Origin of the sequence: Mucilaginibacter kameinonensis (assembly GCF_003675385.1) — a bacterium.
GTDB lineage: Bacteria > Bacteroidota > Bacteroidia > Sphingobacteriales > Sphingobacteriaceae > Mucilaginibacter > Mucilaginibacter kameinonensis.
Genome location: NZ_RCWZ01000008.1, coordinates 57,672 through 115,342 on the forward strand (window position 1 = coordinate 57,672; position 57,671 = coordinate 115,342).

Annotated in this window: 50 protein-coding genes (2 of these 50 cut by a window edge); 10 read left to right on the forward strand and 40 right to left on the reverse strand. The window is 42.5% G+C overall.

Going from position 1 to position 57,671, the window contains the following annotated elements; all coding sequences use genetic code 11:
* The 3 genes from EAH55_RS29640 to EAH55_RS29650 form a co-directional block, all read left to right on the forward strand.
* Nucleotides 1-241, forward strand: the end of a protein-coding gene (locus EAH55_RS29640; RefSeq protein ID WP_121812884.1) for a bifunctional YncE family protein/alkaline phosphatase family protein. The gene continues 2,207 nt to the left of window position 1, outside the view; 241 of the gene's 2,448 nt are visible here — the last part of the coding sequence; its start codon lies off the left edge, out of view; it ends in the stop codon at nt 239-241.
* A 132-nt stretch (nt 242-373) separates the two neighbouring features.
* Nucleotides 374-1,243: an aldose 1-epimerase family protein gene (locus EAH55_RS29645; RefSeq protein ID WP_244228403.1), complete on the forward strand. Its 870-nt coding sequence runs from the start codon at nt 374-376 to the stop codon at nt 1,241-1,243.
* 88 nt (nt 1,244-1,331) lie between these two features.
* Entirely contained in the window at nt 1,332-1,670 is a 339-nt protein-coding gene (locus tag EAH55_RS29650; protein ID WP_121812885.1) for a hypothetical protein, read from the forward strand.
* A gap of 328 nt (nt 1,671-1,998) precedes the next feature.
* Here the strand turns inward: EAH55_RS29650 and secG are convergent, their stop codons facing one another.
* The 7 genes from secG to EAH55_RS29685 all read right to left on the reverse strand — a co-directional run bounded on the left by secG (nt 1,999) and on the right by EAH55_RS29685 (nt 8,497).
* The gene (gene secG, locus EAH55_RS29655) at nt 1,999-2,370 is read right to left on the reverse strand and encodes a preprotein translocase subunit SecG (protein WP_112575617.1); all 372 of its coding nucleotides are present in this window, start codon (nt 2,368-2,370) and stop codon (nt 1,999-2,001) included.
* Between the two features lie 9 nt (nt 2,371-2,379).
* Nucleotides 2,380-3,735, reverse strand: coding sequence for a hypothetical protein (locus EAH55_RS29660; protein ID WP_121812886.1), 1,356 nt, complete (start codon nt 3,733-3,735; stop codon nt 2,380-2,382).
* A 21-nt stretch (nt 3,736-3,756) separates the two neighbouring features.
* Complete coding sequence (locus EAH55_RS29665; RefSeq protein ID WP_223818006.1) at nt 3,757-4,188, reverse strand: LptE family protein; 432 nt, start codon at nt 4,186-4,188, stop codon at nt 3,757-3,759.
* Nucleotides 4,189-4,286: 98 nt separating this feature from the next.
* Nucleotides 4,287-5,546, reverse strand: coding sequence for a sigma-54 interaction domain-containing protein (locus tag EAH55_RS29670; protein ID WP_114941551.1), 1,260 nt, complete (start codon nt 5,544-5,546; stop codon nt 4,287-4,289).
* 112 nt (nt 5,547-5,658) lie between these two features.
* On the reverse strand, nt 5,659-6,027 hold the full coding sequence (locus tag EAH55_RS29675) for a four helix bundle protein (protein ID WP_121812887.1): 369 nt from the start codon (nt 6,025-6,027) through the stop codon (nt 5,659-5,661).
* Nucleotides 6,028-6,079: 52 nt separating this feature from the next.
* Nucleotides 6,080-7,504 (reverse strand): tRNA (N6-isopentenyl adenosine(37)-C2)-methylthiotransferase MiaB, encoded by a 1,425-nt coding sequence (gene miaB, locus EAH55_RS29680; RefSeq protein WP_121812888.1) that lies wholly within the window; start codon nt 7,502-7,504, stop codon nt 6,080-6,082.
* 147 nt (nt 7,505-7,651) lie between these two features.
* Nucleotides 7,652-8,497 (reverse strand): hypothetical protein, encoded by an 846-nt coding sequence (locus EAH55_RS29685; RefSeq protein ID WP_162997107.1) that lies wholly within the window; start codon nt 8,495-8,497, stop codon nt 7,652-7,654.
* Nucleotides 8,498-8,769: 272 nt separating this feature from the next.
* On the opposite strand from EAH55_RS29685, the gene EAH55_RS29690 reads away from it, so the two are divergent.
* Nucleotides 8,770-10,572, forward strand: a complete 1,803-nt coding sequence (locus tag EAH55_RS29690) for a hypothetical protein (protein ID WP_112575623.1) — start codon at nt 8,770-8,772, stop codon at nt 10,570-10,572.
* Between the two features lie 277 nt (nt 10,573-10,849).
* On the opposite strand, the gene EAH55_RS29695 is transcribed toward EAH55_RS29690, so the two are convergent.
* The 15 genes from EAH55_RS29695 to EAH55_RS29765 form a co-directional block, all read right to left on the reverse strand.
* A complete protein-coding gene (locus tag EAH55_RS29695; protein WP_112575624.1) occupies nt 10,850-11,059 on the reverse strand; it encodes a DUF2683 family protein in 210 nt (69 codons plus the stop codon).
* Nucleotides 11,060-11,290: 231 nt separating this feature from the next.
* Complete coding sequence (gene sov / locus EAH55_RS29700) at nt 11,291-18,301, reverse strand: T9SS outer membrane translocon Sov/SprA (protein WP_244228404.1); 7,011 nt, start codon at nt 18,299-18,301, stop codon at nt 11,291-11,293.
* Nucleotides 18,302-18,325: 24 nt separating this feature from the next.
* Nucleotides 18,326-18,910: a Holliday junction branch migration protein RuvA gene (gene ruvA, locus EAH55_RS29705; protein ID WP_112575625.1), complete on the reverse strand. Its 585-nt coding sequence runs from the start codon at nt 18,908-18,910 to the stop codon at nt 18,326-18,328.
* Between the two features lie 210 nt (nt 18,911-19,120).
* Nucleotides 19,121-21,400, reverse strand: coding sequence for an NADP-dependent malic enzyme (locus tag EAH55_RS29710; protein WP_121812890.1), 2,280 nt, complete (start codon nt 21,398-21,400; stop codon nt 19,121-19,123).
* 146 nt (nt 21,401-21,546) lie between these two features.
* Entirely contained in the window at nt 21,547-21,915 is a 369-nt protein-coding gene (locus EAH55_RS29715) for an iron chaperone (RefSeq protein ID WP_121812891.1), read from the reverse strand.
* A gap of 563 nt (nt 21,916-22,478) precedes the next feature.
* The gene (locus EAH55_RS29720) at nt 22,479-23,756 is read right to left on the reverse strand and encodes a lytic transglycosylase domain-containing protein (protein ID WP_121812892.1); all 1,278 of its coding nucleotides are present in this window, start codon (nt 23,754-23,756) and stop codon (nt 22,479-22,481) included.
* Between the two features lie 66 nt (nt 23,757-23,822).
* Nucleotides 23,823-25,247, reverse strand: a complete 1,425-nt coding sequence (gatA, locus tag EAH55_RS29725; protein ID WP_121812893.1) for an Asp-tRNA(Asn)/Glu-tRNA(Gln) amidotransferase subunit GatA — start codon at nt 25,245-25,247, stop codon at nt 23,823-23,825.
* A gap of 103 nt (nt 25,248-25,350) precedes the next feature.
* Nucleotides 25,351-25,527, reverse strand: a complete 177-nt coding sequence (locus tag EAH55_RS29730; RefSeq protein ID WP_091219083.1) for a Sec-independent protein translocase subunit TatA/TatB — start codon at nt 25,525-25,527, stop codon at nt 25,351-25,353.
* 32 nt (nt 25,528-25,559) lie between these two features.
* Nucleotides 25,560-25,997, reverse strand: coding sequence for a Sec-independent protein translocase subunit TatA/TatB (locus tag EAH55_RS29735; protein WP_112575630.1), 438 nt, complete (start codon nt 25,995-25,997; stop codon nt 25,560-25,562).
* A 59-nt stretch (nt 25,998-26,056) separates the two neighbouring features.
* Nucleotides 26,057-27,367: a murein hydrolase activator EnvC family protein gene (locus EAH55_RS29740; RefSeq protein WP_121812894.1), complete on the reverse strand. Its 1,311-nt coding sequence runs from the start codon at nt 27,365-27,367 to the stop codon at nt 26,057-26,059.
* A 17-nt stretch (nt 27,368-27,384) separates the two neighbouring features.
* Nucleotides 27,385-28,170, reverse strand: coding sequence for a DUF4292 domain-containing protein (locus EAH55_RS29745; protein ID WP_121812895.1), 786 nt, complete (start codon nt 28,168-28,170; stop codon nt 27,385-27,387).
* On the reverse strand, nt 28,148-29,947 hold the full coding sequence (locus EAH55_RS29750) for a tetratricopeptide repeat protein (RefSeq protein ID WP_121812896.1): 1,800 nt from the start codon (nt 29,945-29,947) through the stop codon (nt 28,148-28,150). Before EAH55_RS29750 ends, EAH55_RS29745 begins: the two co-directional genes overlap by 23 nt.
* Nucleotides 29,948-30,019: 72 nt before the next feature.
* The gene (dut, locus tag EAH55_RS29755) at nt 30,020-30,454 is read right to left on the reverse strand and encodes a dUTP diphosphatase (protein ID WP_121812897.1); all 435 of its coding nucleotides are present in this window, start codon (nt 30,452-30,454) and stop codon (nt 30,020-30,022) included.
* Nucleotides 30,451-31,971, reverse strand: a complete 1,521-nt coding sequence (locus EAH55_RS29760) for an oligosaccharide flippase family protein (RefSeq protein WP_121812898.1) — start codon at nt 31,969-31,971, stop codon at nt 30,451-30,453. Before EAH55_RS29760 ends, dut begins: the two co-directional genes overlap by 4 nt.
* A gap of 13 nt (nt 31,972-31,984) precedes the next feature.
* A complete protein-coding gene (locus tag EAH55_RS29765; protein WP_317127619.1) occupies nt 31,985-32,266 on the reverse strand; it encodes an acylphosphatase in 282 nt (93 codons plus the stop codon).
* Between the two features lie 226 nt (nt 32,267-32,492).
* Between EAH55_RS29765 and EAH55_RS29770 the strand changes: the two genes are divergently transcribed.
* Nucleotides 32,493-33,014 carry a YceI family protein gene (locus tag EAH55_RS29770; protein ID WP_112575636.1) on the forward strand — a complete coding sequence of 174 codons (522 nt, stop codon included), beginning with the start codon at nt 32,493-32,495 and terminating at the stop codon, nt 33,012-33,014.
* Between the two features lie 179 nt (nt 33,015-33,193).
* Here the strand turns inward: EAH55_RS29770 and EAH55_RS29775 are convergent, their stop codons facing one another.
* Nucleotides 33,194-34,363: an amidohydrolase family protein gene (locus EAH55_RS29775; protein ID WP_121812899.1), complete on the reverse strand. Its 1,170-nt coding sequence runs from the start codon at nt 34,361-34,363 to the stop codon at nt 33,194-33,196.
* A 157-nt stretch (nt 34,364-34,520) separates the two neighbouring features.
* Here EAH55_RS29775 and rlmN point away from each other — a divergent pair, with 157 nt between their 5' ends.
* Nucleotides 34,521-35,588, forward strand: coding sequence for a 23S rRNA (adenine(2503)-C(2))-methyltransferase RlmN (gene rlmN / locus EAH55_RS29780; protein WP_112575638.1), 1,068 nt, complete (start codon nt 34,521-34,523; stop codon nt 35,586-35,588).
* A gap of 23 nt (nt 35,589-35,611) precedes the next feature.
* Nucleotides 35,612-36,310: a ComF family protein gene (locus EAH55_RS29785; RefSeq protein ID WP_121812900.1), complete on the forward strand. Its 699-nt coding sequence runs from the start codon at nt 35,612-35,614 to the stop codon at nt 36,308-36,310.
* A gap of 126 nt (nt 36,311-36,436) precedes the next feature.
* Here EAH55_RS29785 and EAH55_RS29790 read toward each other — a convergent pair whose 3' ends face one another.
* From EAH55_RS29790 to EAH55_RS29815, 6 genes are all read right to left on the reverse strand, one after another.
* Nucleotides 36,437-39,565: a PAS domain S-box protein gene (locus EAH55_RS29790; RefSeq protein ID WP_121812901.1), complete on the reverse strand. Its 3,129-nt coding sequence runs from the start codon at nt 39,563-39,565 to the stop codon at nt 36,437-36,439.
* 3 nt (nt 39,566-39,568) lie between these two features.
* Entirely contained in the window at nt 39,569-40,855 is a 1,287-nt protein-coding gene (locus EAH55_RS29795) for a serine hydroxymethyltransferase (RefSeq protein WP_112575641.1), read from the reverse strand.
* Between the two features lie 260 nt (nt 40,856-41,115).
* The gene (locus EAH55_RS29800) at nt 41,116-41,715 is read right to left on the reverse strand and encodes a flavodoxin (RefSeq protein WP_208644984.1); all 600 of its coding nucleotides are present in this window, start codon (nt 41,713-41,715) and stop codon (nt 41,116-41,118) included.
* An 11-nt stretch (nt 41,716-41,726) separates the two neighbouring features.
* On the reverse strand, nt 41,727-42,212 hold the full coding sequence (locus EAH55_RS29805) for a nuclear transport factor 2 family protein (protein ID WP_121812903.1): 486 nt from the start codon (nt 42,210-42,212) through the stop codon (nt 41,727-41,729).
* 30 nt (nt 42,213-42,242) lie between these two features.
* A complete protein-coding gene (locus EAH55_RS29810) occupies nt 42,243-42,701 on the reverse strand; it encodes a cupin domain-containing protein (RefSeq protein WP_121812904.1) in 459 nt (152 codons plus the stop codon).
* A gap of 14 nt (nt 42,702-42,715) precedes the next feature.
* Nucleotides 42,716-43,567: an aldo/keto reductase gene (locus EAH55_RS29815; RefSeq protein ID WP_121812905.1), complete on the reverse strand. Its 852-nt coding sequence runs from the start codon at nt 43,565-43,567 to the stop codon at nt 42,716-42,718.
* Between the two features lie 151 nt (nt 43,568-43,718).
* Here EAH55_RS29815 and EAH55_RS29820 point away from each other — a divergent pair, with 151 nt between their 5' ends.
* Nucleotides 43,719-44,615, forward strand: a complete 897-nt coding sequence (locus tag EAH55_RS29820) for a helix-turn-helix domain-containing protein (protein WP_121812906.1) — start codon at nt 43,719-43,721, stop codon at nt 44,613-44,615.
* A 202-nt stretch (nt 44,616-44,817) separates the two neighbouring features.
* Here the strand turns inward: EAH55_RS29820 and EAH55_RS29825 are convergent, their stop codons facing one another.
* Both EAH55_RS29825 and EAH55_RS29830 read right to left on the reverse strand, forming a co-directional pair.
* Complete coding sequence (locus EAH55_RS29825; RefSeq protein ID WP_121812907.1) at nt 44,818-45,579, reverse strand: segregation and condensation protein A; 762 nt, start codon at nt 45,577-45,579, stop codon at nt 44,818-44,820.
* Nucleotides 45,580-45,644: 65 nt separating this feature from the next.
* Nucleotides 45,645-46,937 carry a hypothetical protein gene (locus EAH55_RS29830; protein WP_121812908.1) on the reverse strand — a complete coding sequence of 431 codons (1,293 nt, stop codon included), beginning with the start codon at nt 46,935-46,937 and terminating at the stop codon, nt 45,645-45,647.
* 211 nt (nt 46,938-47,148) lie between these two features.
* Between EAH55_RS29830 and dxs the strand changes: the two genes are divergently transcribed.
* A complete protein-coding gene (gene dxs, locus EAH55_RS29835) occupies nt 47,149-49,080 on the forward strand; it encodes a 1-deoxy-D-xylulose-5-phosphate synthase (RefSeq protein WP_121812909.1) in 1,932 nt (643 codons plus the stop codon).
* A gap of 40 nt (nt 49,081-49,120) precedes the next feature.
* Nucleotides 49,121-49,636, forward strand: a complete 516-nt coding sequence (locus tag EAH55_RS29840; RefSeq protein WP_121812910.1) for an alpha-ketoglutarate-dependent dioxygenase AlkB — start codon at nt 49,121-49,123, stop codon at nt 49,634-49,636.
* A 23-nt stretch (nt 49,637-49,659) separates the two neighbouring features.
* Here EAH55_RS29840 and EAH55_RS29845 read toward each other — a convergent pair whose 3' ends face one another.
* The 9 genes from EAH55_RS29845 to lptC form a co-directional block, all read right to left on the reverse strand.
* A complete protein-coding gene (locus tag EAH55_RS29845; protein WP_114941578.1) occupies nt 49,660-49,989 on the reverse strand; it encodes a type II toxin-antitoxin system PemK/MazF family toxin in 330 nt (109 codons plus the stop codon).
* A complete protein-coding gene (locus EAH55_RS29850) occupies nt 49,974-50,192 on the reverse strand; it encodes a hypothetical protein (RefSeq protein WP_121812911.1) in 219 nt (72 codons plus the stop codon). Before EAH55_RS29850 ends, EAH55_RS29845 begins: the two co-directional genes overlap by 16 nt.
* A gap of 48 nt (nt 50,193-50,240) precedes the next feature.
* Nucleotides 50,241-51,827 carry a gliding motility protein RemB gene (locus EAH55_RS29855; protein ID WP_121812912.1) on the reverse strand — a complete coding sequence of 529 codons (1,587 nt, stop codon included), beginning with the start codon at nt 51,825-51,827 and terminating at the stop codon, nt 50,241-50,243.
* Between the two features lie 27 nt (nt 51,828-51,854).
* Nucleotides 51,855-52,991, reverse strand: a complete 1,137-nt coding sequence (gene gmd / locus EAH55_RS29860) for a GDP-mannose 4,6-dehydratase (RefSeq protein WP_121812913.1) — start codon at nt 52,989-52,991, stop codon at nt 51,855-51,857.
* A gap of 145 nt (nt 52,992-53,136) precedes the next feature.
* Nucleotides 53,137-53,700: a DUF3109 family protein gene (locus EAH55_RS29865; protein WP_121812914.1), complete on the reverse strand. Its 564-nt coding sequence runs from the start codon at nt 53,698-53,700 to the stop codon at nt 53,137-53,139.
* Nucleotides 53,701-53,710: 10 nt separating this feature from the next.
* Entirely contained in the window at nt 53,711-54,505 is a 795-nt protein-coding gene (locus EAH55_RS29870; RefSeq protein ID WP_121812915.1) for a DUF3108 domain-containing protein, read from the reverse strand.
* A gap of 93 nt (nt 54,506-54,598) precedes the next feature.
* Nucleotides 54,599-55,114 carry a DUF2480 family protein gene (locus EAH55_RS29875; RefSeq protein WP_121812953.1) on the reverse strand — a complete coding sequence of 172 codons (516 nt, stop codon included), beginning with the start codon at nt 55,112-55,114 and terminating at the stop codon, nt 54,599-54,601.
* 163 nt (nt 55,115-55,277) lie between these two features.
* Nucleotides 55,278-57,407 (reverse strand): peptidylprolyl isomerase, encoded by a 2,130-nt coding sequence (locus EAH55_RS29880; protein ID WP_121812916.1) that lies wholly within the window; start codon nt 57,405-57,407, stop codon nt 55,278-55,280.
* 96 nt (nt 57,408-57,503) lie between these two features.
* On the reverse strand, nt 57,504-57,671 hold the 3' portion of the coding sequence (gene lptC, locus EAH55_RS29885) for an LPS export ABC transporter periplasmic protein LptC (protein ID WP_121812917.1). It continues 411 nt past the right edge of the window; 168 of the gene's 579 nt are visible here — the last part of the coding sequence; its start codon lies beyond the right edge, outside the window — the gene reads right to left on this strand; the stop codon is at nt 57,504-57,506.

Below are 57,671 nucleotides of genomic sequence, written 5' to 3' on the forward strand. Positions count from 1 at the left end.
CGACTTTACACCTTACACAGCCAAAGCAGCACAGGTTGACCTGGAACAGCGCAACATAGCTGTAAACGAAAGCAGCAAACGCTCCGAGCTATTTAATTTTGCTAAAGAAGATGCGGCACCGGATATTGAGCTGAACGAGGTAGTTTGGAAGTACGTAAAAGGCGAGTCGTCTGTCATGCCTGCGCCAAAAAGGAGCGCCTTTGTAATTTTAGAACCTAAAAAAGAACAGGATGATGATTGATTTGTTAACTTGTGTCTGAACTCGAATTTTTAGAATTAAAGAATTTATCGAATTAAATTTAATAGCAATTGAAAATTCGTGAAATTCGAATAATTTCTTAAAATTCCGGTTCAGATAACTAATTATACTCCTATGATCACTCATTTAGAAAACGAGCACATTAAAGTAGCTATTGACACCAAAGGCGCACAGCTAAGTTCATTTATTAACAAAGCCACCGGCGTTGAGCACATGTGGCAGGCCGATGAAAAAGTTTGGCCATGGCATGCACCAAACCTTTTCCCGGTGGTTGGCGGCCTCATTAATAATGAGCTTTTGGTAGGTGGTGAAAAGTATGCCATGTCGCGCCATGGGTTTGCGCGGCAGTCGGAGTTTTTTTTGTTGGAGTCGGATGAAACATCAGCAAGTTACTCGTTACCTAATTGCGAAAACACATTAAAAGTTTATCCTTTTAAATTCGACTTTCAGATCCTGTACCACCTTATTGACAATGCTCTCCGTGTTACCTATAAAGTGATCAACCTTGATAAAAAATCAATATATTTTTCGGTTGGAGGGCACCCTGCTTTTAATATACCTTTCAACAAGGGCGAAAATTATGAGGATTATTACCTTGAGTTTGAAACCGAAGAACATTTTAACACCCATCTTTTATCAAAAGACGGCTTTTTTAATGGCGTAACACATCCGGTACCTACTCCAAATAAAAAACTTTATTTAACCCGCGATCTGTTTAATGACGACGCGCTGGTTTTTAAAGATGTGAAATCGCGCATGATAACTATCAAAAGTGATAAGCATGATCAAACCCTGGCGCTTGAGTTTCCGCATTTCAATTATCTTGGTTTATGGGCCAAACCTGGAGCTGATTTTGTTTGCATAGAGCCGTGGTTAGGCTGTGCTGATACCGAGGGTAAACACGTTGATATTAAAGAGAAAGAAGCTATTCAAAAACTAAGTGTAGGGCACGTGTTTGAGTCGGCCTATTTTATTTGTTTGTAAACATTGGCGTTACAAAAAATTTAGATTTGGTTAAAACATTTTTCACAGTTTTTCTCTTTCATAGAGAAATCACTTAAATATTAAAACTATGAAAACGAAAGTTTATTTATTAGCCCTCACCTTATTGCTGTCATTTACAGCCTTGAATACTTTTGCTGCCGATAGTCACGCGCTTACTCCGCTAAGCAAAGAAGAGATTTCAACCATGACAACCGAGCAAAAGCAAGCCCGTGTTGAGGAGATAAAAGCCCGTGTAAACGAGATCAAAGCAATGGACAAATCGCAGCTTAACAAAGAAGAGCGTAAAGAATTGCGTACCGAGCTTAAAAGCATGAAAAAAGAAGCTAATGCCCTTGGCGGTGGCGGCGTTTACCTTTCATTGGGTGCTATCATCATCATTATTTTAGTATTGATCCTGATATTATAACCGGAATAACTTGTATAACAAAAAACGCCCCTGATTTTCGTCAGGGGCGTTTTTTTGTTGGGGGGCTATCTTCTGATGTTTGAATAAAACAGTTTTGTCATTTCGACGAACCGGCAGGGAGTGTGCAATGGTTTGAGGAGAAATCTTATACGTCGCGCATGTTAGCTTACACAGCGCATAAGATTTCTCTTTCGCCCCGGTGCTTATTCCCTCCCCTGCTCTATCGAAATGACATTTTTAATTATGTGCTGGTGAAGATTGTATCTTAAAACAAAAAAGCCCCTGGATATTTCCAGGGGCTTTCAATATATCTTAGTTAATTACTTTATTATTTTTTGCTGCTGTCTGCTGGTTTAGGAGCTGGTGTAGCAGATGGTGTTAACGCCGGAGTTGCTGATGGAACCGAGTTAGTTGGTTTTGAAGCTTTTTCAATTTGCTCACGCAAAGCCGGGTTATCATTATTGCTTGATGATGAACCACCTTTTACAGCTACGTTAATAGCCAGTGACAATACCATAAGGGTTATAGCTAACACCCAGGTACCTTTTTCTAAGAAATCGCCAGTTTTTTGTACACCCATTAATTGTGATGAGCTTGAAAAATTTGATGCCAAACCACCGCCTTTAGGGTTTTGGATAAGTACGATAAGCCCTAACAGAGCGCATACAATTACGGTAACAATGATTAAAACGATATACATTTCTTTATATTAATTAGTTTTCTTTTCTAACTGCTCAATTTGGCTTGCAAAGTAACGGCTTTTTTCCGGGAATTTCAACATCAATTTTTTGTAAGTTGCAATAGCCTTGTGATATAGCATCTGATCGATGTAAATCTGCGCTAAAGTTTCACTTACCAGGTCATTTCTGTCTTCCGAACTTTTCTTTGCCTTATTCTCATTATCAATTTTCTCAATTGATGGCGGCCTGATCTGAGGTTCTTCCTTAATGAATTTCTCAATAATAAGATCTTCCTTGCTTTTTATCTCCGGAACATCGGGCTGAGGGGTTTTCTCCAGTTCTTCCAGCGATTGTGCGTGGAAGATATTTTCATAATACTGATGCTGTAAAGCGTCGGCAGGCCGATCATTCGAGGCAACCGGAGCGTTTGCCGGTGCAATGGTTTCAATATTATAAGGCTGATAAGTAGATGCGTATTCTTTACGGGTTTTATCTAACCACCACATAAAGGTATACGGCATTTTTTCATCATGATATTTTGATACAACTTCCGGCTGTTCGGGAGCTCCGATCTCTGCCATTTGCGAAACATACTCCTGCGCTGTGGCCTTATCCTCAATGCGTGTATCAGCAACAGAGTTATCAAATAAAAAGTAATCGGTTGACGCGATATTGCCGATGATCCATTTTTCAGTTACATCGTCTTTCACCGGCCTGGTTTCCGTTGGAACCGGCGGCGGCGTCAGAAGTTCAGGATCGGCAACGTCTTCATTTTTATTGCTTGGTTCCTGCTCTGCCTCAACATGGTTAACAAGCTCGTTCGCATTAGCCTGAGCGATACTTATGCTTTCAATCCCAACAATTTCATCGTAAACCTCGTCATCTATATCATGAGCAGACACAACGGCTTCTGGTTCAGTTATTGCCGGAGTATCAGTTATAGCGTCCTGTTTAGGCTCCTCGCCAATGGTGAAATCAAAACTGGTTGCTTCCTCAGTTGAACCGGATGATGCCTCTTCAGGTGTCGGCGGTAAAGCATCCTCCTGATCATCAGCCAAACCTATATTGAAATAGTTTTCGGTAACCGGAGTATTAACAGTTGGTTCAGCATTAACCAGGTTAATTATCTGCGACGTATTTATTGGAGCAAGCCCATCGGGTTCGTGAATCAGTTTATGCAGTAAAACAGGCTGATAGTAAATGGCCGCCTTCTGCACATCCTTATTTGTACCGGCATGCGCAAGCAATGCGCGCAAAATCCCGCTTTGAGGATAGGCATCAACCAACTGCTGCAGGTTATAACCATAAAAAGAACCTGTCTCGGCCGGATTGGCCAACAGTTCATCTAATATTTCGTATTGCCTGCTATTCAAATATTGATCCACGTGGTTGAAAATACAAATTGCCTACCAATTAGAAAAGGCTGCGTTAAAAATATCATCAATTAACTGCTTATTAATTTGCTGTATCAGGTTTTGTTCCTGCGAAGAAATATCCCCCCGGTAATCGGCAAACTTAGTAAAACTTTGCTCAAAACTAAGCTTTTTATCTGCCGGAGTTTTCGCGGCATCAAATGAAAATTTAACCCTAACGGTGATAGTAAGCCTGTTAGCATCAGCAATTGGAGCCACATTATTTGCAGTAGCCTGAATAGATGCCGGAGCGATAGAATAGCCGGTGATAGCGCCCGACATGGTTGCATCGGCCTCGCCGCGGACTAAGCTTAGGCTGGTTTGTGTACGGACCCTGTCTTTTAACGCTTCAGTAAAGGTCTGGCTCAGGTTATTTACCACCAAAGCTGCGTTATTTTCAAAAAACTGTATATTAATGGTCTTCAAACTGGGCGGGATTGATTGATTTTTGAGGGTGTAACATGATGGGCATATAAGTACCAGCACACACACAGAAATAATTCCCAAAAGTTTTTTCATCAATTTTATAAGTTTAGCTCTTTTATTTTCCTGTATAAAGTACGCTCAGAGATCCCCAGTTCGTTAGCGGCAAGCTTGCGTTTGCCCTTATGTTTCTTTAAAGCCTTACGGATCAGATCCGATTCCTTTTCAATCAGCGACAGCGACTCTTCCACCTCTTCGGCATCGTGTGTTATATTAAAGCCGTCGATAGTATTGCTGTTGTTGCTACTGCTGTTTGTAACGGTATTAACGGGTTGTTGTAAAGTAAATTGTGGCTCGGCATTACCATGCAGCTCAATATCGCGATAAAGCTGGTTTAAGGTCTGCGGATTATTGGCATAATGCGGCGAAACGCCACCATGTTCAATAATATCGGCCACCAGTTTCTTCAGCTCCACCATATCACGCTTCATGTCAAACAGTACTTTGTACAATATATCGCGTTCAGAAAAATCTTCCTTAGGCTGATTTTCAACTCGCATGGGCAGGTTGCGTGCACCGGCCTCATGCGGGATATAAGTAAGCAGTGTTTGCGCGGTAATGATCCTGTCACGCTCCAAAACAGCCAACTGTTCGGCCATATTTTTTAGCTGCCTTACGTTACCCGGCCACGAATAGTTTGATAATACCTGCTGCGCCTCATCATCCAGCTGAATTGGCGGCGTACGGTATTTGTCGGTAAAGTCGGCGGTAAACTTGCGGAACAGCAAAAAGATATCCTCCTTCCTGTCGCGCAATGGTGGTATTTTTAATGGTACAGTGTTTAAACGGTAATAAAGGTCTTCACGAAATTTGCCGTTTTTTACCGCCTCGTACACGTCAACGTTAGTTGCTGCAATAACGCGCACGTTAGTTTTTTCAACTTTTGACGAGCCTACTTTAATATATTGGCCTGATTCAAGCACCCTTAACAAGCGCGCTTGTGTGCCCAGGGGCATTTCGGCAATCTCATCCAAAAATATGGTACCGCCATTTACAGTTTCAAAATAACCTTTACGTTCGCCAACAGCACCCGTATAAGCGCCTTTTTCGTGGCCAAAAAGTTCTGAATCGATAGTACCTTCTGGTATAGCGCCACAGTTAACCGCTATGAAAGGCCCATGTTTACGCGGGCTCATCTGGTGTATAATGTGCGAAAAAACCTCTTTACCACTACCACTCTCCCCGGTAATCAACACCGAAATATCTGTAGGCGAAACCTGGTTTGCTATAGTTATAGCCCGGTTAAGCAATGGCGAGTTGCCAATGATCCCGAAGCGTTGTTTAATTTCCTGTACTTCCATGTTAAAAAAGATTCAAGAAGTCAAGAGTCAGGAAGCAAGATCTGAACGGAGGGTTCTCTCATCTCAAATTTAGCTTCTTACATACATCTTGTCTTTTATGTAAGAGATGCTTTTACTCATCATCAGAATTCAAAATGTATTCTCTGAAAGAGAATATCATTTTTTGAACTTCAACAACAAAATCTAAACATTCCTTTAATTTATCTTTAGAGCCGTAGCCCCGTCGTTCACATATTAATAATTGCGTCTCTACCTCAAAAGATGAAGTAAGGGACGTTGTCAAAAATTCGGCAAAATGCGCCTTAGTTCTTTTACCTGAACCTTCCGCTATGTTAGACGGAATGGAACAGGAGCATCTGTTTAATTGGTCAATCAGGTTATATCGTTCTTCAATAGGTAACGCTTTACAATAATCATAGGTCAAATCTGTAAGGTCCATTGATTTTTGCCAAATCTTCAAACTCTTAAAATTATGCCTCATATAGCTTAGTCTTAACCTTATTTCTTGATTCCTGACTCTTGATTTCTTGCCTCTACTCTACCACTTTACCGATCAAGGTAGCCGTTGTGCTGCGCTCGATAAGTACGTTTACGTATTGACCTGGCTTGTAATTTTCGCCAACCGGGAAAATTACCATCGCATTTTGATCGCTGCGGCCGCAATAGTCTTTATCAGATTTTTTAGAAAAACCTTCTATCAGCACGCGCTCTACCCTGCCTATGCGGGCCTGCATCCTGTAAAATGAATATTCCTGCTGTTTTGCTACTATTTCGGTTAATCGCTTTTGCTTCACTTCTTCTGGAATATCATCCGCATAACGTTTTGCAGCCAAAGTACCTGGTCTTTCGCTGTATTTAAACATGTAAGCAAAGTCGTACTTCACATAATCCATCATGCTTACCGTTTCCTTATGCTCATCGTCGGTTTCGCTGCAAAAACCGGTAATTACATCGGTTGATATCGCACAATCAGGGATGATACGGCGAATAGCGTCTATCCTGTTGATATACCACTCGCGGTCATAAGTACGGTTCATCAGATCAAGGATGCGGCTATTGCCCGATTGTACCGGCAGGTGGATATAATTACAGATGTTATCGTATTTATTGATGGCATAAAGCACATCATCGGTAATATCCTTCGGATGCGAGGTTGAAAACCTAACCCTCAGATCAGGATTTATCAGCGCTACCATCTCCAGCAGGTTAGCAAAGTTTGTAGTTATAACTTCTTCTCCGGTGGTTGAATATTTATATGAATCTACGTTCTGGCCTAACAAGGTAACCTCACGGTAGCCCCTATCAAACAGATCGCGGCATTCGGCTACTATCGATAATGGATCGCGGCTGCGTTCGCGGCCACGGGTAAATGGCACTACGCAAAACGAACACATGTTATCGCATCCGCGCATAATGGATACAAAGGCATTGATGCCATTGCTGTTTAAACGCACCGGACTGATATCGGCATAAGTTTCCTCGCGTGATAACAATACGTTAACCGCTTTTTGGCCATCATCAACCTGGTCAATCAGGTTTGGCAAATCGCGGTAAGCATCCGGACCAACAACCACATCAACTAATTTTTCTTCTTCCAGGAATTTTGATTTCAGACGTTCGGCCATGCAGCCCAATACGCCTACCACCAGGCCCGGATTTTTTACTTTGGCAACGGTGAACTCTTTTAAACGGTTGCGTACACGTTGTTCGGCGTTTTCGCGGATAGAACAGGTATTGATGAAAATAACATCGGCAACGCTATAGTCGGAGGTGGTTTCAAAACCACGCTCGGCTAAAATAGAAGCTACGATCTCACTATCAGAAAAGTTCATGGCGCAGCCATAGCTTTCAATATAAAGCTTACGGCCATTATTTTTAGCTGCTTCGGCTTTTAACATTAACGCCTCACCCTGCCTGCTCTCATCATGTGTTTTATCCGGAATAAGCAAATCCATCATTTATATAAAAAATTAGTTTGCAAAAATAAACAAAATTTAAATACCTAAATGACATATTGTCAGTATTAAATAAAATCATGGGTTACTTTACAAAAAACGGGTAATACGCTTGTATTACCCGTTCATTAAATTCGGTTTCAGTTAAGCTTACTGTGTTAAAGCTACGGTAGTGGTATTATTGATTTGCCATATAGCCGCACCCGGAGTAGGGAAGCTAACACCTTTGGTACTACCTTTAATGCCATTATCCTGGCCAAAGTAATACAGCGGATGCCCTTTGTACACCAACTGTGTTTGCCCAAATACGGTGATCACATCAAAGTCGGCCTTGTTTAAAATTGATGGAACGTTTTGAACCGCAGTTACCCCATCAATTGGCCAGTTTGCATCATGCGCCGCAACGCCGGTGCTAAACTTGTTTGTTTTAAACGCGTCTTTTGTAAACATGTACAGAGTACGGCCGTTAACATCGGTAATGTACTGCGAGTTTTCGGTACCGGCAATACCTTTGCTGGTGTATTGGTTTCCATCGTTGCCTATCAGCTGCGCGTAAGAAACCATTACACTATAATCCGCTTTAGCAATAAACCATGTTTTGCCCACGCCATCGCCGTTAACGTCTGTAGTTGCAACATCTTTTGAATAATAATACAAAGGCCAGCCTTTATAGGTGGTTTGTTTGTTTCCATCGGTATTGGTGATGACACCAAAATCGGTAGCCGCCAGGCCGGTGCCTATTGATGGATTTTCTTTGTAAAAGGCGGGCCAAACCACAGCACAGCCGCCGGTACAGGTTGAAACGTTAGCAGCATCGTCAGAAAAAAAGTAAAGCGCGCGGCCGTTGTTGTCTGTAATAATGCTACCAAAAGTGCTGTTTGAAGTAAGCTGCACACCGGTAACAACGGTAGACTTGGTTGGGTTGTTGTCGTGATTCTTTTTACACGATGCCGTTAGTAAAGTTAAGGCAATTGAGCCCGTCAGGGCTAAGTACATTTTTGTTTTCATCGGGAGTCCTAATTAGATGTTAATAATGGTTATTGTTTAGATATAACGCCATGAAATTCCCGGGGGTTGCTTCGTGGTTAAGCAAAACCACAACATTAGCTATCCTCGCAGCTGTAAACCATATTGAAACGATTCCTGACGAACGATGAATTAAGTATGAGTTTTAACAAAAAATAACCTATCCGGCCACCAACACTATAACAAAAGTTGCTAACTTGCTGTTAAAGCATTAAGACACAAGTAAAATTAATAACCGGTAAATGGCGCTAAATTTTTTAAAGCACAAGTGGCAAAAAAGGACATTTAAATTTGTGCTGATACCGGTAATCGTGATATTGCTGCTGGCCGTAGTTGTAAACAGGTATTGGTCGCCCATATTGGCCGGAAAAGTAAAGGATGTTGTATTAAGCAGCAGCGACAGCCTTTATAAAGCCGATTTTTCGGATGCGGAATTGCATATCCTGCAGGGGAAAATTATCATTTATAATATAACGCTCAAGCCGGATACAGCTGTTTACAATAAAAAAAAACGCTTACGCCTGGCGCCAAATACACTGGTTGAACTTAAGGTAAAGCGATTGGTGCTTAACCACGTGCATCCCTTTAGCCTGTATTTTCAGAAAAAATTAAATATTGGCCAGATCATCCTGAATGAGCCGCAACTGAACGTAAGCTACCAGCTAAACCATACTAAAGATACTGTTGTTAAAGACCGTCGTACCGCCTGGCAGCGTATTTCCAAAAGCCTGAAATGTATCCAAATCGGTACTATTTTACTGAATGATGTTAACTTAAAATATGAAGATTACTCGGGCAATAAAGTAGCTATTTCCCGGCTGAAAGAGCTGAACTTTAGCGCTACCGATTTACTGATAGATTCGGCTACGCAGTACGATAAATCGCGCTTGCTTTACTGTAAGGATATTATAACCGAAGTAAATAATTACACCGGAGAAACGCCGAGCGGCTTATATACCTATAAGATCAGGCATCTTAAACTTTCAACGCTTACTTCAAAGCTTAATATCGAAGGGCTTGCCATGCAACCGGCCAAATCAGATGTATTCTTTGGCAAAAGTCAAAAAGACCGGCTGGGCCTGCTGGCCGATTCTGTACAGCTCAATAATTTTGATTATTTAAATTATCATAAATACCGTACCGTTTCTGCATCAAGTTTAACCCTGGCCAATGGCAAGGTAACCGCTTTCACTAACCCTGGTAAAAAGCCCGATTCACTAACGGATAAGGTTAAAACCTTTCCTAACATGATGATCAGGAAATTAAATCTTGATCTGCGGATCGACACCCTGAAACTCCGTCATATGGATGTGATCTATAATGAATTTGATAAAAAGTCACAGAAAACAGGTACGGTTGCATTTAACAATACCAGCGGCAATATTTATAACATTACCAATAATCCATCGGCCATAGCCAAAAATAATTTTACCACTATTGATCTGACAACATATTTCATGAACCGCGGCCGGCTCGATGTTCAAATGAAATTTAATTTAACTGACGATGATGCTGCCTTCAGCTACAAAGGCACATTAGGACCTATGGAATTTAGCCGGCTAAACCCAGCCACAATGCCGTTAGCCATGGTAAAAATGACATCGGGCAGCGTTAAAAAATTCAGTTTTGATATCCAGGCCAACAGCAAAGTATTTAAAGGAAAAGTTGATTTTTTATATAACGATTTAAAGGTGGTTTTGCTAAAGCCCGACACGGCTAACGACCGCTTCAAAAGAAAATCGATCATGTCGATATTTGCAAACCTGTTTGTGATCAGGCGCAGCAACCCGGATGACAAGGGTAAGCTTACCTCATCATTAGTAATCTATAAACGCCCAAAAGATTCTCCATTTTTTAAAACCATCTGGAAAACGCTGCTTACCGGCATAAAGCCATGCATCGGTCTTGATGAGGAAAAACAAAAAGCCACCAAAGACCGCATTGACGAGCATAATAAAAACAAAGAGGAGCGCTTAAAGAATAAAGCAGAACGCCAGAAAAGAAAAGCAGAGCGTAAGAAGCTGATGGATCAGGGGAAGTTTTGATTTGAAAATTGTCCGGTTCGAAGATTTGAAAATGAAGCCCCTTTGAGTCGTTTCAGAGAGCCTGAGGGACAATAGAAGTTTACGACTACGAGACTCCGCTGGAGTCCACCCTTTCTTTGAACTTCGGCTATAAACACGAGGCCTCTCTGAGGCCCAACATCTCATCAAGCATGCAGATTATATAATAAACATTTACCAGCCCCAGCGGGGCAACGTGTTTATAGCAATAAAAATATACCTTTTTGACTCCGTAGGTGTCTCCTACTGAAATTTTGAATTAACGGAAAACCTTAAGCACGTCTCTAAATCCGATATATGGAGTTAGCTTACCTTCTTCTGCTTGCTTTAAGGATTCTTTGACACCTTTAATCACATAATCGGGGTAAACTTCACTTTTTTGCTCAAAAGAAATTTTCATGGCTTTCATAACTGCCTTTAAAGCTGCCATCTGTTCCTTATTCTTTGGGTAAACAATCAATGCATCCATATTAACAAATATACTAATGATAGAAAAAATTTAAGCTTGGTACAACGCGCGTGCTATCAGAATCCTCTCTGAGACCTCTGATGAGACGGTATACCTTTTGAAAGAGATCATAAACAGCGTCATTGCGAGGCACGAAGCAATCGCGAACTACACAAAGCGGCCTTGTAAATCGGAGATTGCTTCGTGCCTCGCAATGACGCTTTGACATTATACATCACGTTTCGCTCAGTCCTACTGCAACAACAACTTCAAATTAATGCCAAAGTTGGTGAACGACGTATTAAAGGTTTGCGAAGTGTAAGGCTTGGTAAGGTTCGAGTCGTAAAATAAATTCAGGTTAAAACGCTGATTGATCACATAATCAATAGACGGCCTAACGGTTATGTTCTGCGCACCTGATGAAATCTCGGCCGATTCAACATCTGCACGGTAAATGAGTGTTTTGTTATCCCGAAGCGAAAAATCAAGCTTAAAGTTTACGTCCTTATGCTGGATACCTTCAAACCAGCCAAACGGGAAATGAAAATCTTTAGTGTGATAGCCAAAGCCCAGAACAATGATCTTTTCATTTTGCTGTGCCAGCTGACTGTTGAGCATACTCAAGCTTAACGAACGGCTTTGTCGATACTCGGCATTGGCGGTCATACTATTTTTAAAACGCATACTCGCACCCAGCAGGGGTACAAATTGTTCAAAAATGGTAACCTGCGAAAATTGATATAACGGGAGGAAATCATTGTTCAGGTCACGGGCAGATGAAGCTCCATTGGCTTGCTGGTATTGCAATAACGATGTAAAACCGCTTACGTTATATGATGAGCGGTAGCCATGGCTCAAATCAAATGAATCAAAAATATCCTGGAACCAGGAGATCTTGCTTAAGCCGTTGTAAGTAACCTGCCAGTTAGGTATCGGGATTTTAGGAAACTGCGACAGGTTACTACCCGAAGCATTTTTACCCGCATAAGCAGCTAAAAACGCCGGTACCAGTACGTTTTGTGAATTGGGCCCATAACCATCGGCATAGCCGTCGGTAACGCCGCTTGAATTTGGATTGGTACGCCCTAATCTTTGTGATATCACAGTACGGGCATCCAAAAATTTCTGGAAGGTGCTGGATACATTGTTAATCCCCTTTGCTGATTCAAAGGCAGTACCAATGGTAAGGAATGATACGCTATAGTTCCCCGATGTAACCGGGCTCAGCGTTTCAATACTATTGCTTGATGCCAGGTATTTAAAATTGGCCTGGTAATTATGATCCTGCGTTTTAAATGCGGTAAGCTCAATCCGCAGATCTTTAAAGGGTTCTATAATGCCTCTAAAGTGCATATCTTCATTGAGCGACGTGGTATACAGCTGATTTTGCAGGGTATCTTTAGTGATCCAGCCGTTGGCAACCGCCTTGACCCTGATATCTGTCTGGCTGCCTAACAAAAAGCCCAACCCGGGAGCGCTTCCATCTGCGCCAAAAAAGCCCGACTGTGGTAAGTATCCCGGTAAAAAGGTGCCCTGCGTACGGGTATAGGTGGCGCTCAGGTTTTTAACACTGGTTAGCAAGCCAATCAGAATGTTGTTCTTTTTATTGGGATTATTTGCCTTGCGGATAAAAGGGAACTTATTATACAGCGAAACCATGTTCAAAGTTGGGTTAAGCTGAATAGCCCTTGAGTTTTGGATGCTGTTACCCACATCATAATTGGTGCTGTTAATAGCAAACAGCGGCTGCGTTTGCCAGTTAAAGTGTGTGCTGTAACGGGCCACGGCCGATACCCAATCCAACCCCGGAATTTTGTTGATAGGTACCGTATAATTAAAGTTGATGGTGTGATTATAGTTGGTAGTACGGCCAAGCTTCTTCAGGTTATCCCAAAGGGTATCGCGCTTTAAACCATTGATACGTCCTGCAGGCTCATCCACTACCGATAAATTGGTAGCATCGATATCCATTTGTAAAGATTTCGACAAGTTCCAGCCGATGCCATATACACGGGTTATGTTGAAATACTTGTTGAATGTAGTTGTAGGGATAGGGATATAATTATTAGGATCGTTATCCCGCAGGGTGTTCTCGGAATAAAAACGATCAAAGTTAATACTGAAATTCAACCTCGACGGCAACAAGCTAAAGTTCAAATCCCTGAACAAGGCCAACATATTGCTTTTAATGATCTTGGCAAACGGACTATAATATTTTGGCTGATTGGTATAGTTATAAGCGAGTGTAAGGTTATACGTTTTCTCCACATCATTCTGTGTCACAAAATCATGATGGTTGTATTCGGTATAGGCGTAAGTGGCGTTAAAGTTTTCAATATCCCAAATGTGGTTAATGGCATTCTGGTTTGTCCTGGCCTTATGCACATTGGTAAAGTTGATGCTTTTACGGGTAGTAATATCAATAGCCGCGTTCCGGATAGAGTCGCGCTCTTTTGTGCTGGTAGCGGCTGCAAGCGATGCCTTCAATTCAACATCCGGCGCGCCGGGATCATATTGCGGCATGCTCCTTTGCGATGATAAATTGATATACGCCGGAATATGGATACCGCTTTTATCCGGGAAAAACTTGCCCAGTTCAACATTAGCCGACACATCATAAGTTTGATCATCGCTTTGGCTCCGATCATTCAGCCTTGAATCCAAAGTACCAAAACCAATGGTTGTTTTACTGCCCGATACGGTGATATCGGCAAAGTCGGCGAGCTTGGCATCAATCCTTGCGGTGGCCGCCCATCCACCGCGCTGATCAAAGTCGGTAAGGCGCAGCTCATCAAACCAAACTGTTCCCGATTTATCCAAACCATCATCCGGAATAGCATTAGTGCCTTTATAAGGGTTCCGTACGCCCAGCATAATGGTACGCAGTTTACTTAAGTCGGGCTGTCCCTTGATATAAACTACCTTATCTCCCTCAGTATATTTGAACAACTGATTGTATGCTACATTGGAGTGATTGCGGGCAAGTTTTGCACGTACAAGCAGATCAAGTTCCAGGTCCATTTCATTAACATCGGGCCAGATAGCTGCCGGATCGCTGGTGCCCGGCTGGGTTATTTTCAAAGGTAGCTCATACTCGTAATAGTTATCCTGGTAATCAACTCCCAAGCGGATAAACGCGTTCAGGTCATTATCTTTTAAATAATCACCTTCGGCATGGATAAACATTTGCAGGCGTTTGTACTTACGCAGGTCATTATAAAACGTGCGGAAAGCGGCTCTTGAATAACCATCGCGCAGGCTCTTTACGTTGATCGATAAAGACTGCTCGTTAAGCTTGGTATTGGTTTGCAGGTTATTGTAATTACGCTGGCGGTTAATACCCGGTGGCACCACATAAGGAATAGGTGTACGGTTACCGTTTTCTTCAATATTTACCGCCTGCACGTCAATGGTCGAATTGTCTATAGGCGGGTTTTGAATGGCCGGATCAGCAATTACATTCAGCGGATTTTTCTCGGTATTGAAAGCACGCCATTCACCGCGTACCAATTCAAGCGTAGCAAAACGAAGTACTGCTGTATCGGCAAAGTTGGTCATGAACATCCTCATGAAGCGGATGGCCTTAAAATCCTGGATGTTGCCTACCCTCGACTGATAATCAGTGATCGGGATCCGGAACTGGTACCAGTTAACAGCCTGCGTTGTACCATTGGGCAGCTTTACCTGTGCGGTAACTTTATCGCTGATATAATTTTGACCCACCACCATATCGGCCGGACGCATAGACACTTTATACTGAAAGTACGAATCTTCCTGGCTCATGTTATTGTCGCGGTTAATATCCTCGCCATCGGGCAGTGAGGTTGAGGCCGAGTTTTGCAAACCAAGTTCGGCCTGCGATTGCTGAGCCGTTTTAGAGTTACCATCGGTACCGTTGTATTTGCTGTAACGGTCAAGAATGCCGGCGCGGGCCTGATCGAGCGCGGGGCCCTGGTAATATTGATAATCGTCAGATGAAGGGTCGGCCGCATAAGTATTTGCAGCTTGCGCGTTCAGCTGACCCTTTATCTGTTGTACAACGGGCGCAAATTTAGTTTGCTCGTCCTGATCGTTCATACCATCCAAACCAACGTCTTGCAGTTTACGGGCATCGGGATTATTATCAAAAGCGTTAACAACCGGTTGTAGCTTGGATACGCGGCCCCAATTGGTTTCATCAACCTTGGTCATATCACCATCTACAGGTAAACTGTTCTCTAAACTTTTGCGTCCGTCTTTTAAGATATCCTCAGAGATAGAGCCCAGGTTAAAATAAAGATCACCACCTGCGGAGTTTGGTTTATAAATAAATGGATCAAGCACCCAAAACTCAATGTATGATACGTTTAATGATTCAAAATCGTTGGTTTCCAATTTCCTGAACATACCGCCCCAACGGGTTTTAGGATTTTGTAAGGTCCCATCGGGATTAATGCCTGTTGTTGTATAGTTGTAAGGGCCACGAATGGTTGGGTAAAAAGCCATGTTCAACGTGGCCAGGCTAAGCGGCTGGCCGGTGGCCGATTGCTTGTAAGGAAATACTTCCTGCTCAATCACCTGCCTTACGTAGTGATTGGAAAGCTCGCTTCTTGACACTGGGATAGAACCTGTATTGGTATAAAATATAGGGTCGATATTATAGAAAGCCAGCCTCGCACGGTTGTAACCATAACTCAGGTTATCAAACAAAGTCGATTCGGTAAACAGTTGCGGGGTACCCGAAATTTGCCAGGCGTTGGCGGCCTTAACATCAATTACCGACTGGCTATTTTCAAAGTCATCAAGATACGATGTTCCATTTTTTGAACCTGCGAAGTTCAACGCTCCGGGACTACCCGGCATCAGTTTGGCAAACTCGCCATAAAAATTGATGGATGATGGCACTTTGGTATGAATACCGGGGATCTTGTCAACGAGCCTTGTTAAGAAACGTGAGTTTGAACTGTAGTTAGCGTCAAAACCCCAGATTGTATTTGAAATAGATTCTTCGCCCGCTACTTCATTTTGGGTAAGCGGCTGCTCGGTAAGGTGCATCAAAGTAGCGCCTAATTGAAGTTTGTCGCTGGCGTGGTAGTCGAGCCTTGTACCGTACAGCGATTTTTGCTGAACACCAAACAACTCATTATTCTCCAATTTTACAGTAATAGGCTGTCCGGACGATAACAGCGCCTGGTTCAGGATCCTGATCCGGCCGGCATTGTAATCAACCGTATAATCATTTCCCTCCTGTAGTTTTACGGTACCGGCAGTAACATTTACCGAACCCTGCGGAATATTAACCGCGTTCAGCTGGTATTCCGAACCACCTGTTGAGGTATACGTACCCTTAATAACATACCTGTTTAAAGCCGGGAAATATTGCTGCGCTATGGTTTTGGTTGAATCATACAAGGCCTGGTAAACATATCGTTTAGTCAGGTCGGTTTCGCCGGGGGTAAATTGTGCGGCCAGATCCGAACCAAAAGGTTCCACTACCGGGAATGAAATGCGTCCGTTTTGCGAATCGATAGTGATGCCCTCCAAAAAGTCAAAGTAACCATCTGGCTTTTTATCACTTTGCTGGTTCAGGTTATCAAGCCCTGCTATCTGCAACCATAATTTACCTTTGGTATTTTGCCCCTCTTCCATTACCGTTTTTTCGATACCCGATTTATCATCAAGGCGGGTAACAGTTAACTTAAAATTGGTTGGGGCTATCTGGAAAGCACCAAGGGAGTAAATGTTTTTCATCATCAAATCCCAGGTTGGCAGGTTGGTTTTCAGCAACTCGCCTTTCAGCAACTTTACAAAGAGTACGTTAGGCGTATTGGGGTTAACAGCAACGTCGCTACTGAACTCACCTACCTGGTACTGTACACCGTTAACTGTGTACTGGTAGGCCACTGCCAGTACCTCATCATTATTTAAAGGATAATTTAGGGAGATATAACCTAACTGCGGGTGCAGGGTGTACTCCTTATCGGTAAGCTTACGGGCGTAGGTTAGTTTTGAATAGTTATCTGTACTGCCCGATCCCTGGAAAAAATTAGCGACATCATTAGAGTTGGTAAGCCTTGCATTTTGAGGCAAAACCGATAACAGGTTATTGGACTGCTGTGCAAAACCAGGGCCTTTAAAACCGGCAGGTAAGGCGCTGCCACCGCCAACAATCCTTGTTTTATTGTACGGGTTATTTTCGCCCAAATCAATAAAGCCTAATATATCGCGGGAGTCAGTTGTTACGTTGGTACGGTTGGTTGTCCAAACCTCAATTTTAGTAATGTTGATATTGGAGCTAATGATCGGGATGTTGGCTAAGGCCCGGTTGTAATTGTTCCTGAAATATTGTGATAGGAAGAAGTGTTTGTTAGCCTCGTAATCCGCAGGTGTTAACCTAAACTCGCCCTGCTGAGAGCCATTGGTAATGGTGATAGTTTTTGATTGCGACCGCTGTTGCGAAAAGATACTGGTAACATCTAACCGGCCAAATTTCAGTTTGGTTTTAACGCCAAAAAGCGCCTGGCTACCGGTAATCAATGTTGTATTGAGCGGCATGCTAACCGTACCGGCTTCAATTTTTTGAATGATCTCATCCGGCGAACCTGTGTAGTCAAGCTTGATCTGGTTTTCAAACTGGAACTGCGCATCGGTGTTGTAATTGGTAGTGATCTTTAATTTATCGCCTATGTTACCGGTTACATTCAGTTGGATGCGCTGATCGAAATTAAAATTGAACTGACTGCGTTGGCGGGTATTAAAAAGCGGGTTCTGATTTTTATTTACTTGCCCCGCCAATATCATCTCTGCCGATCCTTGCGGCCGGATATCAATCACCGAACTTCCAAAGATCTGTTCAAACGTACGGCTCCTCACTTTAATGGGCGGTATAAACCCCGGCTGCTGAGAGTCGTAAGCATAATTATCGGCCAGTTGCTGAAAATACCCCCGTTGAGTTGATCGTTCCTTAAGCCTTAAATATTGTTCAAACGTGAGGTATTGCGGCGGGCGATAAAGCAGGTTCCCTACTCTTTCATATAAAATATAACGGTTTGTGGCCGGGTCATATTCAATGGTACGCACCAAATTGGCCGGATCAGCATTGAAAATACCTTCCCTCATCCGCTGGCTTCGTGGCGCGGTTAGGTTTATTGGTACATTTGATTTGGTTGTATCATTTTTGGCCGCAGGAGTAGGCTTTTGTTGTGCATACACATTACCCAGCCCCCCGAACACCACAATGAACAACACACTTATAAGTGTCTTATAAGTAAATACTTTGGTCAAAAGTTAGTAGATATATATCCGTAATTATAGAGTTTTTAAAGCGAACTTAATAAGCTCTTCAACCGTTAATTCGCCATTATTTTTCTTAATCTCCTGATCCAATACTTTTTCGGCTGTGTTGCGTGCAAAACCCAGCATCACCAATGCCGACAAGGCTTCATCCTTAACGGTCTGGCTTACCGGTACAACGGTTAATGTATCCGGGCCTTCCTTGCGCAGCTTATCCTGCAGCTCCAAGATAATACGCTGGGCCGACTTGGGGCCGATGCCTTTTATCCGTTGGATCAGCGAAACATTTCCGTTTACAATAGCCGCCTGGATTTCGGCCGGGGTTATGGATGATAACATCATCCTTGCCGTATTTGGCCCTATGCCCGAAATGGAGATCAAATGTAAGAACAACCTGCGCTCACCTTCGGTAGCAAAACCATAAAGGGTGTGCGCGTCCTCTTTTACGTGTAACCACGCAAAGAGTTTGCATTTTTCGTCTTCGCCTATGCCCGAATAGGTATTTACAGAAATATTGATATGATACCCTACCCCTCCTGCATCAATAACCACATACGACGGGCTTTTAAACATTAGTTTCCCACTAATATAATCATACATATATTATTACTTTATTAAGTTTATTAAAACAAAGATTTTGCAGGCTAAACCGCCTCTACAGTGATTATCCAAAGATAAAATTCCGGCGTCATTATATTAATATAATGACAAACAAAAAGCTGCGGTATCCTCAGCTAAAAAAATAAAGACGCTAAGCGTTTCAATGCCAGCGTCTTTATCAAAAGATATACTTATTTATTAAGTTAAATATTAACTGTTAGCAGCGGCTTTTGCCTGTGCGTCAACCACAGCAATGGTAACCATGTTTACAATTTCGCGCACCGAACTGCCTAATTGCAGTACGTGTACCGGTTTCTTCAAGCCAACCAATATAGGGCCTACCGCTTCGGCTCCACCTATCTCCTGTAAAAGTTTGTAGGCAATATTACCTGATTCCAGGTTAGGGAAGATCAGCGTATTTGCCGGTTTTCCATTAAGCGTTGAGAACGGAAAGTTATCCGCAAGCAAATCTGCATTAAGCGCAAAGTTGGCCTGCATATCACCATCAACTACCATATCCGGATACTTTTCATGTAGGATAGCTACTGTCTCACGTGTTTTTTCAGGAACCTCGCCCTCATTTGAACCAAAGTTTGAATATGATAACACCGCAATCCTTGGGCTGATATTAAATTGCTTTACTGAACGCTCTATGAGCACTGTAATATCCACGAGGTCATTAACACCAGGATTTACATTCACAGTGGTATCACCAAAAAATACCGGACCTTTAGCGGTGATCATCATGTACATACCTGCAACACGGTTCACTCCTTCTTCGGTACCTATAATTTGTAGTGCAGGCTTTACTGTGGTTACATAGTTTTTGGTTAAGCCGGAGATCAGCGCGTCGGCGCGGCCAAACTGCACCATGCAGGCGCCGTAGTAGTTACGGTCTACCAATTGCTTTTTAGCCTCATACAGGGTTATCCCTCTGCGCTGGCGTTTATTGTATAAAAACTCAGCGTACTCGTCCATGTGCTCACAGCCTTCGCGCGGGTCGATGATGTGCACATCTCCTAAATCAAGGTCGTTATCCTGGATAATCTTTTTGATCCTTGCTTCGTTACCCAATAAAATAGGAGTAGCAATACCCTCTTCTTTTACAATCTGGGCAGATCTCAGGATTTTATAATTATCAGCCTCGGCAAATACAACACGTTTAGGGTCTTGTTTTGCTTTGGCGGTGAGGTTACGTAATAACTTGTCATTAGTGCCTAAACGTGACCTTAATTCTTCCTGGTAAGCATCCCAATCGGTGATCACTTTACGGGCCACACCAGATGCTATAGCTGCTTTTGCCACCGCCATAGATACTTCGGTGATCAGCCTTTGATCCATTGGTTTCGGGATGATATAATCTTTACCAAATTTAAGGTTGGTAAGGTTATACGCCAGGTTAACCGCTTCCGGAACAGGCTTTTTAGCCATCTCGGCAATAGCATGTGTAGCGGCAATCTTCATTTCTTCGTTAATAGCCGTTGCCCTAACGTCAAGCGCTCCACGGAAGATATACGGGAAACCAAGCACGTTATTCACCTGGTTAGGAAAATCTGAACGACCAGTTGCCATAATGATATCGTTGCGGGTGCCGGCTGCAAGGTCATAATCAATTTCGGGCACCGGGTTGGCCATAGCGAAAACGATAGGCTTTTTGGCCATCGTCTTCAACATATCCGGCGTTACTACATTACCTGCCGAAAGACCAACAAACACATCGGCATCCTTCATGGCGTCGGCCAGTGTTTTTACATCGGTACGGGTAGTGGCAAACTCCATCCTGATATCATCAAGATCGGTACGTTCCTGGTTTAAAACGCCGTTGATGTCAAACATCACCAGGTTCTCTTTTTTAACACCTAATGACAGGTACATTTTTGAACATGATACCGCGGCGGCACCTGCACCGTTAACTACCATCTTTATCTTATCCAGCTTTTTACCCTGTATTTCGCAGGCATTCATCAAAGCCGCACCCGATATAATGGCGGTACCATGCTGGTCGTCATGCATTACCGGGATATTCATTTCGGCTTTTAGTCTGCGTTCAATTTCAAAGCAGGTTGGGGCCGAAATATCTTCAAGGTTTACACCACCAAAAGTGGGTTCAAGTGCCTTAACTATATTTACAAAATCATCAACACTTTTGGCGTTCAGCTCAAGGTCGAATACGTCGATATCCGCATAAATCTTAAAAAGCAGGCCCTTACCTTCCATTACCGGCTTGCTGGCCTCAGGACCAATATTGCCTAAACCAAGCACGGCAGTACCATTACTGATCACCGCTACCAGGTTGCCTTTGGCGGTATATTTATAAACATCTTCGGTATTATCAGCAATCTTCAAACATGGTTCGGCTACACCCGGAGAGTAAGCCATAGTTAAGTCGCGCTGCGAATTTGTTGGTTTGGTAGGTACAACTTGTATCTTCCCGGGACGGCCTTGAGAGTGGTAATTCAGCGCGTCCTGTTTTCGGTTAGTTTTATTCATTTTTTTCAAATTGAAGCGCCCAAAATTACAATTCTTTTTACGGAACAAGCATAAAAAAGCCCCTTTTTACGATTATGTTAAAAAGAGGATAAAATACGGTTAATGTTTTGATAAGATGCGTTTAAAAGATTGTATTTAGCAAAAATCTACTTTTTCTTTTTTGCTTTCTCCGTGTTCTTTTGTACCCTGAACTTTACAATTTTGGTGATCAGTTCCAATGGAATCGGCTCATCTAACGGAAACTGAACCGAACCTTTAGCGCCTTTATAGCCCGAAAGTTCTTCTTTAAATTCTTCCAAACCCTGTGGGGCCGGGTAAAAACCAATGTGATTTTTAAAGCCGCCGAAATGTACCAGGTTGCCGTTAAGGATAAACGTGGGAATAGCGTATTTGATAGCCTCTTCAGCATCCGGAGCGGCTGCCTTTATCGTGGCGCGTACCAACTGTAATTTCTGCTGAACATCCTCCGGGAAACCGGCGATGTATTCATCAATATTTTCTTTTGGCTTTTCCATGTTGATGAGTGATTGGTTGAAATAAATCTACGAAGCTTTTTTGGTTATTTAAATTCTGTAGTTGCAAACTACAGGCATAATCGTTCGAAGACAGAGTCTTCGAACAGCGGCGTCTTCGACCAGCGGAAAAAAGCCATGTCATTGCGAGGAGGTACGACGAAGCAATCTCGTAGCTATACAAGTCGGACATGCATTGGCTACGAGATTGCCACGCTTCGCTCGCAATGACATGTATTTTGTTTATTTCCAAAGTAACTTTCAAAAGCGGGCAAAAAACAAATCCGAAAGCTGTATTTCAACTTTCGGACATCGGATTATTTTAATCCTGTAGTTGCAAACTACAGGATTAATTATCCGAAGACAGAGTCTTCGGATAGCGGATTTGTTTACATCCCAGACATCGGTTGCGGAAGGTTCTTATTTTCTAATAAACTTTCTTCAAAAAGGCGTCATTGCGAGGAACGAAGCAATCCCAAACTATACAGGGCGGACCTGCTAACCGGGGATTGCTTCGTTCCTCGCAATGACGCCTTTTATAATTCTATTATATACTAATATAAAACTTAATTCTTCGAATACCCACCGTCATCCTGCACATTGGCGGCAACTTCACCAACTGATACTTTCAGCATAGCGCCTACCGGTGCGCGGTTAGTTTTAAGATGGTTCCAAACCTTCAGATCTGATACTTCGCAGCCAAACTTATCAGCTATAGAGGCAAGGGTTTCGCCTTTTCTTACTTTATGATGGGTTGGAATATGGCGCTCAGATTTAGCAGTTGAATATTGAACAGCAGCATATGTAGCCGGTTTAGCCGCAACTGTTGATATTGGAGCATCAACGCCGTTTAATACATTGTACAAAGCAGCATAATTACCTTTTGCAGTTTGCGGAATAATAAGCCTGCGTGGTGTTTTAGGGCTTCCGTTAACTACAGCCATCCGGTACGATGGATTAAGGATAGTGATTTCCCTTAAGCTAACATCAAGTGCCTGGGCAACGTTGCTCAAAGGCACTACCCTTTTCACCATCACCGTATCGGTACGTGTAGAGAAGTTACAGGCCTGCGCCACAATGTTATGCTTATTAAAATAGTTCATTACATAATTCATGGCAATGAAAGCCGGTACATAGCCCCGGGTTTCAACTGGCAGGTACTGGCGGATACTCCAGAAATCAGTTACGCCACCTGCTTTTTCAACAGCGCGCTCTACATTGCTTTTACCGCAATTGTACGATGCGATGGCCAGCAGCCAGTCGCCAAATTCCTGGTAGGCATCTTTTAAGTAAGCAGCAGCAGCATAGCTCGACTGGATAGGATCACGGCGTTCATCAACATAGTTATCCATGTTAAGGCCATAAATTTTTGCGGTGGTACCCATAAACTGCCAAAGACCTGTTGCTCCAACCCTTGATACCGCGTTAGGATCAAGCTTTGATTCAACAATAGACAGGAACTTTATTTCATCGGGGATGCCGGCCTCGCGGAAAGCTTTTTCGTAAATGGGGAAGTAATATTTGGTTAAGCCGGCAACCTGTCCCATTTCATCGCGGTTGTGCATATACAGGTCGATATAGGCCTGAACATATTCATTATAGTCAAGCTGGATATCCTTACGGATAGAATCTAACCTGCGTTTATACATACCACCGTATGAACTTAAGGGCATTGGCTGATTAAGTACCGGTAAAATGGTGGTATCAGCATTTATAGCATCTGAGTTAACCCTGGTTACCAGGTTTACTTGCTTAACTGTTTTTGCCGAATTGGTTGTTATTGATTCGGCCTGTAAAATTTGGAGTGATAAGAGGCAAATGGTCAGCGTAAATAATCTCTTCATTTATTCAGGGATTTGATTAATTTATAATGCCCAAAGCATCAGCATTTTACTAAAATATCATTTTTATTACAGTTCAAGAAAATATTTGGCAAAATCTAATAGCTGCTGCTCGCCAAAGTGCTTTGTTAATAACTGTAAACCTAACGGCAAACCATTGCTGTTATTGCCCGTAGGTATTGATATAGCCGGAACACCGGTTAAAGAGGCTTGTACGGTAAATATGTCAGAAAGATACATTACCACCGGATCTTTCTCTTCCTTACCTATTTCAAAGGCCGGTTCAGGAGCCGATGGCACCAATATAAAATCGTACTCTTCCAGTATCTGGTTGGTTTTTTCCTGTATCAGTCGGCGTACCTTTTGTGCCTTGGCATAATAAGCGTCATAATATCCGGCGCTTAGTACAAAGGTGCCCGTCATAATGCGGCGCTTTACTTCTTTGCCAAAGCCTTCAGAACGCGAACGTTTATAAGTGGATTGCAGATCGGTAGCCAGCGGACTGCGATAGCCGTAATGTACACCATCATACCTTGCCAGGTTTGATGAGGCTTCGGCCATCGCCAGGATGTAATAGGTCGGCACAAGGTATTCCAGTAGTTCAAATGCTATTGGGGTAACCGTGTGGCCATCGGCACGCAACTTATCTATATATTGTATGAGGTTTTCTTTTACTTCATTATCAACACCCGGGCTTGATATAGCTTCCTGAAGATAAGCTATCTTCTTTTTACCCGGTTTTTGAAGATTGGTATATGAAGCAGTAGGCGGAGTTTGCGATAGTGTGCTGTCGAAATCATCAGGCCCGGCGAGTACTTCAAGCAATAAAGCGGCATCTTCAACCGATTTGGTGATTGGGCCAACCTGGTCAAACGATGATGCATAGGCGATAATGCCATGCCTTGAAATTGTTCCGTAAGTTGGTTTTAACCCAACAACGCCACAAAAAGAGGCCGGCTGCCTTACCGAACCACCGGTATCGGTACCTAATGCCGCATGGCACATCCCGGCCTGTACAGCTACAGCCGAACCACCCGACGAGCCGCCCGCCACTTTAGTTTCATCAGCATGGTTTTTTACCGGGCCAAAATATGATGACTCATTGGTAGCGCCCATAGCAAACTCATCGCAATTGCAACGACCAATAATCACCGCGTCTTCGGCCAGCAGGCGTTCAACTACAGTTGATGAAAAAATTGAGGTGAAACCAGTCAGAATTTTTGAGGAGGCGTTAACCTCGTGCCCTTTGTAGCAGATGTTATCTTTTATGCCAATAACCATACCGGCTAACTTACCGGCAGTGCCATTTTTTATTTTATTGTCAACATGTTGTGCGGCAAGTAAAGCCTCATCAGCAAACACTTCATTAAAAGCATTCAGATGAGCATTTTTTTCAATCTCGATCAAATAGCCTTTTACAAGACCTTCAACAGTAATTTCCGCACGTTGTAACCCACTCTTTATCTCGGTTAAAGTGGAATAAATATTAGCCATGGGGCTAAAATAAAAAACTTATCTGTTGAAATAAGAAATAAATCAACAGATAAGTTCATATACTAAGTAAAAGCGGCATTAAAACCTAATCCCTATTAGGGAATTAAGCTTTTTTTTCTTCAGATGATGATGAAGATGAGCCTTCGCCGTTTTGCGCGTCTTTAAATTCCTTAACGCCTTTTCCTAAGCCTCTCATTAGTTCAGGGATTTTTTTACCGCCGAATAATAAAAGTATCGCAATGATGATCAGAATAATTTCTGGTGCGCCTAATCCACCCATGATTTTAAGTTTTTATGTATGATTAAATTATATTAAGATTTGTACTCTTCGTGTTTTTCTGCCTCCGAATGATTTTCAGTAGTAGCTTTAGTTAGATTAATATGGCTCTCATGTTCCGGCTCGGCAGGAGTATTTACATGGTAACCGCTCATCGGCATGGTGTTTGGAACATTGTTTTCAACAACAGGCACGTGATGCTCGGCTGTTTCAGGGGCTTCTGAAGCTTTTTCATCTAAAAGCGGAGTTTCCTCTTTTTTAGGTTCCGGCTTTTTGTCTTCGTAATTATTGATCTGGTTATTGATCTCACGCTTAACATCTTCGGATGCGTCTTTAAATTCGCGGATGCCTTTACCCAGGCTTTTTGCCAGGCCAGGCAGTTTTTCGCCGCCAAATAGCATCAATGCTGCAAAAAGTATCAGTACCATCTCGCCTGTACCAATATTTAAAAATAACAAAACTGAACTTAACATAGCATTCTGTTTAAGGATACAAATATATACAATTAAAATTTCTTATCGTTCATAACTAATTAGTTAGGCGCCAGCCAGATCTTAGGGTTAACAGGTGTAGCTCCTTTATAAATTTCAAAGTGAGCCTCTGTTTCGCCTGTCGATGGATCTGTTGCCACCACACCAATAGCTTGTTTGGTGCTTACTTTCTGCCCTCTTGCAACACTAACCGAGCGTAAATTACTGTATGCGGTAAAGTATTCACCATGTACAATAACCACCAGGTAAGTACCGCTCACGTCCATTACTTTTACAACGGTACCGTCAAATATAGCCCTTACCGCACTACCCGAATTGGTACGGATATCCAGACCATTGCTTTCACTGCGGATACCTTCAGGGGTTGTATAAATACCAAATCCCTGCGTTACAATACCATTAGCAACCGGCCATGGCAAACTACCACGGTTACCCAAAAAGTCGTTTGACAATCGGGCTGCTTCAGGCGTAGCATTCAACACGCTTGATGTACTGCGTGCGGCAGCTGGTTTAGCCGGAGCAGGTGCGGCAGGAGCCGGTTTATTTTCGGCCTTTGCCTTGGCAGCTGCAAGCCTTGCAGCTTCTTCCGCACGGCGTCTTTCTTCCTCTTCAGCCCTCCGCCTTGCTTCCTCAATTTCCCTCCGGATCGCGTCGTTTATAGCACGGTTGGTTTTTACAATCTTAGCCTGCAGGTCCTTTTGTTGTTTTTTCAGGATCCCCTCATGCTGCGACAAATCGCTTACCAGCTTAACCTGGTTGGTGCGCTCATTACCCAGCGTTTCTTTTTCTTTTTGCTGATCTTTTAAAAGATTATTTTTTTCATCTTTTGTTCGGTCAAGCTCATTGATCTTAACGTGCAGCTCCTTTTGCGTTCCCTGTATATAATTGGCTTGCCGCTCACGGTATGTACCAAACTGTTGTAAATATTTTAAACGTTTATAAGCCTGGTTAAAGTCTTTTGACGCAAAAAGGAACATCATTTTATTGTACGCGCTCTGGTTGCGGTATGCAAACAGGATCATGGCCGCGTATTCCTTTTTAAGCTGGTCTAACTGTGATTGTAAACTACGTACGTTATTATTACTCTCAGAGATTTGGTTATCCAAATTTCTTACCTCCGAGTTGATATTCTCAATTTTTTCCTGACGCAGGTTTATTTGCGCCTTGAGGATGCTTAACTGCTTTAAAGAGGCCTTTTTATTATTTAAAGTTTCCTGATAATCTTCATTTAATTGTTCAAGCTCTTTGTTTAGCTGAGCTTTTCGGCGTTTTAATTCGTCACTGCTTTGGGCACGTACTGTAACCGCTGCAAACACCAATAATAAAAAGAAAACTGCTTTAAAAAACTTCATCAAATAAACTTTATTAATTATTTGCCAGGCTCGTATCCTTCAGGAATGCTGAAAGGATAGTTTTGCTGTACTTCAAAATCGGCCTTAGTATAATGCAAATTAACTTGTATTTTTTTATCTTTTACTACTGAAGCTATATCTATTTGTGATGGCAGTATCCTGTTTGTTGCCTGGATAAAGGCATTATTGGTTACCTGTAGCGATTGGGCCTGGCCCTGATTATCCAGATTGGTTTGCGTAACCTTATTATCCGGACCAAGTATCAGCTTGTAAACCAGATCATTCAGCACGCCGCTCAACGTAGTGTTACCATCAGCGTGTTCAATGCTGGCCTGCTCGTTAACAAGCTCGGGCACGGCATTGCCAATCAGCAATGATTCCAGCGTTTTATAATTAACCTGTTTACTTGCATAAGTATATATGTAGCTGAACGGCTTTTTAATATAAACACTTTGCAGGCGGTTAATAACCAGGATACTATCGGGCGTTATTACCGCGCGGGCGGCTTCAATGCCTAATACGGCGGTAATAGAAACCCAAATCATTTTATCTTTTGCAATCCTGATGTTCAGCGTAACATCATTGCTGTTGTTATTAATGCTGAGCTTACTTTTCGCCTTACCTGCAAATGTGGTAAAATTCACCTGGCTTGCCCGTATGGCTGCCAGTTTACTGGCAACATCATTGGGCTTCGCTGTCGAATCGGCCTTGCGGGCAACCAACACTTGCTTACGTGCTTTACAGCTTGCCATTACCAACAGGCAGCAAACTATAAGTAAACTATTCGCTATATTTTTTTTCATTTATTTTACGATCTAAAACAGGTGATTGTTCACCAAAGCCTTTAGCCTTTTTCCAGTTAGTTACGGCAGCATCGGTATTCCCAACAAAAAACAATATATCGCCATAATGTTCGTACTTAACCGCACTATTTTCTTTATCATGCGCCAGGGCCTTCTCCATCCACTCTTTTGCCTGGGCGTACTTTTTTTGTTTAAACAGTATCCAGGCATAAGTATCTTCAAACGATGCTGTGTTAGGTTGTAACTCATTGGAATGTGCCGACATAGTAGCCGCCCTTTCCAATTGCTCATTCCTTAACGATAAATAATAAGCATAATTGTTTAAAGTGAATGCATTATCCGGATTGTAGGTCAAGGCCTTATCATAACTCTCGTCAGAACTTTTAATATTCTTTAACTCATGATAGCAATCGCCCAATAATGAAAAACTTAACGAAAGTAGTTCCTTATCCTGAAGTTCTAATGAAGTAGCGTTTTTAACGTAACCAACAGCTTTGTTATTATCCTTTTTTTGCGCCCAGGCCACGCCAACAAGGTAATTCATCCAGGCCTGGTTCGGAAATAACGACAAAGCGTTTTCGCCATCCTTTATGGCGGCATCCAGATCATTATCGCCCAATTCCAACCGTACAAGTTGCTCCTGAACATTATAAACCTGGTCATTAAGTTGTGCCGATTTTTTAAGCACCGGTTTTGCCTCCTTGTATTTGGCATTCTGGATCAGCATATCGCCATAAATAGCAAAAGCCCTGGCATCACCCGGATGTGCAATAGTTAAAATGCGACTCAGCTCAAGGGCGCTCGCTTTGGCACTGGCATCCGGAAACTTGGGGAAATAACCCGAAATGATATTCAGTTTCTGGTCGATACCTATTTCAGGAATAGCGAATCCCTGTGTAAGTTCATTAAAGCTGGCTTCGTTATTTTTTTTATCACGATAGATATCGGCAAGAGCGAAATGAACTAAACCATTCCGCGCATCAAGCTTTTCGGCCTGTTGTAATATTTTAAGCGCTTTGTCACTAAACCCGTTCGAGTTATAGATTTCGCCCAACGCCAGATAATAGCGAATTTCATTAGGATTGGCGGCTATCTGCTTTTCCAATTCAGAAGCGGCAAGATCAACTTTACCCTGTTTTAAATAGATCTTTTGGCGATTGGCTAAAAGGTCATCGCTCGGGCCGTAAAGCTTTTCAATCTGATCATACACTTTTAGCGCATCATCATACCTTTTCAGGATATTTAACGCGTTTGCCTTGTCAAAATAATATTCCGATCTGTCGGGGTTAAGCCTGATAAGCTGATTGAAAACATTTTCGAGTTTATCAATGGTATTGGTTTTCTCATAGCTATCAGCCAGTGCCGCCCAATACCATTCATTATCTTTATTAAGCGCTACTGCCTGCTCTAAAAGTGGCTCAGAGCCGGCAAAATCATTTTGCTGACGTTTAAGGTTTGCCAACTCATACATCGAGGCATCATTAGCAGGATCGGCCTGCAAAATGCGCTCGAACATTTCGGTAGCAAGCTTATAGTTCTCGATTGTTTTTTCGCGCAGGGCCGAAAAGAAGAGCTGCTTAACCAGGGCGCTATCCTGATAGCTCATTACCTTACCCGCATATGCAAGCGTTTTATTATCGGCAACTTTTTTATGCTGAGCGCGTGAGGACAGCGGCAAAATGGCAAGAGGCAAGAATAAAGAAGCAAGAAACGGAGTAGAAAACAAACGTGCTTTCTGCATACCGTTCAACCTAATATTCTTTTCCTTATTCTTCATTCTTCTTGCGTCTTTACTCTAATAGTTTTGATTCTATTTCTTTCTTGTTTCTTAACTCTTAAAGTCTTGGCTCTAAACTTTCCCTGTGTGTCCGTAGCCACCTTCGCCCCTTTGGGTTTCATTAAGCACCTCTACCTGTTCCCAGTTAACACGTTCGTGTTTGGCAACTACCATCTGGGCTATCCTATCGCCGGTATTGATCTCAAAATCCTCAGTCGAAAAATTGATCAGCAATACTTTGATCTCACCACGATAATCGGCATCAATAGTACCCGGCGAGTTAACAATGCCGATACCATGCTTAAATGCCAGGCCGCTTCTCGGGCGGATTTGCGCTTCGAAGCCTTCGGGCAATTCGATATATAAACCTGTTGGAATGAGTTTACGCTCCATTGGTTTAAGCACTACGACAGTTTCTACATCGGCACGCAAATCCATACCTGCCGCGTGAGCGGTTTCATAAGCCGGTAAACTATTTTTTGATTTATTAATTACCCTGATGATCATCGTTTAAATATAGCTTTTAACTCCTTGCGTTCAAAGTAATAAGCTCCGGCCGCAAATAACAATAAAAGCCCGTTACCAACAAAAATATTACGTTTAAATACCGTAAACGACAGAAAAACAAACACTATTGAGACAATTATATACGCAAGGTTCTTTTTTATGTTGTAAGGGATTGGATAATTTTTTTGCCCCCATAAATACGAAAGTACCATCATTGTTGCATAAGCCGCAAAGGAGATCCATGCCGAAGCGATGTAGCTGTATTTAGGGATCAGCAACCAGTTTAACGCTATGGTAAGTACTGCTCCTATGCCTGATATATATAAGCCATATCGGGTTTGATCAGATAATTTATACCACACCGAAAGATTCATATAAATACCAAGGCTCAGGTAACCAAACAATAGCGGCGGCACAACGCCCAAACCCTGCCAAAACGGATTATGAACTATGTGATGTTTTATTACATGTGTTTCCTTCCCAACAATAATAGTTGCCAGGATATCAACATTGGCGGTAAGCGCTACACAAATAACCGCTATCATAATTACAAAGTAAGTCATGATGCGGGCATAGGTTTCGCCAGAGTTTTTGTTTTTGGAATGGCTGAAGAAAAACGGTTCGGCTCCCAACCTGAAAGCCTGTACAAAAAGACTCAAAAACAATGCTATTTTAGCGCAGGTACCATAAATACCAACATGCGTATCAGCAATACTTTGAGGCAGCATCTGTTTCAACATCACCTTATCCAGGGATTCGTTTATGATAAACGATATATTGGCTATCAATACAGGCCAGCTGTATGAAAACATTTCTGCTAACATAGTGCCGTCAAATTTCAATTTCAGCTGTATTACCTCGGGTAACAACAACAAAACGGTAAGGCCACTTGCTATGGCGTTGGCTAAAAATACGTACCCAACCCAGTTTGGCCTGTACCAACCAGCCATCCAAGTTGCACCAGGTAAATGATGACTTAAGATGAACGGAACCCCGAAAAGAAAAAACAGATTGAGCGCCATTACCAAACCAATGTTTGAGCACTTAATTACGGCATACTTAACCGGACGGCCTTCGGCACGAATACGCGCGAACGGAATAACACAAAAAGCATCCAGCACTAAGATCACCAGAAAGCATTTTACATAAAAAGTGTAGTCGGCATGATCTTTTGCTACACCGGCCTGCATGTAATTAACTATGGGATCTAAAAACAGCAAGCAAAAAATCAAGAATAGCACTGACACCATAATAACAACCCCAAAGGCGTTATTATAAACCTGCTGCTTATTATCCGAACGCTTTTGAAGATATCTGAAATAGGTAGTCTCCATACCAAAAGCCAAAATGGCATTGATGATAGAAGCGCTTCCATAAACAGACGTAAAAATACCGTTGGCATTAACCGGTAAAGTGCGGGTATAAATAGGCGTTAGAACGAAGTAGATCATCCGGGAAATAATGGTACTTAAACCATATATAGCAGTTTGCCCGGCAAATTTTTTTATAGTAGACAATGATGATATTTATTTATGAGCGTCTTTTAACAACCTCAAAATTACGATAGTTTTTCAATTCGCCTTCATGGCTTTCAACAGCGCTTACTTCGGCATCCTGAGGACCTTCATTACACCAGTCCAGAAACATATCAAGTGTGGAATTATCGGCTTCGGCTTCCATGTACACATCGCCGTTAGGCTCATTTAATATGAAACCACGTACACCAAGCTGATCGGCAACCGCTTTGGTTGATTTACGGTAGAAAACGCCCTGCACTTTGCCTTTAACTGTAATATTAAGATGTTTTATCATCAGTATTTATAGATATTTGATAGAAGCCGAAAGCTTAATGCACAAAGCCTAAAGCTAACAGACCGGTATTGACAATTGTGTTATCTGAAAACGTTAACAGATTATGTACAACTGTTGCAAAGTTAACTTTTTTCCTGCTAAGCAACCCGTTTAACTTAACAAGCGTACTTACAGTAAAAGTATCACAATTTAAACGGGATCGACATAACATTAAAAAATCTATTTTATGAAAAAAATTATTTTTTCCGCGCTGATCGTCGCTTTTACAGCTTTTTCGGCATTCGCGATTTTTAGCAACTGGAAGGTTAAGGGAGACGAAGCCCAGGTAACTTTTGAAGGGCACAGGGTAAGCGGCTCATTCAGCGGACTAAAAGCCGAGATCAGTTTTGACAAGGACCATCCCGAGGCTGCTAAAATTTCGGCTACCATTGATGTAACCACAGCGGCAACTGGTTTTTTCATTAAAACCAGTCACGTAAAATCGGCCTTAGGTGCCGATGATTACCCGACAATTAAATTTGAATCGACCTCGGTATCAAAAAGCGGCAATGGTTATGTGGCCAATGGTAAATTAACCATGAAAGGCAAAACCAACCCTGAATCTATCCATTTTACATTTGAAGATAAAGGCAACGAAGGCGTATTTAAAGGAGATTTTAAAGTGCTGCCTCCAAAATACGGCATCGACAGAAGCGGAACCCCTCCCGAAGTTACCATCCATTTGACGGTACCGGTGAGTAAGGGGTAAGTATATAAATTCATGTCATTGCGAGGAGCGATAAGGCAAAAGCGCGAGGCGACGTGGCAATCTCGTAGCGATACAGAGTGGAGACGCATTGGCTACGAGATTGCCGCGCTTCGCTCGCAATGACATAAAAATGCATTGATATAAAACAAAGAAACCGGCTTTCCGCCGGTTTTTTCGTTTTATATCAATTTCTTCACCTTGGTTTCGGGAGTGATCTTAAACCCATCCAAACCGCTAATGAGGTTAAGGCCGGGGGTTTTGCCAACTTCGAGTGTACCTTTCTCATCGTCGATACCCAGGTACTCGGCACCATTGCGGGTACCCCATTCAACAAGGCGAGGTAAACTTATCGACGGGAATTTTTGCTGAATGGCACGCATCTCGCTCAGGATACATAATTTATTATTAGATGCGAGGCTATCGGTACCCAGGGTAATATTAAAGCCCTGATCAACAAAAAGATCTATCTTAGGTAAACGCCCCTCAATGTAAAGGTTGGCGTTAGGACAAAAACACCAATTAATTTTCCTGTCAAACCGTTTGATGAAATAAATATCTTTCAGGTTGGTACAGGTATTATGCACCAGCAACACTTTTTGTTTATTGGTAAGCAGCGGAATGATGGATTGTACCGAATTACGGGCCTGGGGCTTAAAGTAGGATATATCCATACCAAAATGCTCGTATAGCTCTAAAAAGGCGCCAAGTTTATAACGATAAAATTTATTTTCATCCTCACATTCCTGGTTGTGAATGCTGATGAGGTTATCGTCGGCAGTATCACTATGTTTCTTGATGAGCTTGAACAACTCCTTTGATACCGAATAAGGAGCATGGGGCGTTACCGAGCATGAGCCGGGTTTAAATTCATTAACCAAAGCCAATGCCTTTTCAAAAACCTCGTTGGCCTTCTCGGGTAAAAAGCCAAAAGTTTCAACAAAGGTATGGTGGTACAACTTGCTTTGCTTTTTCATCGCAACACTGTTATTGGTGTTGGAGATATCGCCAACGGCTACAATGCCGTTATCATACATTTCCTGATCGGCTTTAGCTATGGCATCAAGAACCTCCTGCTGATCGGCATTACGTAAAGATTGAATATCCTTTATAAAATTTACCAGACCGCCTTTGGGTTTTACTTTATCTTTTAAATGAGAAAGTTCGGTATGGCAGTGGGTATTGACAAAGCCGGGGCAGATGATACCGCTTACCTGCTGTACATTCCCGCCGGGGGACTTGCTGCTATCGGAAACGGATATGATCTTACCATGATCATCAACAGTGACTACTCCATTTTTAATCGGATCGGCATAAATAGGAAAAACGTAATCGGCTCTAAAACTTTTCATTAAAATTTAAACTTGGTATCGTAACACATAACGTTTTTCAAAACAAACTATCCTGCAAAAATAAGTACAATTAACTTTTAGTTATTGTTTTTTATTCAGCCAAAAAGAATGACTTTAAAAAAAGATAGATTTTTTTAAATTTAAGTACTTTTGCACTGTGAACAATACAAAAGATAAAATTGACATCCGTAGCCTGAGTCTGAATGCTTTACAGGAGCATTTCATCCGCATGGATGAAAAAGGCTTCAGGGCAAAACAAGTATATGAATGGCTTTGGAAAAAATCTTGCTTTTCTTTCAACGAGATGAGCAATATTTCAAAAGAACTCCGTGCTAAACTGGATGCAAATTTTGTAATTAATAATGTAAAAATTAATTCTTCACAGGTTAGTGCTGATAAAACTATAAAAAATTCTTTTATTTTACACGATAACCACTTAATTGAGGGTGTTTTGATTCCCACCCCCGGCCGTATGACAGCCTGTGTATCATCACAGGTAGGTTGCAGCCTCACCTGTAAATTTTGCGCTACCGGCTACATGGAGCGTAAAAGAAATCTTAACCCCGACGAAATTTACGACCAGGTAGTTTTGATTGATCAGCAGGCGCGTGAAAACTACGGTCAGCCTTTATCAAATATTGTTTACATGGGTATGGGCGAGCCGCTGCTTAACTATGCCAATATGATGAAATCAATTGAGCGCATCACCTCCGAAGATGGGCTTAACATGGCAGCCAAGCGTATCACCGTATCAACTGCCGGTATTGCCAAAATGATCAAAAAGCTGGGCGACGACCAGGTGAAGTTTAACCTTGCCCTGTCCCTGCATGCCGCAAACGACGAAAAGCGTAATACCATTATGCCTATCAACGAGCAAAACTCGTTAAAGGCCCTGGCCGAAGCTTTAAAATACTACTACGCCAAAACCAAAAACCCAGTAACCTACGAGTACATTATTTTTGATGGTGTAAACGACGGCATTCAGGATGCTATGGAGCTGGCCAAATTTTGCAAGCACCTGCCCTGCAAGGTTAATATCATTGAATATAACCCCATTGCCTTTGCAAGCTACATTAACGCCGGCGAAGATAAGGTTGAAGCATTTGCCGATTACCTTACCAAACAGGGTATCAACACCCACCTGCGCCGAAGCCGCGGTAAAGATATTGATGCTGCCTGCGGACAGCTTGCCATCAAAGAAAAAGATAAACTGGCCGAAGTTTAAAAAATCCGCCTTAAATTGAGGGCATGAAATTACTGCGTGCCTACCTTGCCGATTTTGCCGCGTTGCTGTTTCCGGAGCTTTGCCCGGCTTGCCAGGCAAGTTTAGTGGCAGGGGAACACATTATTTGCAGCGATTGCCGTTTTAATTTACCTTTTACCAATTTTCATCAGCAGCCTGCCAACATTGTGGCCCAGCAGTTTTGGGGTAAAATACACGTTGAGGCTGCCTATGCGCTTTATTATTTTCATAAAGGTGGCAAGATCCAGAACCTGATGCATCATTTTAAATATAAGGGCATGCAGCAGATAGGCAACCTCCTTGGCGCTATTGCCGGCGCGCAACTGGCTTCAAATGACATTTTCAGCTCGACTGATCTCATTATCCCTGTCCCCTTGCACAAACGCCGCCTGCGCGAACGCGGTTATAATCAAAGTACCTGCTTTGCTCATGGCCTTGCCGAGAAACTAAATGCTTCGGTTGATGAACATAGCCTTGTGCGAACGGTGGCTACCAAAACACAAACCCAACGGTCGCGCTTTGCCCGGTTTGAAAATATGCAGAATGTATTCGCTGTTAAAGATCCTGCCGCACTTGAGGGCAAACATATTTTGCTGGTTGATGACATTGTAACCACCGGCTCAACCCTTGAGGCCTGCGGAGCGGAATTGTTGAAAGTTCCCGGAGTAAAATTGAGTATTGCCGCGATTGCTTATGCGGTGTAGAAGTGTATTAAAGCTTTATTTTCCATGTCATTGCGAGGAGGAACGACGAAGCAATCGCATGCTATACAGAGCGGCCGTGCTTCCGTGCGGTTGCAACGCTTCGCTTGCAATGACATAGCTTTTTACCTACTGCTGCTGATACCTGCTTAGTTTATCGTAAAGCACCCTCGGGTCGAAAGGTTTTAGGATGTAATCATTCATACCGGCGTTGTTGATCTCGCCCATTTGGTTGCTGAGCATGGAAGCGGTAAGTGCGATGATTGGCAATTGTTTGAAATAAGGATCTGTTTTAGAACGGATAATGCCTGTGGCTTCCAAACCGCCCATTTCGGGCATGTGGATATCCATTAGCACTACGTTATAGCCGCGGTTGGCTTCAACCTTTTCAATAGCTTCAATGCCGTTTTCAGCAAAATCGGCATGAGCACCCCACTTCTTTAATATTTTATTGATAAGCAAGCGGTTTATCTGGTTGTCGTCTACTACTAAAACGTTTATTTTAAGTCCTTCTTCCACGTTATTATTTTTTCTCTGTTGCTTTATATCAGCTTTTTTAAATCCAATGGTAAACCAAAATGTCGAACCTTTTCCCGGTACACTATCCACGTTTATCCGCGAATCATGTAATTCAATCAGGCGTTTACTGATAGCCAAACCTAAACCGGTACCGCCATATTTGCGGGTAGTATCGGCATCGGCCTGTTTAAATTGTTCAAATATTGTACCCAGTTTGTCTGCCGGGATACCAATGCCGGTATCAGTTACGGCAAACCTGATGCGTACATCCCGCTCCGTTTCCTGAATAACCTTTAAATCGATGTTAACGCCGCCATTGTTCGTAAATTTAACCGCGTTACCAACTAAGTTAAGCAATATCTGGATAAGGCGTGTCCGGTCGCCAATCACCTCATCGGGAACAACCTCCTCAACGCTTTTGCTAATATAAATCTTTTTTTCGGCAGCCTTAAACTGCATCGAACTTGTTATACTATTAACCAGTTCGCGCAGGTTAACCGGGGATTTTTCAAGTTCAACATTGCCTGTTTCAATTTTAGTCAGATCCAGCACATCGTTAATCAACGTCATGAGGTTCTCGGCCGAAAACTTAAGGATATTCAGGTTTTCCTTTTGCGATTCGGCAGGGTCATCATCCAGCAATATGTGCGACATACCAATTACGGCATTCAGCGGCGTACGGATTTCGTGACTCATCACTGATATGAACATATCTTTGGCCCGGTTAAGCTGTATTGCTTCCTCTCTTGCTGAAATAAGCTCAATTTCGGCCTTCTTCTTTGCCGTAATATCGATGATTACTTCAATGTATTTGTCAACCTCGTTTTTACTGTTCAGTATAACAGAGTTGATAACCGAGATCCACAAAGGCTGCCTGTCCTTGCGGTAAACCAGCAGGTCGACCTCAAATGATTGTTTTTGCCGGGATAGCTCCCTGGCTTTTTGTATGATGGATACATCGGTAAGCTCCCCCTTCAATATATCGCCCAGGTGCACATCTTTTACATCAGCAAGCGTATAACCTGTAATATTTTCAAACGCGCGGTTAACCCACTCTACCTTACCATCGCTGTTATTGATCACCACACCACTGGTGGTATTGCTTGCCACTAAACTCAGCTGCTTCAACTGCTCTTCGGTAGCTTTACGCTCGCTGATATCAACCATCACCCCTATCTGCCGTTCAACCTGGCCGGTTTCGTTAAGCAAAGGGCTATTTGAGAGGAAAGCCCAGATAGGAGTTTGATCTTTTTTATAGATCTTGATCTCTACCTCGTACGAACGCTTTTCTTCAACTGCTTTAACAGCATCTTTAAAAACCTCCAGGTCGGTATCCTCACCCAGCAACATGGTGCCAAAGGCCCGGCCCTGCATTTCGGTAAATGTGTAGCCTGTTATGTTTTCAAGGGCCTCGTTCATCCAGATCACCTTACCCTCGGCATCGCGGATCAGGATACCGCTTGGTGATTTACGTGCCGCGAACGATAATATATCAACTTCCTGTTCGGCCAGTTTACGTTTGGTGATATCTATAATTACCCTGATGGATTTATCAACGCTACCATCGGTATTATAAATGAGCGAATTCATTACCGAAATCCACTTTGGCGAACCATCCTTTGCATTGAAAGAAAGTTCTACCTCGTACGATACCTTGTTACGGATAGCCTCTTCCAGCTTTTCCATAGCCTCAGGACTTAACGGCTTCCCCTTTATAACATCACGCAGGCGAAGTTGCTTAACATCTGCATAAGCATAACCCGTTATATTTTCAAACGCGTCGTTTGTCCATAATATCTGGTCATCGGCATCACTGATCACTACCCCATTGCTCACCTTACTGGCCACCAATGAAAGCAGTTCAAGATCCTGGGCCACCTGTTTCTGATAGGTAATATCTCGCCCGCTGGCAAACCATTTATCGTCTTTAAAAGTTACCGACCAGCTTATCCACTTATTATCCCCTTCAACAGTAATTACTGGAGTTTCAATTTCAAACTTCCGTTGTTGTTTGCTGATCCCCTTTTTCAGCACGGCCAATGATTGTTCACGCGCCTCCTCCGGAAAAAAATTCCAGATAAGCATCCCGCATACCTCGTCTGCGGAATAACCTAAAACAGATTTTACCGCGCGGTTAATATGTCCAATCTTAAAATCCCTGTCCATAATGCAATGGATATCGGGCGAACTATCAAAAAGGTCATAAAATTCTTCGCGAACGGCAAGGCTTTGTTCCAGCTTAAGCTTTTGCTTGCGGAGCTCCAGGTGAGACATTACCTCATCGGCCAGTACACGTAGGGCGTCGCGCTGTTCGACAGTAAGCTTGCGGGGTTTGGTATCAACTACACATAATGAGCCTAAACGGAGACCATCGGGATTAATCAGTGGCGCACCGGCGTAAAAGCGTACGCCCATTCCGTTGGCAATAGGGTTATCTCTGAATTCTTCATCTTCTTTCGAATCTGGAATTTCAAGAAGCGCGTCAGATTGGATGGTGCGGTTACAAAAAGCGTCGGCGCGGGGTGTTTCCTCCGCGTCGACGCCGTATGTTGATTTAAACCATTGCCTGTCGGCATCCAGCAGCGTAATTAACGCTATAGGAGCCTGGCATATATAAGAAGCTAAACGCGTAATAGCGTCATACTCCTTTTCGGGCATGGTATCCAAAACATGGTATGATTGGAGCGCGGCTAAACGCTTATCTTCTATGTTTGATGGATCTTCCTGCCTTGGTGTCATTTTTTATTCTGAGTCCTTATCTCTGTACAACGGAAAATCGTACATTAACTTGTGAACCCTTTTACGGATTTTTTTGATAGAATGTTCATTTTCAGGATCAGAAATTACAGCATCTATCAATTCCACAATGTGCTCCATGTGTTTTTCCTTCATGCCACGGGTTGTAATAGCGGCAGTACCCACACGGATACCTGAAGTTACAAATGGTGATTTATCATCGTAAGGCACCATGTTTTTGTTCACGGTGATATCAGCAGTTACCAAAGCATTTTCTGCTGCTTTGCCGGTGATGTTTTTATTACGCAGGTCGATAAGCATTAAGTGGTTATCGGTACCGCCAGAAATGATCTGGTAGCCCAATTTCACAAATGCCTCGGCCATAGCATCGGCATTCTTTTTAACCTGTACAATGTATTTCATGTAGTTTTCGCTCAAAGCTTCGCCAAAAGCAACGGCTTTAGCAGCAATAATATGCTCAAGCGGACCACCCTGTGTACCCGGGAACACAGCCATATCCAACAATGACGACATCATCCTGATTTCGCCTTTTGGAGTTTTATGGCCCCATGGGTTTTCAAAATCCTTACCCATCATGATTAAGCCACCGCGTGGGCCACGTAATGTTTTGTGGGTAGTGGTAGTAACAATATGGCAATGCGGAAGCGGATCGGTTAACAAACCACGTGCAATTAAACCGGCAGGATGTGAAATATCGGCCAATACCAAAGCACCAACCTCATCGGCTACCTTACGGATAAACTCATAATCCCAATCACGTGAGTATGCAGAAGCACCGGCGATGATCAGTTTTGGTTTTTCGCGCAGGGCAACTTCTTTCAATTGGTCATAGTCAACCAAACCAGTTTCTTTATTAACCCCATAAAAATGAGGCTCATATAATTTACCCGAAAAGTTAACAGGCGAACCATGCGTTAAGTGACCACCATGAGAAAGGTCAAAACCTAATATTTTATCGCCCGGCTGCAATACCGCAAGCATAACTGCTGCGTTTGCCTGTGCACCAGAGTGTGGCTGTACGTTAACCCACTCGGCATTAAACAATTGCTTAGCGCGCTCGATAGCTATGGTTTCAATTTCGTCAACCACCTGGCAGCCGCCATAATAGCGCTTGCCCGGTAAACCTTCGGCATATTTGTTGGTTGCAACAGAACCTGCAGCTTCCATAACCTGCCTGCTTACAAAATTCTCAGATGCAATAAGCTCAATGCCCTCTTCCTGGCGTTGTTGCTCTTCATCCAATAGCTTAAATATCAGTTTGTCTCTTTTCATTGTGTGTTTTTAACGGCGCTAAGTTAGCGAAAAAGATAGATTTGAGATATGAGATATGAGATTTGAGAGGTAAGCAATGTTAGATTTTACTTATTCAAAAGTAAACACAATATTATTTGCTACTCAACTCGTTACAACGAACTAATTACTGCGAAATAGACACCAAGCTTAAAACAGGTAAAGGCTGATATATGTAGGATTTACGTATCTTATTTCATGAATACATCAAAGTTTCATTTTAAGCACATGTAAACGATTTGTTAATTATGGATTTTTATTTTCCTCAACCAGGCCTTAACTTCCTCATGTGCCTGTTTTTCCCGTTCGCCCTGTATAACAAAATAAACGCCGTCGCGTTCAATGCCGCCTTTGGTGGTAAAGCCATCTAATACCTTGCTTTTGGGGCACAGTTCTTTTACCGTTTCAAAAGTGCTGCCAATGCCATAACCGGCATTGGTATTAAATGGAACGCTTGTTTTTCCGCTCAGGTCATATTGCTTCAGGAAGCTTTTTACAGGAGGCGGCAATTTCATTCCCCAGGTAGGAAAGCCAACGAACACCACATCATACTGATCGATACTATCGATTTTTGTTTTTAACATCGGCAAATAGCCGGTTTCATTTTCTTTGGCAACCTGCTGTACAATGGTCTGGTAGTTTTCAGGGTACGGCTTCTCCAGTTCCAATGCTACCAGTTTTCCCCCAACCTCATCGTGGATGATAATGGCTATGGCCTTTGTGTTATTGGTGCGGGACAGGTATACAATCAGCACTTTTTTTGTTGATATAGATTGCGCGTTAGAACAGGCAGAAATACTGCAGAGCGCAATTAAAATCAAAGCAAAACACACTTTTTTCATACGCCCGATTTTTATTTCTTGGCCGGCACTTCTATCTTAACCGGCCGTAGCAATTGTGAAAAAGTGAGGGATCCCATCTTCCATTTACCGTTTTCTTTAACGTATACCTCTGTCACCATGAAAGCATGTACAACTTCGTTTCCGCCTACTACCGCCAGCAAGTCGATATCATTTAACAGGATGGCTGTGTTATCCAAAATATTTACTGAAGTGGAGTAAACGTCTGCTTTCTTATACCAGATCCCTCCTGATTTGATTACGTTGAGCTCCTGTTGTTTCCCCCAGCTTCCACCCATATGAACAAAAACGGCTTTTTCATCAAACAGCACATTTAGCGAATCAACATTTTTGTCGGCCATCCAGGCCCATTTGGTTTTAGACAGGTTAATGATCTCCTGCTCAGCTTTTGTAGGTGCAGGCGATGTATTTTGTGTTTGCGCACCGGCTAACCGCACCCCGGCAATTAGCAGGAATAATGTGATAATTGATGCTCTCATGATTTTACAGGATTTATTGGTATTAATAAACTATTTCGCGCTGTTATATTCCGCGTCGGTTACCCTTTGCAGCCATTGGGTTTTATTTGTTGCCCCATTGGTGCTAACCGCAATGTAAGTGAAGGCTGATTGGGGCGATGCGCCGTGCCAGTGGGCTACACCGGGAACACATTTAATCACATCCCCTTTATGAACCACCTGAATTGGCTTTCCCTTTTCCTGGTAATAGCCGGTGCCTTCGGTAATCATCAGAATTTGCCCGGCCGGGTGGATATGCCAGTCGAGTTTAGCACCAGGCGCAAAGGTGGCCGTTGCTATATTGCAATCAATTACACTATCGGCCTTATTTAATTCCCTGAGCCACACATCCCCTGTATGGTTATTGGTTTTAGACAATTCGCCTTTTGTGAAGATGGCGGCCGTTTGGGCCATCACGCGGTTAGAAGCCACAACTCCCAACAACATCAATACATACAATACTTTTTTCATGGTTTTTTGCAGGTTTAATTATTCAATTTTCTTTCTCCAAGCCATTTCACCATTGCCGGATCGCGATGGTCAAAAAAGCTGCTTGTTTTAGTATCCAATGTTTTAATAGCATCCATATCTTCGGCGCTCAGTTCAAAATCGAAGATGTTGATATTCTCTTCCATTCGCTCTTTGCGTACCGACTTGGGAATGGCCACCACCCCCCTTTGCGTAAGCCAGCGGAGGATAACCTGGGCTATTGATTTATTGTACTTCCCGGCAATGGATTGCAATAGCTCATTATGAAAAATATTGTTTTTGCCCTCGGCAAATGGGCCCCACGATTCTATTTGTACCCTGTTATCAATCATGAACTGCTGCGCTTCATTTTGCTGATGAAAAGGGTGTGTTTCAACCTGGTTTACAGCCGGAACAATCTCGTTATGGACGATAAGGTCAATCAACCTGTCGGGGTGGAAATTACTCACACCTATAGCTCTTACCTTGCCTTCTTTATACAAATCTTCCATTGCCCGCCATTCGCCGTACACATCGCCATATGGCTGATGCATCAGGTATAGGTCCAGGTAATCTAACTGCAGCTTTTTCAATGAACTTTCAAAAGCCTTTTTTGCCCCGGCATAACCGTCCCGCTGAATCCAAAGCTTTGTAGTAATAAATAATTCTTCCCTGGCTATACCGCTTGCTTTGATAGCCCGGCCTACAGCTTCTTCGTTCATGTAAGACGCTGCGGTATCAATCAAACGGTAGCCTGTGTCAATGGCATCGCTTACACTTCTTCCACACTCTGCCAGATCCGTTACCTGGAATACACCAAATCCAAGAATTGGCATTTCGACACCATTATTTAATTTAACTTTTTGCATAGCTGATATTTACTAAGACAAAGTTGAGGCCTTTTGCCTGTAGAAACAGGATACAGATTACGGATGTTTATACCATTATTACTGATTGGGGCAATTGCAGTGTCAACCCATTGATTAATAGCGTAAATTCGAAAATTAAAACAGAGTGAATATGGATAGCATGCGCCGTTTCAATACAATAAGTGAATATAATGCATTTAACAACAACGAAACCAAACACCCATTGGTAAGTGTTGTCGATCTGTCCAAAGCCGATCCAAGGCAGGGCTCTAAAATGTATTTCGGCTTTTATATTGTGTTTTTAAAAGATGTTAAATGCGGCGATATGGTGTATGGCAGAAATACCTACGACTACCAGGAAGGAACATTGGTTTTACTTGCGCCGGGGCAGGTAGCCGGTATAAACAGCAATGGCGAAACCTATCAGCCAAAAGGTAATGCCCTGGCCTTCCACCCCGATCTCATACACGGCACTTCGTTAGGCAAGCGAATCCACGGATACAGCTTTTTCGGCTACCAGTCGAACGAGGCATTGCACCTGTCCGAGCGTGAAAGGAACATCGTTTTAGATTGTTTCTCCAAAATAGATTATGAACTGGAGCGGGGCGTAGATAAGCACAGCAAACACCTGATTATTGCCAATATTGAATTGTTTTTGGATTACAGCACCCGTTTTTACGACCGCCAGTTCATCACTCGCGATCATGTGCATCAAGGCATTTTAGCAAAGTTCGAAAACCTGTTGAACGATTACTTTGGATCAGACAAGCCGCAAACTATTGGTTTGCCTGCCGTTGCCTGGTGTGCAGAGCAACTGAACCTTTCGGCAAACTACTTTGGCGATCTGGTTAAAAAAGAAACCGGCAAAACTGCCCAGGAATATATCCAGGCTAAACTGATTGACATGGCAAAGGAGAAAATCTTTGACGGAAATAAAACCATCAACCAGGTGGCTTATGAATTAGGATTTAAATACCCGCAACACTTTGCCCGCCTGTTTAAAAAAAGAGTAGGCCATACACCACAGGAGTACCGGTCATTAAATTAAAAAACAAATGCTTATTAGATAAATGAGTTTTGTCTGTGATAAGTATCAAGGTATCGCCAGCGTGAGATTGGTGATTTAGTTGATTACCGAATGGTAACAGTGTTCCGGGCTGAGATCCGGAACATTTTTAATTTATATGTTTAAAAAATTGAAAGCATAAAGCTTCTACATCAGTTTCAAAAAAGCGCCGAATTTTAGGCTTTTAGCCTTCTGCTTCCAGCTCGCCTTTAGGCGAAATCCAGAAATTATTATACCCTAATCCTATCTGAATGTCTATCAAATCCTGCTGCAGCATTTCAAGCACTGCTAAAAAGTTGTATACAAAATGCACCTTGTTTTCAGACTCTTTGGCTATAGCCTTAAAGTCGAGCATTTTATTGATCCGGAGCAGATCGGCAACCGCCTTTTTTTGCTTTTCGATAGTATAGGGATACTGGACAACCGTGTGTTTTACTTCCTCGCTGCGGCGCGTAAAATTGCGGAGCATCCGCTCATAAACCACCATCAGGCGGTAAAGGGTTAGTTCAGATAGTTCTTCGCCTGGAACGGCCACTTTTTCAACTTGCTCAAGGTCATGCTTGATATTGCCGCGCCTTTCCTGTTTAAAGCGCTCATCTTCCATGGGCCTTATCTCTTCGCAAACCTCCTTGAACTTTTTGTATTCGATGAGTTTCCTGATCAAGTTTTCTTTGGTATCCGGATCATCACCCGCCTCTTCGGTACCGTAACGCGGCAATAACATTTTGGCCTTGATACGCATAAGCGTTGCAGCAACGAAAATAAACTCGCTGGCAATTTCCATATTAAGGCTCGTCATCTGGTGCAGGTAGTTCAGAAAATCATCAGCGATTTTCGCGATTGGGATATCGTGAATATCCAGTTCATCGCGCTCAATGAAAAACAGCAGCAGGTCAAACGGGCCTTCAAACTGGGGTAACCTAATGGCAAAACTATCGTCGGTCATAAAGGGTCAAAAATAAACATTTTACAACATCAAATAATTACAAATCAGCCGCCTTTACCAAACCCTTACTTGTTGTACGGATATTCATTAATCCAGTGAAAGCCACGATTATTCAGCCTGAACTTATTCAGATCAAATTTTTCAAGGCTGATATGAAGCGAATCAATGCCGTACTTCCCGGTCAAAATCAAATTGGTTTTGCCGGATTCCGCATAATTAAAGTAGTATTTATTTACCGTATCGGCATCAGTAAACATCACTATGGTATGCGCTTTAATATCTGATCTAAAAGTGTAATTTTCCGTACTGTCATTCATCTTTTTCACCATGGCACGGCCCGAAGCGCCTACCATCAGTTTACGCCAGCGGTTGATGTTAGTAGTTAAGGGAGCAACAGTATCCTTATTTAACACATAGGTTTGAATATCATAAATGCCATAAAGATGCGGCTTTACAGCAGCATCGCCGTATTGCGTGGCTGCTTTGATATCATCATTGATATTTGACACCAACAGATAAACCAGCAAAATATATTTAAAAACGGAAAGCGTAACATTTTTCCATTTAAGCCGGAAACGATGTGGTTCAATCTCCGACGGAGGCGCGGTCTTATTGAGGAAAAAGAAGTTGATAAGCCTACTGGCATCCTTTGAAAGAAGAAACAGCGACATAAGCACAAGTGTGGTCGACAATAATTTAACAGGCACATCAAAGCAGTAATTGATGGCCATAATATTACCGGCAACTACCAGCCCCAACACAGCGCCCAGCGTGGTAGTTTTGCGAAAAAACAGCAATAGCCCGCAGCTTACCTCAGCTATACCAGTAAAATAATTGAAGCCCCTTGAGTATCCCATGTATGTCCAGGCCAATCCCATAGGTGACGCATTACCTATTGATTGCACCAGGCGACCAGGTGACGGCGAGGGAAACTGCAGCTTGATAACCTTTACAAATCCATAACTAAGCATGGTTATACCCACATAATACCTTACAATAACGCACAACCAATAAAACAGCTTATTATAATTCCGGGACCTCCTGTCGGCAATTGACCATATTAGGGTTCCTATTGCTGCAACAGTTGCTATAAACAAAATGATCAGGTAATCGTAAGTAGTATCACCGCTGCCGTTAGTAAAAACGGTTATGGGTTGTCCTAAATGCAAAACGTGTTGGGCCAGCCATGGAATCAGCGTATGGAACGGTTTAATGTAGTATTCGGCGATAACTTCCGTGTACGGCAATACACCATTTGGATTAAAAATAATGTACAAAGTAAACAGCTGCAGGATAAACCTAAAAGCTATTTTTTGCGGGGCCGACCAATAAATCGGGCTGGCATTTGTATCAGTCATAAATTATAACAAGGTCAATGGTTTGAGGAAAGCTAAATATAATAATTTGCGGTAGCATCTGTGAGCTAAATGTTTATAGCCTGTAGCCATGAGGCTATTATTGCTCTTTACACCGCATTCGGCGCAGTCGCAAAACAATTAATACATTTATATGTCCTTATTTTAACAATAATTACCTTATTTTGCAGGTTAAATATCCTTACGAATGTCAATGCAGGTACCGGCCGGGAATTTATTACAAAAAATAAATTATCCATCTGATTTAAAGCTACTTAACGAAAATGAGCTTGAACAGGTATGCAAAGAACTACGCCAGTATATTATTGACGTGGTATCCGTTAATGGCGGGCACTTTGCCGCCAGCCTGGGTGTAGTTGAACTTACGGTAGCTCTACAATATGTGCTTAATACCCCTTACGACCAGTTGGTTTGGGACGTTGGCCACCAGGCTTATGGCCATAAAATACTTACGGGCCGCCGGGATGAGTTTCATACAAACCGTATTCACGGTGGTATCAGCGGTTTCCCAAAACGTTCGGAAAGTGAATATGATACATTTGGTGTAGGCCACTCATCAACGTCAATATCTGCGGCGCTGGGTATGGCTGTCGCCTCTCAATACAAAGGTGAAACCGATAGGCAGCACGTAGCTGTAATTGGCGATGGCGCTATGACTGCGGGTATGGCTTTTGAAGCCCTTAACCACGCAGGTATCGAGAATTCAAACCTACTGGTGATCCTGAACGATAATAACATGGCCATCGATCCTAACGTTGGCGCATTGAAAGAATATCTTACAGACATCGCCATCTCAAAGCCATACAACCGCTTCAGAGACGATATTGCGCATGTATTGGCCAAACTATCATCTATTGGCCCTGATGCGTTTAAAATCGCTCAAAAGCTTGAAAAAAGCATTAAAGGCACCCTGCTTAAACGCAGTAACTTTTTTGAAGCACTTAAGTTCAGGTATTTTGGCCCCATCGATGGGCACGATGTAAACCACCTGATAAAAGTGTTGAAAGACCTGCGCGATATTCCAGGGCCAAAACTGCTGCATTGTATCACGGTAAAAGGTAAAGGTTATGCCCTTGCCGAAAAAGATCAGACCAAATGGCACGCCCCCGGTTTGTTTGATAAAATTACCGGCGAAATCAAGAAAACTAAATACGACAAGCCTCAACCTCCTAAATTCCAGGATGTGTTTGGGCATACCATAATTGAACTGGCTGAGCAAAACCCAAAGATCATGGGGATCACTCCGGCCATGCCTTCAGGTTGTTCATTAAACCTTATGATGAAGGCTATGCCAAACCGTGCGTTTGACGTGGGCATTGCCGAGCAGCATGCCGTAACTTTCTCCGCGGGTTTAGCCACCCAGGGACTTGTTCCGTTCTGTAACATTTACTCCAGCTTTATGCAGCGGGCTTATGACCAGGTGATCCATGACGTAGCTATACAAAAACTCAACGTTATATTTTGCCTTGACCGTGCCGGTTTTGCCGGCGCTGACGGTGCTACACACCACGGCGCTTATGACATGGCTTACATGCGTTGCATACCAAACATGGTTGTGTCTGCCCCAATGAATGAGGAAGAACTTCGTAACCTGATGTTCACTGCCCAGCAGGAAAACATGGGGCCATTCGTGATCAGGTACCCTCGTGGCAACGGTGTTATGGTTGACTGGCAGCGTCCGTTTAAAGCAATCCCAGTAGGCAAAGGCCGCAAGGTTTGTGATGGCGACGACGTGGCAATCCTTTCTATCGGCGCCATCGGTAACGAAGTAGTTAAAGCAATTACCGAACTTAATGCCGAAGGTTATAACCCGGCCCATTACGATCTCCGGTTTGTAAAACCGCTTGACGAAACTTTATTACACGATGTATTCAGCAAGTTTAATAAAGTAATTACCGTTGAGGATGGCTGTATTGAAGGTGGCGCGGGTAGCGCGGTGCTTGAATTTATGGCAGATAACGGTTACACCAATATACAGGTAAAACGCCTGGGTATTCCGGATACCTTCATTGAACACGGCGACCAGCCCGAGCTTTGGGCCGATTGTGGTTTTAATGCCAACGGGATAGCCGAGCAGGTACGCAACATGGCCGAAAAAAGGGGCATGAATACTATCGCGTCTTAACGTTCGCATTCTCAAAATAGGGACATATCATTTTTGACATATGGACGGGATACTTTATATTGAAAATTTCATCAACGATCCCGTCCAACTTTTTGATTTCCTGGTAACGAATATCAGTTGGGACGAGCGAATGGCTGCCCGTAAAACGGCCAGCTATGGGGAATCCTATAACTATTCGCAAATTAGCTATCCTTACCAACAGTTGCTGCCCCAATTAGAAGCTATTGTAGATAGCCTAACCCCTTTCATTAATTTTACCGCTAACAACTGCCTCTTAAATTATTATTTAGACGGGAAGGCTAAAATGGGTTATCACTCCGACCAAACAGATATTCTATACCCGAACACAGGAGTGGCTATAATTTCTGTAGGAGAAACTCGCACTTTAAGATTTCGCAATATCGAAAACAAAGACGAGTTTGTGAATTACGAACTAACACCGGGTAGTCTGATATATATGACACAAGAAGTTCAAACAAAATGGCATCACGCTGTTCCGTCCTCGGATACAGAAAACGGGAGAATAAGCCTTACTTTTCGAAAAATCAAAGCATAGCCGATGTGATAATCGGTCATACTTTATGTTAATAGCTTAACAATTGCATTTGAAACCTTTATCAAGCTTGCGCTTTTTAATGTACCGGCCGTGCGTAATATTATCTTTTTATCAGCTGTAAAAATACGCGAAGGACGAATATTTGAAGCCACAGGTAAAGATCCTCTCGCGAAATCTGTCTGATCAATAGCGATAGCATAAGCATCTTTACTTTGCTGACTTGTTATCTGACATAAAATAATGTCATCACCCTGCAAGTCAGCTAATACCAAGGCAGGCCTTTTCTTGCTGCCCGATAAATCAGAAAAAGGAAATGGAATAACTACGATGTCCCCTTTTACAAATCCTGCCATGCCTCATCTTCGTCTGCTGTCAACCAGCTTTTAGCTAACACTGTCTCAGTAGCAAAATGAGTAGATATATTGTCCATACTTTCCGCAGTATTATCCGCTTCCTCAATGGTAAATGCAATAACCTCTACCTGCTTGCCAACAAATTCTTCTGGTAAGCTGATTGATATATTACGATTACTTGGCTTAACAACTGTCCTGATCATAATCAAATATACTAAAAGTAAAGGTCTATCCCGAAATTCTAATTACTATCAATGAGCCTTATAACTTGCCAAATCGTTGTATATGGCACGGAATGAACTGCGGATACCAAAAGTCAGCATAGATGTTTTATCATTAAACTGATCATTTTTATCCCTGCGAATTAAACCACCCAGTTCAAACCTCAAGTTATATTTAGGGTTAATTAAATAAGCCACTTTTCCTTCAAGATAAACCATGTTGGTGGTTAAGCCTTGTCCTGTATAGTTACCATATAGCCTCGCCGGATCCCGATAACCCTGATAAGGATCCTTACCATAGTTTAGGCCGTTAACATCGAGGCCATAGTGGCCATAGTCAATCTCCCCTGTAAAGTCAAACCTTTTATATGAATAATTTAGCAAGCCTACAGCCTCCCGAAAATTAGCGCCCCATGGATGCCCGATTGGCTCACCGTTTTCAGTGTAATTAATCACTGAAGCACGTTCTGAGTAGGTATAAGGCTTAACATTATTTGTTTCAAGCAAATAGTTTAAACCTTTAACATTAAACAGATTTGCGCCCCTTATACCCAACTGAAATCCATATTTATTACGCGAACTGCCCTTACTTGAAAAAAAGCTTGATGACTCAAACTCGTCAAGCGCAAACTGTCCGTAAGCGGTAATGCCATCTGTTAATTTATACTTGGCGGTAAAACCAATCAAAGCATTATCCGGCGAACCATTTGAGGCCTCTACAGGCCTTAAAAATATCACCGGGTTTACATAAGTAAAATCAAATCCCCGCTTATTGCCCAGATCATCTTTGGCAGCCCAAATCACGGCGTCAAAGAAACCAAATGACAACCTGTTGGTTACATTCCAGTCCAGGTAATGGAACACGCCAAACTTCTTTCTGTCGCCATTATCTACCTTTATGGAAAGCGGATCATCGAAATAAGTCCACATGGCCATATACCGCACATTGCCCAGTGTTGCGGTCAGCTTAAAGAAAGGGTATGGTGACGCGTAATCAGATAATAACAATGAACGGTAGCCATCGCCAACAAAGGTTTTATCACGACCGGCACTGATGTTCAAAAACTTTACCGGTGTATAAGAAACATTGGCTGTGATGTATGACCAACGGTATTCGTTACCATAAATACCCGCATACGCCTGTCCGGGAGCTATGCCAACCTGGTTAACGTAAGTTTGCAGGTAATTGGGCAATACGGCACGGTTTTCATAACCGGCAACATTATAGGAAAAGTTTTTACCGAAAGTTCCGCCAAACTGGATGCCCAGCGTACCAAAATTAGTATTCTTTTTCCCGGAGAAATCGCGGCTGACATTAAAATCGGGTAACAGATCGGCGTAAAAAGTAGAATTGCTGCTTTTCACATCAATCTGATGCTCGTTAAAAAAACGACCTTTAAGCCCGTTCAGGTTCATTAATGAATCGTAGTGCTCCTTCAAAAGCGAATCGTCAACCATAAAAGGCTTTAGTGAACTATGTACCCTTGTTTTGGTTGAATAAACATCCTCATTAAGTTTTTGGTAAAACTGGTAATTGTAAGATTGATATTCGGACTGTGCTTCCGCCAATCCACTTATCAAAAACAGTAAGATTATGCTTGTAAATATTCTCTTCATATGTAGGTTATATGTTTTGGTCGTTGATTATTCAAAATAATTAAGCGTGTTAAAACCGCCTTTTTTCAGGTATTCGTCTTTTTTTACCAAATGCAGATCGGCAAGTACCATATCGGTTACCAGCGCCTGCAGGTCATATTTAGGTTTCCAGCCCAATTTATTATACGCTTTGGCAGCATCACCAATTAACAGATCAACTTCCGTTGGCCTGAAATAACGGGGATCAACCTTAACTACTGTCTGCCCAAATCTCAAGGCATCCAAATTCAATCCAAGCGTAGTGGCACGTTCCTCATCAATATCAATGATCACGCCACGTTCGTTTTCATCCTTCCCGCTAAACTCAACTTCTATACCCAGTTCCAAAAATGCCATCCTGATAAAGTCGCGCACGGTGGTTGTTACACCTGTCGCTATTACAAAATCTTCGGCAGTTTCCTGCTGCAGCATCAGCCACATGGCTTCTACATAATCTTTGGCATGCCCCCAATCACGTTGCGCCGAAAGATTGCCAACATACAGGCAATTTTGCAGGCCAAGCGCTATTTTGGATGCCGCACGTGTAATTTTACGGGTAACAAAAGTTTCACCCCGTACCGGGCTTTCATGATTAAAAAGGATCCCGTTACAGGCATACATGCCATAAGCTTCGCGATAGTTAACTACAATCCAATAACCATATAGTTTTGCTACAGCGTACGGTGAGCGAGGATAAAAAGGGGTAGTTTCGCTTTGCGGTACCGCCTGCACCAGGCCATATAGCTCGGATGTGGAAGCCTGGTAAACCCGCGTTTTTTTTGTAAGATCAAGAAGCCGGACTGCTTCGAGAATGCGTAAAGTGCCAACGCCATCAGCGTTAGCAGTATATTCGGGTGTTTCAAAGCTCACTTTCACGTGGCTTTGGGCGGCAAGATTATAAATTTCGTCGGGCTGAACTTCCTGTATCAGTCTGATCAGGTTAGTTGAATCAGTAAGATCACCATAGTGCAGCTTGAATTTAACATTAGGCTCATGCGGATCATGGTATAAATGATCAATCCTGTCTGTATTTAATAATGACGAGCGGCGTTTAACTCCATGCACCTCATAACCCTTTTTCAGCAAAAATTCTGCTAAATAAGCGCCATCCTGCCCCGTTATTCCTGTTATTAAAGCCTTTTTCATTAATAAATAGCGTACATGTATTGTGCAATACAATAATATCCAATTTTATTGTAATTACGTCCATAACGCTTAATATATAAGACAGGCAGCGATTAATGCTACTGTTAAATGACTGATAAGGATATTAAAATAAGGTACCGGACAATTAAATTCCGGCTACGGTATCTTCCAGTTCCTGGTACCAATCGGCACCGTATTTACGGATAAGCGGATCTTTCAAAAATTCGTGAACACGTACTTTCAACTCATCGCCAAATGAACATGCAGGGCTGCAGATATTCCACCTGTCATAGTTTAAAACATCAAACTCGGGGTATGAGGTAATACGGATAGGATATAAATGGCAGGAGATAGGCTTTTTCCAGTTAACGGCACCTTCTTCATAGGCTTTTTCAATACCACATTTGGTAATGCCGTTTTCCCATATTACGTAAGCGCACTCTTTATTGGTATCAACACAAGGAGTTGTATAATCACCTTCAAAATCGGTTACATATACGCCGTCCTGCTCAATGGTTTTGATGCCTTTTGCAGTAAGATAAGGTTTCACTTTAGGGTAGATCTCTTTCAGGATATCAAGTTCGTCGGCATTAAGCGGGGCACCAGAATCACCTTCAAGACAGCAGGCTCCCTTGCACTTATTTAAGTTACATACAAAATTTTCCTTTACTACATCTTCGTGCAGTAACACATTGCCAACCTCAATCATCTTTTTAAAATCAATCTTTAATAGGGTTTAACGGATACTTAAGTCCCGATGCCGATTTCAGGTCCATCGTTACACTACCAATCAGCACTTCAACATGGGCTTTTACCGGTATCCTGTTTTTATCATTAGTTACCCAAAGGTACAACTTACTGTTCTTCCGGAAAATACGTCCCGGAATAATTGCTGGGCTAAATTTAAGACAATTAAACTTACCAAGCGAACACTCAACCGTTTCGGTACCCACATAGGTTATCTGCATACTGTGAAAGCCATCCTCCAAAAAGTATTGCAGATCAAACGTATCACCCTCGTGCAGCTTTGAAACATCAATAGCCCGGGCGAAATAATAGGCCGATACAAAATCAAAAGACTCTCCCTTATACCCGAATGTTCCCTTATTCGCCGTTACCTTTTTATCCTTCTGATCAAAGGTAACATTATCTGTATGCCTGTATTTGCCTTCCCTCCTGTTCTCGGTATAAAAATAAGGCATCAGCGTTGTTTGATCAACGTATGATTCATAACGGTTACGCACCTTGTAAAACAGGTCGAAAGAGCCCGCGGTTTTACCCTCAGCAACAAGATGGAAGGTTGGGCGATCATTATATTTTTTATCGCTGGCCTCTACCTTGATGGTAGCCTCGGCAGCGGTAAAAAAACCATACTTCATCTTGTAATCCAGTTGTTCGCCAGCCTTGAAAATCGATTCATTGATCTTCTTCAACTCCTGGGCAGATACCCCGGAACAACAGACTATAAAAAGCAGTATAGTAAAAAAATATTTATTTATCAGCAGTTTTTTCATTGATTAATAGTCCCTTTTGCGGGACTGGTGATAAGACAACTGCTATTATAAATGGTTTAAACCTATTTTTATTGCGTACTGCAGCTTAAAAACTTAGTCCTTACGCTTATAGATTGGCACGGTTGAGCATGGCTCACCAAACATGAGACTTTTTACCACAGCGGTTAACTTCTTAGTGATCTCCACATAAGCAGATGTTGGCACTTCCGTATCGCCGCAACCTTTCAGCACAATGCGTTGCCCGCGGTATTGTTCAAAATCGGCTTTGGCTATTTCCTTTTCAAAAAGTACAGTTTCAAGCACCTCCTTATCGCCAAAAACTATTTCACGGGCGTAAGGGGCCATACGATTAGCAAGCAGCATGTACGCCCATGCAGGTACAATAGCGTCGGCAGAGCAGGTAATTCCTACGTTCTTGCCCTCGTATTGCGCCCAGTCATGTTCTTTTATAAAGTCCCTGAAATCCTTCTCCTTTAAAATAAGGCCGTGGAAAAGGTTATCTTTTATATCGTATATAACGCGATCCCCTGCAGGATAAAAGTCTGCCGGGTCTAAGGTAACCAAGCCACTCTGCGCTACCTTATTTACTATGTTTTCCTGGATATCCATACCGTTTATCATGAAAGCCAAAAGCCGAATGCGTGGAGCCTAAAGCTGCTTAGCTTGATTTTAAATATTAATTATTTGCCCCTAATAACAGGCACTATATAAAACAAAAAATCCGGGAACGGCTTAACGCTACTCCCGGATACAAATTTACTTTAAATTTTATTTAGAAAAATTTAGCTCTGTTATCTTTTACAATTGCATTATCTTTTAATGCATCCAGAACTAAGCCTTGTGAACGTTGTAACAAGGCCTGGCCAATTTGTTCTTTTTGTTTAACGGCATTACCAAGTGCAGGTGGGTTAGTGAAACCATTAACCACAAACACATAAACACCTTGAGTACCGTCAACCGGTTTTGAAATTTTGTTAACCGCAGAACCAAATACAGAACCAATAACTTTGTATTCTGCAGATTGGCCAGGGATGATCGGGTTAGCGAAAACAATGTTTTCAACCGGAACTACTTTACTGTTTACTTTTTGAGCAACCTGATCGATAGAAGAGCCACCACCAAGGGCCGAATCAAATTTCTCTTTCAGTTGTTTTGCTTTAACCTCGTTACGCACCATTGGCTCAATTTGCTTTTTAACAGCTTCAAGAGCTAAGGTACCTTTAGGCTTGATCTCGGTAAGGCGGGTTACGATATATTGGTCACCTACAGTAAATACTTTATCAGTGATATCGCCTTTTTCGGCTTTGTAAGCCCATCTAACTACATCACGGGCGTTATCCAAACCTGGCAAACCAGAAGCAATAGCGGTAACATCTTCGGCAGTACGTGATTTTAAACCTTCTTTTTTAGCCTCAGCTTCAAAGTTATCAGATGTTAACGAAGCTAAAAATGCTTGTGCTTTGCTGTAAGCTACAGTTTGGGTTTTGCTGCTTGCAGTTAAAGGTTTATCAACCACACCAACTTTAACCAGTTTTACAGAACCTTTTTGATCTTCAACCTGGATAACATGGTAACCAAATTGCGATTTTACAACAAGGATATCGCCTTTGTTTGCTTTGAAAGCAGCATTGTAATATTCAGGAACTAATGCGCCCTGGCCACCACCCATAACGCCATTGGCATCAAATGATGGAATTTCACCGCCTTTTACAGCGCTGCCTTTATCGGCAGAGAAAGTTGTTGCCAATTCGGCAAATGACTTACCGCCCTGGATTAATTTTTTGATTGAATCGGCTTTAGCTTTTGCTTTATCCTCGCCACCTGCAGATGCAAGGTCGATCAGGATGTGCCTTGTTTTAACTGAGTCAAAAGTAGTTTTGCTGTCAACCAGTTTTGCTATTTTGTAGCTACCGTTTTCAATGTAAGGGCCGTATACGAATCCTTTGGCAGCGCTAAACATGGTTGTATCCAGTTTAGGATCAAGGCTACCTTTACGCTGATAAGCTAAAGGCGCTTTTGTTTCGGCATTGATCTGAACAAAAAGCGAATCGTTATTAGTTGTCTTAAATTCGTTCGCTAATTTTTCTGCCTGTAGTTTAACTGCAGCTGAATCTTCTTTTGAAGGAGCGGCGTTAAAAGTAACGTATTCAAAATCCCTTAACTCCTGTGGAGTTTTGAACTGAGCTTTGTGAGCATCGTAATATGCGCTGTAATCTCCATCGGTTAAAGTAACTTTAGCGTCGGGGATTGAAGCGTAATCAAGTGATACATATTTAAAGTTAACCAGCTTGTTTTTTGCTTCGTAGTCATCAGTAGCTTCAAGCGAGTTTACATAAAGGCCATTGGTAACCAATGTCATGTATTTGGTTGCTTTTTTAGCTTCAATTAAATCAACAACAAAGTTATGCCATGCTTCTTTTTGAGCAGGATCGGCTTTACCTGATTGAAGGTAGGCTTTAAACTGGTTGTACTTGCTGCGGTCAAACTGGCCTGTTTGCTGATCGGCAAACTGACGGGCAATCTGAGGGTCGGGATTATTGTCGCCAATCATCACGCTCATTTCGTCGTCACCAACTGTAAGGCCAAGTTTTTCAATTTCTTTGCCTATTAGCATCTGGCTTAAATACTGGTTCCAGGTAGTTTCCTGCAAATAGCTTGCTATCTGCGGAGAAATGCTCTGTCCCTGCTGTTTGAACTGCGCTGAATTTTGCTCCAGCTTTTCGTTGAATTTGTCATAGGGCACTTTTTCGCCGTTTACAACGGCAAGCTCGTTACTATCGTCCCTGAAAAAGGAACCGCCCGATCTTACAACTTCGCTCACAATAAATGCAAGCAGCGCGAGGCCAATAAAGAATGCGAGAATCTTCCCCATTCTTTCGCGCAAAAAACCCATTATACCCATATTACATTTATAATTATTCTATTCTTTTTTAAAGAGGGCGCAAGATACAATTTTTACTAAAATTCTATAACACAAAATTTTCGTTAAAAAAAGTCATTATTGTGTCGCTTTTTCATCCACATGAAATATGCCCGTACTACTTTTAAAGGAAGGATTTAATAGCTTGTCATCGCTTTCAAAGGTATCACCGTTCATGACATTGCCTCCGCTAAGGGTGGCTTGTACCGGTTTATTGGAGTAAACACGTTTGGTTACCTGGTCCCA

What these genes read in the sequence shown, in the direction of transcription:
- EAH55_RS29810 (WP_121812904.1), bottom strand. Translation starts at nt 42,701, where the DNA reads ATGAAAAAAGTATTGTATGTATTGATGTTGTTGGGAGTTGTGGCTTCT.
- ruvA (WP_112575625.1), bottom strand. Translation starts at nt 18,910, where the DNA reads ATGTATGATTATATTAGTGGGAAACTAATGTTTAAAAGCCCGTCGTAT.
- EAH55_RS29830 (WP_121812908.1), bottom strand. Translation starts at nt 46,937, where the DNA reads ATGACTGATACAAATGCCAGCCCGATTTATTGGTCGGCCCCGCAAAAA.
- EAH55_RS29775 (WP_121812899.1), bottom strand. Translation starts at nt 34,363, where the DNA reads ATGAAAAGTTTTAGAGCCGATTACGTTTTTCCTATTTATGCCGATCCG.
- EAH55_RS29855 (WP_121812912.1), bottom strand. Translation starts at nt 51,827, where the DNA reads ATGAAGAGAATATTTACAAGCATAATCTTACTGTTTTTGATAAGTGGA.
- EAH55_RS29675 (WP_121812887.1), bottom strand. Translation starts at nt 6,027, where the DNA reads ATGAGGCATAATTTTAAGAGTTTGAAGATTTGGCAAAAATCAATGGAC.
- EAH55_RS29745 (WP_121812895.1), bottom strand. Translation starts at nt 28,170, where the DNA reads ATGAAAAAAAATATAGCGAATAGTTTACTTATAGTTTGCTGCCTGTTG.
- EAH55_RS29645 (WP_244228403.1), top strand. Translation starts at nt 374, where the DNA reads ATGATCACTCATTTAGAAAACGAGCACATTAAAGTAGCTATTGACACC.
- EAH55_RS29870 (WP_121812915.1), bottom strand. Translation starts at nt 54,505, where the DNA reads ATGAAAAAACTGCTGATAAATAAATATTTTTTTACTATACTGCTTTTT.
- EAH55_RS29750 (WP_121812896.1), bottom strand. Translation starts at nt 29,947, where the DNA reads ATGAAGAATAAGGAAAAGAATATTAGGTTGAACGGTATGCAGAAAGCA.
- EAH55_RS29790 (WP_121812901.1), bottom strand. Translation starts at nt 39,565, where the DNA reads ATGACACCAAGGCAGGAAGATCCATCAAACATAGAAGATAAGCGTTTA.
- EAH55_RS29770 (WP_112575636.1), top strand. Translation starts at nt 32,493, where the DNA reads ATGAAAAAAATTATTTTTTCCGCGCTGATCGTCGCTTTTACAGCTTTT.
- EAH55_RS29880 (WP_121812916.1), bottom strand. Translation starts at nt 57,407, where the DNA reads ATGGGTATAATGGGTTTTTTGCGCGAAAGAATGGGGAAGATTCTCGCA.
- EAH55_RS29800 (WP_208644984.1), bottom strand. Translation starts at nt 41,715, where the DNA reads ATGAAAAAAGTGTGTTTTGCTTTGATTTTAATTGCGCTCTGCAGTATT.
- EAH55_RS29765 (WP_317127619.1), bottom strand. Translation starts at nt 32,266, where the DNA reads ATGATAAAACATCTTAATATTACAGTTAAAGGCAAAGTGCAGGGCGTT.
- EAH55_RS29710 (WP_121812890.1), bottom strand. Translation starts at nt 21,400, where the DNA reads ATGAATAAAACTAACCGAAAACAGGACGCGCTGAATTACCACTCTCAA.
- gmd (WP_121812913.1), bottom strand. Translation starts at nt 52,991, where the DNA reads ATGAAAAAGGCTTTAATAACAGGAATAACGGGGCAGGATGGCGCTTAT.
- EAH55_RS29785 (WP_121812900.1), top strand. Translation starts at nt 35,612, where the DNA reads ATGAAATTACTGCGTGCCTACCTTGCCGATTTTGCCGCGTTGCTGTTT.
- EAH55_RS29820 (WP_121812906.1), top strand. Translation starts at nt 43,719, where the DNA reads ATGGATAGCATGCGCCGTTTCAATACAATAAGTGAATATAATGCATTT.
- EAH55_RS29845 (WP_114941578.1), bottom strand. Translation starts at nt 49,989, where the DNA reads ATGGCAGGATTTGTAAAAGGGGACATCGTAGTTATTCCATTTCCTTTT.
- EAH55_RS29650 (WP_121812885.1), top strand. Translation starts at nt 1,332, where the DNA reads ATGAAAACGAAAGTTTATTTATTAGCCCTCACCTTATTGCTGTCATTT.
- EAH55_RS29850 (WP_121812911.1), bottom strand. Translation starts at nt 50,192, where the DNA reads ATGATCAGGACAGTTGTTAAGCCAAGTAATCGTAATATATCAATCAGC.
- gatA (WP_121812893.1), bottom strand. Translation starts at nt 25,247, where the DNA reads ATGGCTAATATTTATTCCACTTTAACCGAGATAAAGAGTGGGTTACAA.
- secG (WP_112575617.1), bottom strand. Translation starts at nt 2,370, where the DNA reads ATGTATATCGTTTTAATCATTGTTACCGTAATTGTATGCGCTCTGTTA.
- EAH55_RS29690 (WP_112575623.1), top strand. Translation starts at nt 8,770, where the DNA reads ATGGCGCTAAATTTTTTAAAGCACAAGTGGCAAAAAAGGACATTTAAA.
- EAH55_RS29695 (WP_112575624.1), bottom strand. Translation starts at nt 11,059, where the DNA reads ATGGATGCATTGATTGTTTACCCAAAGAATAAGGAACAGATGGCAGCT.
- EAH55_RS29730 (WP_091219083.1), bottom strand. Translation starts at nt 25,527, where the DNA reads ATGGGTGGATTAGGCGCACCAGAAATTATTCTGATCATCATTGCGATA.
- EAH55_RS29670 (WP_114941551.1), bottom strand. Translation starts at nt 5,546, where the DNA reads ATGGAAGTACAGGAAATTAAACAACGCTTCGGGATCATTGGCAACTCG.
- EAH55_RS29840 (WP_121812910.1), top strand. Translation starts at nt 49,121, where the DNA reads ATGGACGGGATACTTTATATTGAAAATTTCATCAACGATCCCGTCCAA.
- miaB (WP_121812888.1), bottom strand. Translation starts at nt 7,504, where the DNA reads ATGATGGATTTGCTTATTCCGGATAAAACACATGATGAGAGCAGGCAG.
- EAH55_RS29715 (WP_121812891.1), bottom strand. Translation starts at nt 21,915, where the DNA reads ATGGAAAAGCCAAAAGAAAATATTGATGAATACATCGCCGGTTTCCCG.
- dut (WP_121812897.1), bottom strand. Translation starts at nt 30,454, where the DNA reads ATGATCATCAGGGTAATTAATAAATCAAAAAATAGTTTACCGGCTTAT.
- EAH55_RS29685 (WP_162997107.1), bottom strand. Translation starts at nt 8,497, where the DNA reads ATGTACTTAGCCCTGACGGGCTCAATTGCCTTAACTTTACTAACGGCA.
- dxs (WP_121812909.1), top strand. Translation starts at nt 47,149, where the DNA reads ATGCAGGTACCGGCCGGGAATTTATTACAAAAAATAAATTATCCATCT.
- EAH55_RS29865 (WP_121812914.1), bottom strand. Translation starts at nt 53,700, where the DNA reads ATGATTGAGGTTGGCAATGTGTTACTGCACGAAGATGTAGTAAAGGAA.
- EAH55_RS29805 (WP_121812903.1), bottom strand. Translation starts at nt 42,212, where the DNA reads ATGAGAGCATCAATTATCACATTATTCCTGCTAATTGCCGGGGTGCGG.
- EAH55_RS29815 (WP_121812905.1), bottom strand. Translation starts at nt 43,567, where the DNA reads ATGCAAAAAGTTAAATTAAATAATGGTGTCGAAATGCCAATTCTTGGA.
- EAH55_RS29825 (WP_121812907.1), bottom strand. Translation starts at nt 45,579, where the DNA reads ATGACCGACGATAGTTTTGCCATTAGGTTACCCCAGTTTGAAGGCCCG.
- EAH55_RS29740 (WP_121812894.1), bottom strand. Translation starts at nt 27,367, where the DNA reads ATGAAGTTTTTTAAAGCAGTTTTCTTTTTATTATTGGTGTTTGCAGCG.
- EAH55_RS29735 (WP_112575630.1), bottom strand. Translation starts at nt 25,997, where the DNA reads ATGTTAAGTTCAGTTTTGTTATTTTTAAATATTGGTACAGGCGAGATG.
- EAH55_RS29795 (WP_112575641.1), bottom strand. Translation starts at nt 40,855, where the DNA reads ATGAAAAGAGACAAACTGATATTTAAGCTATTGGATGAAGAGCAACAA.
- EAH55_RS29875 (WP_121812953.1), bottom strand. Translation starts at nt 55,114, where the DNA reads ATGGATATCCAGGAAAACATAGTAAATAAGGTAGCGCAGAGTGGCTTG.
- EAH55_RS29720 (WP_121812892.1), bottom strand. Translation starts at nt 23,756, where the DNA reads ATGAAGAGATTATTTACGCTGACCATTTGCCTCTTATCACTCCAAATT.